This window comes from Xenorhabdus sp. KK7.4 (genome assembly GCF_963876465.1).
Classification (GTDB): domain Bacteria; phylum Pseudomonadota; class Gammaproteobacteria; order Enterobacterales; family Enterobacteriaceae; genus Xenorhabdus; species Xenorhabdus stockiae.
Map to the genome: position 1 here is coordinate 54,794 of NZ_CAWNQF010000067.1, position 57,671 is coordinate 112,464.

Annotated in this window: 51 protein-coding genes (1 of these 51 cut by a window edge); 14 read left to right on the forward strand and 37 right to left on the reverse strand. The window is 42.0% G+C overall.

Features of this window, described 5'->3' with window-relative positions; genetic code table 11:
* The 9 genes from AACS90_RS08260 to fkpA all read right to left on the reverse strand — a co-directional run.
* On the reverse strand, positions 1–210 hold a 210-nt coding region (locus AACS90_RS08260), incomplete at its 3' end, for a GTP-binding protein (protein WP_241538162.1).
* Positions 211–281: 71 nt separating this feature from the next.
* Positions 282–2,390 carry an elongation factor G gene (gene fusA / locus AACS90_RS08265; protein ID WP_099120241.1) on the reverse strand — a complete coding sequence of 703 codons (2,109 nt, stop codon included), beginning with the start codon at positions 2,388–2,390 and terminating at the stop codon, positions 282–284.
* 94 nt (positions 2,391–2,484) lie between these two features.
* Entirely contained in the window at positions 2,485–2,955 is a 471-nt protein-coding gene (rpsG, locus tag AACS90_RS08270; protein ID WP_099109204.1) for a 30S ribosomal protein S7, read from the reverse strand.
* A 99-nt stretch (positions 2,956–3,054) separates the two neighbouring features.
* Positions 3,055–3,429: a 30S ribosomal protein S12 gene (gene rpsL, locus AACS90_RS08275; RefSeq protein ID WP_086954597.1), complete on the reverse strand. Its 375-nt coding sequence runs from the start codon at positions 3,427–3,429 to the stop codon at positions 3,055–3,057.
* A 240-nt stretch (positions 3,430–3,669) separates the two neighbouring features.
* A complete protein-coding gene (gene tusB, locus AACS90_RS08280; protein WP_099120242.1) occupies positions 3,670–3,957 on the reverse strand; it encodes a sulfurtransferase complex subunit TusB in 288 nt (95 codons plus the stop codon).
* A gap of 19 nt (positions 3,958–3,976) precedes the next feature.
* Positions 3,977–4,336, reverse strand: coding sequence for a sulfurtransferase complex subunit TusC (gene tusC / locus AACS90_RS08285; RefSeq protein WP_099120243.1), 360 nt, complete (start codon positions 4,334–4,336; stop codon positions 3,977–3,979).
* A gap of 54 nt (positions 4,337–4,390) precedes the next feature.
* The gene (tusD, locus tag AACS90_RS08290) at positions 4,391–4,786 is read right to left on the reverse strand and encodes a sulfurtransferase complex subunit TusD (RefSeq protein ID WP_099120244.1); all 396 of its coding nucleotides are present in this window, start codon (positions 4,784–4,786) and stop codon (positions 4,391–4,393) included.
* Positions 4,786–5,538 (reverse strand): helix-turn-helix transcriptional regulator, encoded by a 753-nt coding sequence (locus AACS90_RS08295; protein WP_099120245.1) that lies wholly within the window; start codon positions 5,536–5,538, stop codon positions 4,786–4,788. The genes tusD and AACS90_RS08295 overlap by 1 nt, the downstream gene beginning before the upstream one ends.
* Before the next feature lie 368 nt (positions 5,539–5,906).
* Positions 5,907–6,671 (reverse strand): FKBP-type peptidyl-prolyl cis-trans isomerase, encoded by a 765-nt coding sequence (gene fkpA, locus AACS90_RS08300; protein ID WP_099120246.1) that lies wholly within the window; start codon positions 6,669–6,671, stop codon positions 5,907–5,909.
* A gap of 435 nt (positions 6,672–7,106) precedes the next feature.
* Here fkpA and AACS90_RS08305 point away from each other — a divergent pair, with 435 nt between their 5' ends.
* Entirely contained in the window at positions 7,107–7,325 is a 219-nt protein-coding gene (locus tag AACS90_RS08305; protein WP_099109210.1) for a SlyX family protein, read from the forward strand.
* Positions 7,326–7,441: 116 nt separating this feature from the next.
* On the opposite strand, the gene slyD is transcribed toward AACS90_RS08305, so the two are convergent.
* The 4 genes from slyD to kefG all read right to left on the reverse strand — a co-directional run bounded on the left by slyD (position 7,442) and on the right by kefG (position 10,778).
* Positions 7,442–7,978: a peptidylprolyl isomerase gene (gene slyD / locus AACS90_RS08310; RefSeq protein WP_099120248.1), complete on the reverse strand. Its 537-nt coding sequence runs from the start codon at positions 7,976–7,978 to the stop codon at positions 7,442–7,444.
* A gap of 143 nt (positions 7,979–8,121) precedes the next feature.
* Complete coding sequence (locus tag AACS90_RS08315) at positions 8,122–8,325, reverse strand: YheV family putative zinc ribbon protein (RefSeq protein WP_099120249.1); 204 nt, start codon at positions 8,323–8,325, stop codon at positions 8,122–8,124.
* 87 nt (positions 8,326–8,412) lie between these two features.
* A complete protein-coding gene (kefB, locus tag AACS90_RS08320) occupies positions 8,413–10,212 on the reverse strand; it encodes a glutathione-regulated potassium-efflux system protein KefB (protein WP_099120250.1) in 1,800 nt (599 codons plus the stop codon).
* A 2-nt stretch (positions 10,213–10,214) separates the two neighbouring features.
* A complete protein-coding gene (gene kefG, locus AACS90_RS08325) occupies positions 10,215–10,778 on the reverse strand; it encodes a glutathione-regulated potassium-efflux system ancillary protein KefG (RefSeq protein ID WP_099120251.1) in 564 nt (187 codons plus the stop codon).
* A 125-nt stretch (positions 10,779–10,903) separates the two neighbouring features.
* Between kefG and AACS90_RS08330 the strand changes: the two genes are divergently transcribed.
* Positions 10,904–12,853 (forward strand): ABC transporter ATP-binding protein, encoded by a 1,950-nt coding sequence (locus tag AACS90_RS08330; protein ID WP_099120252.1) that lies wholly within the window; start codon positions 10,904–10,906, stop codon positions 12,851–12,853.
* Between the two features lie 286 nt (positions 12,854–13,139).
* Here AACS90_RS08330 and AACS90_RS08335 read toward each other — a convergent pair whose 3' ends face one another.
* From AACS90_RS08335 to AACS90_RS08360, 6 genes are all read right to left on the reverse strand, one after another.
* Positions 13,140–14,030, reverse strand: a complete 891-nt coding sequence (locus AACS90_RS08335; RefSeq protein ID WP_099120253.1) for a LysR family transcriptional regulator — start codon at positions 14,028–14,030, stop codon at positions 13,140–13,142.
* An 884-nt stretch (positions 14,031–14,914) separates the two neighbouring features.
* Positions 14,915–15,835, reverse strand: coding sequence for a hypothetical protein (locus AACS90_RS08340; RefSeq protein ID WP_099120254.1), 921 nt, complete (start codon positions 15,833–15,835; stop codon positions 14,915–14,917).
* Between the two features lie 14 nt (positions 15,836–15,849).
* Complete coding sequence (locus tag AACS90_RS08345) at positions 15,850–17,076, reverse strand: hypothetical protein (protein WP_099120255.1); 1,227 nt, start codon at positions 17,074–17,076, stop codon at positions 15,850–15,852.
* Positions 17,077–17,303: 227 nt separating this feature from the next.
* Positions 17,304–18,908, reverse strand: coding sequence for a hypothetical protein (locus AACS90_RS08350; RefSeq protein ID WP_099120256.1), 1,605 nt, complete (start codon positions 18,906–18,908; stop codon positions 17,304–17,306).
* 714 nt (positions 18,909–19,622) lie between these two features.
* Positions 19,623–23,576, reverse strand: a complete 3,954-nt coding sequence (locus tag AACS90_RS08355; protein ID WP_099120257.1) for an inverse autotransporter beta domain-containing protein — start codon at positions 23,574–23,576, stop codon at positions 19,623–19,625.
* Positions 23,577–23,836: 260 nt separating this feature from the next.
* Complete coding sequence (locus AACS90_RS08360; RefSeq protein ID WP_193757113.1) at positions 23,837–26,263, reverse strand: inverse autotransporter beta domain-containing protein; 2,427 nt, start codon at positions 26,261–26,263, stop codon at positions 23,837–23,839.
* 338 nt (positions 26,264–26,601) lie between these two features.
* Between AACS90_RS08360 and murQ the strand changes: the two genes are divergently transcribed.
* Entirely contained in the window at positions 26,602–27,507 is a 906-nt protein-coding gene (gene murQ, locus AACS90_RS08365; RefSeq protein ID WP_099120259.1) for an N-acetylmuramic acid 6-phosphate etherase, read from the forward strand.
* Between the two features lie 44 nt (positions 27,508–27,551).
* Entirely contained in the window at positions 27,552–29,000 is a 1,449-nt protein-coding gene (gene murP, locus AACS90_RS08370) for a PTS N-acetylmuramic acid transporter subunit IIBC (protein ID WP_099120260.1), read from the forward strand.
* A 1-nt stretch (position 29,001) separates the two neighbouring features.
* Here the strand turns inward: murP and AACS90_RS08375 are convergent, their stop codons facing one another.
* Positions 29,002–29,604 carry a LysE family translocator gene (locus AACS90_RS08375; protein WP_099120261.1) on the reverse strand — a complete coding sequence of 201 codons (603 nt, stop codon included), beginning with the start codon at positions 29,602–29,604 and terminating at the stop codon, positions 29,002–29,004.
* 139 nt (positions 29,605–29,743) lie between these two features.
* On the opposite strand from AACS90_RS08375, the gene AACS90_RS08380 reads away from it, so the two are divergent.
* From AACS90_RS08380 to crp, 3 genes are all read left to right on the forward strand, one after another.
* The gene (locus tag AACS90_RS08380; RefSeq protein ID WP_099120262.1) at positions 29,744–29,962 is read left to right on the forward strand and encodes a YheU family protein; all 219 of its coding nucleotides are present in this window, start codon (positions 29,744–29,746) and stop codon (positions 29,960–29,962) included.
* A 159-nt stretch (positions 29,963–30,121) separates the two neighbouring features.
* Positions 30,122–30,991, forward strand: coding sequence for a phosphoribulokinase (locus AACS90_RS08385; protein ID WP_099120263.1), 870 nt, complete (start codon positions 30,122–30,124; stop codon positions 30,989–30,991).
* A 406-nt stretch (positions 30,992–31,397) separates the two neighbouring features.
* Positions 31,398–32,030, forward strand: coding sequence for a cAMP-activated global transcriptional regulator CRP (gene crp / locus AACS90_RS08390; protein WP_004240730.1), 633 nt, complete (start codon positions 31,398–31,400; stop codon positions 32,028–32,030).
* Between the two features lie 201 nt (positions 32,031–32,231).
* On the opposite strand, the gene AACS90_RS08395 is transcribed toward crp, so the two are convergent.
* The 3 genes from AACS90_RS08395 to AACS90_RS08405 all read right to left on the reverse strand — a co-directional run bounded on the left by AACS90_RS08395 (position 32,232) and on the right by AACS90_RS08405 (position 34,885).
* The gene (locus AACS90_RS08395; RefSeq protein ID WP_099120264.1) at positions 32,232–32,807 is read right to left on the reverse strand and encodes an aminodeoxychorismate synthase component II; all 576 of its coding nucleotides are present in this window, start codon (positions 32,805–32,807) and stop codon (positions 32,232–32,234) included.
* 307 nt (positions 32,808–33,114) lie between these two features.
* Positions 33,115–33,684: a peptidylprolyl isomerase A gene (gene ppiA / locus AACS90_RS08400; protein ID WP_099109229.1), complete on the reverse strand. Its 570-nt coding sequence runs from the start codon at positions 33,682–33,684 to the stop codon at positions 33,115–33,117.
* A 238-nt stretch (positions 33,685–33,922) separates the two neighbouring features.
* Positions 33,923–34,885, reverse strand: coding sequence for an AEC family transporter (locus AACS90_RS08405; protein WP_099120265.1), 963 nt, complete (start codon positions 34,883–34,885; stop codon positions 33,923–33,925).
* 125 nt (positions 34,886–35,010) lie between these two features.
* Here AACS90_RS08405 and AACS90_RS08410 point away from each other — a divergent pair, with 125 nt between their 5' ends.
* Both AACS90_RS08410 and yihA read left to right on the forward strand, forming a co-directional pair.
* On the forward strand, positions 35,011–35,907 hold the full coding sequence (locus AACS90_RS08410) for a LysR family transcriptional regulator (RefSeq protein ID WP_241538163.1): 897 nt from the start codon (positions 35,011–35,013) through the stop codon (positions 35,905–35,907).
* A 110-nt stretch (positions 35,908–36,017) separates the two neighbouring features.
* The gene (gene yihA / locus AACS90_RS08415; RefSeq protein WP_099120266.1) at positions 36,018–36,641 is read left to right on the forward strand and encodes a ribosome biogenesis GTP-binding protein YihA/YsxC; all 624 of its coding nucleotides are present in this window, start codon (positions 36,018–36,020) and stop codon (positions 36,639–36,641) included.
* A 107-nt stretch (positions 36,642–36,748) separates the two neighbouring features.
* On the opposite strand, the gene AACS90_RS23310 is transcribed toward yihA, so the two are convergent.
* The 4 genes from AACS90_RS23310 to AACS90_RS08430 all read right to left on the reverse strand — a co-directional run bounded on the left by AACS90_RS23310 (position 36,749) and on the right by AACS90_RS08430 (position 42,015).
* The gene (locus AACS90_RS23310) at positions 36,749–36,796 is read right to left on the reverse strand and encodes a hypothetical protein (RefSeq protein WP_438361642.1); all 48 of its coding nucleotides are present in this window, start codon (positions 36,794–36,796) and stop codon (positions 36,749–36,751) included.
* Between the two features lie 280 nt (positions 36,797–37,076).
* Positions 37,077–39,914, reverse strand: a complete 2,838-nt coding sequence (polA, locus tag AACS90_RS08420; protein WP_099120267.1) for a DNA polymerase I — start codon at positions 39,912–39,914, stop codon at positions 37,077–37,079.
* A 482-nt stretch (positions 39,915–40,396) separates the two neighbouring features.
* Positions 40,397–41,020, reverse strand: coding sequence for a thiol:disulfide interchange protein DsbA (gene dsbA / locus AACS90_RS08425; protein ID WP_099120268.1), 624 nt, complete (start codon positions 41,018–41,020; stop codon positions 40,397–40,399).
* Positions 41,021–41,037: 17 nt separating this feature from the next.
* Positions 41,038–42,015: a serine/threonine protein kinase gene (locus tag AACS90_RS08430; RefSeq protein ID WP_099120269.1), complete on the reverse strand. Its 978-nt coding sequence runs from the start codon at positions 42,013–42,015 to the stop codon at positions 41,038–41,040.
* A 241-nt stretch (positions 42,016–42,256) separates the two neighbouring features.
* Here AACS90_RS08430 and mobA point away from each other — a divergent pair, with 241 nt between their 5' ends.
* The 3 genes from mobA (at position 42,257) to AACS90_RS08445 (ending at position 44,664) form a co-directional block, all read left to right on the forward strand.
* Positions 42,257–42,859 carry a molybdenum cofactor guanylyltransferase MobA gene (mobA, locus tag AACS90_RS08435; protein ID WP_099120270.1) on the forward strand — a complete coding sequence of 201 codons (603 nt, stop codon included), beginning with the start codon at positions 42,257–42,259 and terminating at the stop codon, positions 42,857–42,859.
* A complete protein-coding gene (gene mobB, locus AACS90_RS08440) occupies positions 42,856–43,416 on the forward strand; it encodes a molybdopterin-guanine dinucleotide biosynthesis protein MobB (protein WP_099120271.1) in 561 nt (186 codons plus the stop codon). Before mobA ends, mobB begins: the two co-directional genes overlap by 4 nt.
* A 498-nt stretch (positions 43,417–43,914) precedes the next feature.
* Positions 43,915–44,664: a hypothetical protein gene (locus AACS90_RS08445; protein WP_099120272.1), complete on the forward strand. Its 750-nt coding sequence runs from the start codon at positions 43,915–43,917 to the stop codon at positions 44,662–44,664.
* A gap of 104 nt (positions 44,665–44,768) precedes the next feature.
* Here AACS90_RS08445 and lsrG read toward each other — a convergent pair whose 3' ends face one another.
* The 6 genes from lsrG to lsrA form a co-directional block, all read right to left on the reverse strand.
* Complete coding sequence (gene lsrG, locus AACS90_RS08450) at positions 44,769–45,068, reverse strand: (4S)-4-hydroxy-5-phosphonooxypentane-2,3-dione isomerase (protein ID WP_099120273.1); 300 nt, start codon at positions 45,066–45,068, stop codon at positions 44,769–44,771.
* Between the two features lies 1 nt (position 45,069).
* Positions 45,070–45,954, reverse strand: coding sequence for a 3-hydroxy-5-phosphonooxypentane-2,4-dione thiolase (gene lsrF, locus AACS90_RS08455; protein WP_099120274.1), 885 nt, complete (start codon positions 45,952–45,954; stop codon positions 45,070–45,072).
* A gap of 56 nt (positions 45,955–46,010) precedes the next feature.
* A complete protein-coding gene (gene lsrB, locus AACS90_RS08460) occupies positions 46,011–47,048 on the reverse strand; it encodes an autoinducer 2 ABC transporter substrate-binding protein LsrB (protein WP_099120456.1) in 1,038 nt (345 codons plus the stop codon).
* 87 nt (positions 47,049–47,135) lie between these two features.
* Positions 47,136–48,134 carry an autoinducer 2 ABC transporter permease LsrD gene (gene lsrD, locus AACS90_RS08465; RefSeq protein WP_305847164.1) on the reverse strand — a complete coding sequence of 333 codons (999 nt, stop codon included), beginning with the start codon at positions 48,132–48,134 and terminating at the stop codon, positions 47,136–47,138.
* The gene (gene lsrC, locus AACS90_RS08470) at positions 48,131–49,159 is read right to left on the reverse strand and encodes an autoinducer 2 ABC transporter permease LsrC (protein WP_371635114.1); all 1,029 of its coding nucleotides are present in this window, start codon (positions 49,157–49,159) and stop codon (positions 48,131–48,133) included. Before lsrC ends, lsrD begins: the two co-directional genes overlap by 4 nt.
* A 5-nt stretch (positions 49,160–49,164) precedes the next feature.
* Positions 49,165–50,664, reverse strand: coding sequence for an autoinducer 2 ABC transporter ATP-binding protein LsrA (gene lsrA, locus AACS90_RS08475; protein ID WP_099120458.1), 1,500 nt, complete (start codon positions 50,662–50,664; stop codon positions 49,165–49,167).
* A gap of 381 nt (positions 50,665–51,045) precedes the next feature.
* On the opposite strand from lsrA, the gene lsrR reads away from it, so the two are divergent.
* Positions 51,046–52,101: a transcriptional regulator LsrR gene (lsrR, locus tag AACS90_RS08480; RefSeq protein ID WP_099120276.1), complete on the forward strand. Its 1,056-nt coding sequence runs from the start codon at positions 51,046–51,048 to the stop codon at positions 52,099–52,101.
* Positions 52,102–52,190: 89 nt separating this feature from the next.
* A complete protein-coding gene (gene lsrK, locus AACS90_RS08485) occupies positions 52,191–53,783 on the forward strand; it encodes an autoinducer-2 kinase (protein ID WP_099120277.1) in 1,593 nt (530 codons plus the stop codon).
* Between the two features lie 55 nt (positions 53,784–53,838).
* On the opposite strand, the gene AACS90_RS08490 is transcribed toward lsrK, so the two are convergent.
* The 4 genes from AACS90_RS08490 to AACS90_RS08505 all read right to left on the reverse strand — a co-directional run.
* Positions 53,839–54,225, reverse strand: a complete 387-nt coding sequence (locus AACS90_RS08490; protein WP_099120278.1) for an acyl-CoA thioesterase — start codon at positions 54,223–54,225, stop codon at positions 53,839–53,841.
* Entirely contained in the window at positions 54,225–54,695 is a 471-nt protein-coding gene (locus tag AACS90_RS08495; protein ID WP_099120279.1) for a hypothetical protein, read from the reverse strand. Before AACS90_RS08495 ends, AACS90_RS08490 begins: the two co-directional genes overlap by 1 nt.
* A complete protein-coding gene (locus AACS90_RS08500; RefSeq protein WP_099120280.1) occupies positions 54,677–55,252 on the reverse strand; it encodes a hypothetical protein in 576 nt (191 codons plus the stop codon). The genes AACS90_RS08495 and AACS90_RS08500 overlap by 19 nt, the downstream gene beginning before the upstream one ends.
* A gap of 784 nt (positions 55,253–56,036) precedes the next feature.
* On the reverse strand, positions 56,037–57,671 hold the 3' portion of the coding sequence (locus AACS90_RS08505) for a UvrD-helicase domain-containing protein (RefSeq protein ID WP_099120281.1). The gene runs 336 nt beyond the window's last position; only the last 1,635 of its 1,971 coding nucleotides appear in the window; its start codon lies off the right edge, out of view; its stop codon occupies positions 56,037–56,039.

Sequence of the window (57,671 nt, forward strand, 5' to 3'; positions counted from 1 at the left end):
GTACTCTACGTGAGAAGTAGAGATGGTGATACCACGTGCTTTTTCTTCTGGTGCGTTATCGATCTGATCGAATGCACGTGCGTTACCGCCGTAGGTTTTTGCCAGAACGGTGGTGATTGCAGCAGTCAGGGTAGTTTTACCGTGGTCAACGTGGCCGATAGTACCAACGTTAACGTGCGGTTTGGAACGTTCAAACTTTTCTTTAGACACGACTCTATTCCTTAATACCGCTCCCCCGTCACAAATGATGAGGGAGCCAAAAAGATAGTAAACTCGAAAACTTATCTAGCTTTACGAGCTTCGATAATAGCCTGAGCGACGTTGCTAGGCGCTTCGTTGTACTTCAAGAACTCCATGGAGTAAGAAGCACGACCTTGGGTCTGAGAACGCAGGTCAGTAGCATAACCAAACATTTCAGATAATGGTACTTGAGCACGAACAATTTTGCCCGTAGCTACATCATCCATACCATCGATCATACCACGGCGACGGTTCAAGTCACCGATGACGTCACCCATGTAGTCTTCTGGTGTTTCCACTTCGACTTTCATGATTGGTTCCAGCAGAACTGGCTTCGCTTTCATGAAGCCTTCTTTAAATGCCATGGATGCGGCAATTTTAAAGGCGATTTCTGAGGAGTCAACGTCATGGTAAGAACCGTCGAACAGAGCAACTTTAACGTCAACGATTGGGTAACCTGCAAGAACACCACTCTTCAGCTGTTCCTGAACACCTTTGTCAACGCCTGGGATGTATTCTTTAGGAACAACACCACCAACGATTTCGTTCACGAATTGGTAACCGTCGCCACCTGCTTCCAGAGGCTCGATACGTAGCCAAACGTGACCGAACTGACCACGACCACCGGATTGTTTAGCGTGTTTACCTTCCTGCTCAACAGAAGCACGGATAGTTTCACGGTAAGCAACCTGAGGTTTACCTACGTTCGCTTCAACGTTGAATTCACGACGCATACGGTCAACCAGTACGTCGAGGTGAAGTTCACCCATACCTGCGATGATAGTCTGACCAGACTCTTCATCACTGCTCACGCGGAATGATGGGTCTTCTTGTGCCAGACGGCCTAAAGCGATACCCATTTTTTCTTGGTCAGCTTTAGTTTTTGGCTCGATAGCAACAGAGATAACTGGCTCTGGGAATTCCATGCGCTCCAGAATGATTGGAGAGGCCATGTCACACAGAGTGTCACCAGTAGTTACATCTTTCAGACCGATAGCAGCAGCGATGTCGCCTGCACGGACTTCTTTGATTTCTTCACGTTTGTTGGCGTGCATCTGAACGATACGGCCAAAACGTTCTTTCTTATCTTTAACCGGGTTCAGTACAGTGTCACCAGAGTTAACAACACCGGAGTAAACACGGAAGAACGTCAGGTTACCCACGAATGGGTCAGTTGCGATTTTGAACGCCAGTGCAGAGAATGGCTCGTCATCGCTTGAATGACGTTCTGCTGGGGTATCTTTGCCATCTGGCAACATACCTTTGATAGACTCAACGTCAGTTGGCGCTGGCAGATATTCGATAACTGCATCCAACATTGCCTGAACACCTTTGTTCTTAAATGCAGAACCACAGGTAACCAGGATGATTTCGTTAGCCAGAACACGCTTACGCAGAGCTGCCTTGACTTCGTCTTCAGTCAGCTCTTCACCGCCCAGATATTTGTCCATCAGTTCGTCTGATGCTTCTGCTGCGGATTCGATCAGGTTCTGATGCCATTCCTGAGCCAGTTCAACCATGTCAGCCGGGATATCTTCATAAGTGAAGGTAGTACCCTGATCAGCTTCGTTCCAGTTGATTGCTTTCATTTTCAGCAAGTCAACAATACCAGTGAAGGTATCTTCTGCACCAATCGCCAGTTGCAGAGGAACTGGGGTAGCTGCCAGACGAGTTTTGATCTGCTCAACAACGCGCAGGAAGTTCGCACCCATACGGTCCATTTTGTTAACGAACGCGATGCGTGGAACATTATATTTGTTAGCCTGACGCCATACGGTTTCAGACTGAGGCTGAACACCACCAACTGCACAGTAAACCATTACTGCACCATCAAGAACACGCATAGAACGTTCTACTTCGATAGTGAAGTCAACGTGGCCTGGGGTGTCGATGATGTTGATACGGTGTGGCTCATACTGTTTAGCCATACCGGACCAGAATGCAGTAGTCGCTGCGGAGGTAATGGTAATACCACGCTCCTGCTCCTGCTCCATCCAGTCCATCGTTGCTGAACCTTCGTGAGTTTCACCGATCTTATGGTTTACGCCTGTGTAAAACAGAATACGTTCAGTTGTTGTGGTTTTACCGGCGTCGATGTGGGCACTGATACCGATATTACGGTAACGTGCTATAGGTGTTTGACGAGCCATTTTTTCCTCTCTCGTGGGCGTTCTTCAATTTGGAGAACGGGCAGCCGCAGCTACCCAGAACATATTCACTGCCGATGGATTCCCAAAAAATGGATTACCAACGGTAGTGTGCGAACGCCTTGTTAGCATCTGCCATACGGTGAACGTCTTCACGTTTCTTAACAGCAGCGCCTTTGTTTTCAGCCGCATCAGATAATTCATTCGCCAGGCGCAGAGCCATAGACTTATCACCGCGTTTACGAGCAGCATCAACGATCCAACGCATTGCCAGAGCATTACGACGAACCGGACGAACTTCAACTGGAACCTGATAGGTAGAACCACCTACACGGCGAGATTTAACTTCCACAGTCGGGCGCACGTTATCCAGTGCCAGCTCGAATGCTTCCAGATGTTCTTTACCGGAACGCTGAGCCAGGGTCTCAAGCGCACCATATACGATTGCTTCTGCGACAGACTTTTTACCGTCTACCATCAGGATATTTACAAATTTGGCCAGCAGTTCTGATCCGAACTTTGGATCTGGCAGAATTTTACGTTGACCAATTACACGACGACGTGGCATGGAAATACTCCGTTTCGAATTTCAGGGTTGTCCAAAACTCTACGAGTTTATTTTGACATTTAAAGTGAACAATGTTTGGCCTTACTTAACGGAGACCCATTAAGCCTTTGGCTTCTTCACACCGTACTTAGAACGAGCTTGTTTACGGTCTTTAACACCGGAACAGTCCAATGCACCGCGAACAGTGTGGTAACGCACACCTGGCAAGTCTTTAACACGACCGCCACGGATCAGGATAACGGAGTGCTCTTGCAGGTTGTGGCCTTCACCACCGATGTAAGAAGTCACTTCGAAACCGTTAGTCAAACGAACACGGCATACTTTACGCAGTGCTGAGTTTGGTTTTTTTGGAGTGGTAGTATATACACGAGTACATACGCCACGTTTTTGCGGGCAAGCTTCCAGAGCAGGAACGTTGCTTTTCACAACTTTCGAGCTACGAGATTTGCGAACCAGCTGGTTAATAGTAGCCATTATTAAAAAAACTCCTGGTTTTTTTGCTTCGTAAACACGGATTTTACCCTCTGTCAGCCATGATGACAAAACGAGAGGACGCGGAATTTTATTGCTGACTTGACGAGGTGTCAAGAAATATACAGTCTTTCTATATGTTGGTATCTGTCAGTATTCTGTCAGCGCACTAAAAAGTTCACAGACCACTGATTTATTAACTGAATGATCACAGGCAATATCTGCGGAAAAAATGCGGAATATTTACCAACTTAAACTTTGCTGATGTTTCACTGTTAAACTGACAAAGCCATTGTAATTGACCATCTTTACATGCTCTGAAACCCGCTCCGTAAGCCCCCGGGCATCCAGATCCTCCTGTAAGGCATAGATACCCGCACCTGTATGAATCAGCTCAGCTAAATAGGGATTGCCATGAACACCCAGTAATACCCCATTTTGCAGCATCAGGACATCATCTGCATCAGTGATCAAGCCCAGTATTGCATTGAAGTCATTCTGATAAGGTGAGCATCTAACAGTATATAACATGTCATCTCTCCAAAGTAGATTAAAATTTCAACACAACATCGTAGCCCGCCAGCATTTGCCGGATTGCCGCAGCCGAGAGAAACTCAGCTTCCAGAATAAAATCATCTTCTGGAGCAAATCCTCTAACCGTCAGATCTTCCAGGCAGATATAACATTTCTCAATGTCATACAGAGGTAAAATCTTAAATGTTGAAATATAGTCACGTGACAGGATTTTATCCGGCTGCTGGTTGGACAGCAGCTGAAGTACTCCATCAGAAATAAAGAATACGCCGACCTGCTCCGTCAGTGCTGATGTTGCAAGCAGTGCATCCAGCCCTTCTCTACCAGCAGAAGAGCCGTGGGGGGCTTCAGTAAAAATGAAGGCGATTTTTTTCATTATAAATGTCTTCCTGTTATGCCCCTAACCCTGTGCCATTAAGTCGTCGTACCCTTAAAATTGTACCACGCGATCACACAGCATCATGGCCTCAGCCAAAGAACCAAGACCACTGAGTTCAAAACCATCGGCGAGATTTGCGGACCTCAAATCCAGTTCACTTGCCTGCTGCTCATCCACGACGCCGCGTCGTAACGCGGCTGCAATACAAATAAACAGCTCAGACTGATGCTGAACAGCCAATGACTGCCACGCCCTGACAAGATCAATCTCATCATTGGCAGGTGCAGTCAGCTGATTACCGTTCTGGACGCCTTCACGATAAAAAAACACGCTATGCAATTTATGACCAGAGGCAATAATTGCCTGAGCAAACTGATAGGCACTACTGGCTTGCTGAGTCCCGTATGTCGGCCCGGTTACCAGTAAGCAGTAAGACAGTGGCAACATTACTTCTCCGGGTGTGCACATTCACCGTTTTTAAACTGGCGAATATAGAGGTATACCGTATGCTTGGAGATATTCAGGCGGTCAGCGACCTGATTAATCGCATCTTTGATATCAAAAATGCCCTTCTCATAAAGGTTCAGAACAACCTGCCTGTTTTTGGCATTATTGGAAACATTGCGATCCGCATTCACTTCTTCGATAGTGAATTCCAGTGTCTGAGCAACAAGATCATCCACGGAAGAAGCAAAATTGACGTTTGAAGAAACCTCGTGAGTTTTTTCAGGGATAAAAGTCTGAATAATTTCAGAAAAAGGCACATCAAGATTCATGTTGATACACAAAAGCCCGATAACCCGACGCTGACGATTGCGAATAGCAATAGTGACCGATTTCATCAATGCGCCACTTTTCGCCCTTGTGAAGTAGGCTCTGGAAACAGAAGAGTCTTCATCAGTAATATCGTGCAGCATCCGTAATGCCAGATCGGTAATAGGAGAACCGATTTGACGACCGGTATGCTCTCCGTTAGCTATTCTGACAGCTGAACATTTAAGGTCTTCCAGTGAATGAAGAACAATTTCACAATGCCCACCAATCAGCATAGCCAGGCCATCAACTGCCGCTTCATAAGACTTTAAGATTTCATGATCCGTTTCACTGAACGGTTGATTTTCCAGTAAATCAATATCGCTGCTATCACCGGATATTTTATCACCAGATATTTTTTCACCAGAAAATAACGGGGTAGACATGTAATACACCATCCTTCAAGCTTAGACTCCGCCTCACCAAAACATCAGGGAGAGATTTATTATAACCGCACTTAGCAGAAAACATTTTTAATACGCTGTATTCTATCCAGAATAATGACGTTAAAACTACATTAAATTATCGTCAAGTTCTCGCTGGGCAGACCATTCGGCCTTATCACAGCCTAGTGTTCGAATACACCTGATATATGAGAAAGTTATTCTATTTAATACCGTAGAAAATAATAAGTGGTCAAACTCATTTTCTATATTTAATCTTTATAACTTATCAAGTCGAAGTAAATATTCTCATAACAAAACAGGGGCATGATAGCCCCTGTTATAAAATCACGTATTAATTACGATGAAAATTATTTTGTTTTCGCGCTAGGTTTAATATCCAGCAATTCAATTTCAAAGACCAGAGTTGAGTTAACCGGAATTCCCTGAACACCATTTTTACCATAAGCTAACTCAGGTGGAATAACCAGCTTCATTTTTCCACCTTTTTTCAGGTGCTGAAGACCTTCTGTCCAGCCAGGAATAACACCATCCAGAGGGATAGACAGAGGTTCTTTCCGGTCATAAGAACTATCAAACACTTTCCCGTCAATCAAAGAACCTTTGTAGTTCACGATGACAGTATCGGTTGATACAGGAGTCTTGCCCGTTCCTTCACGTTCAACTTTGTACAAAAGACCTGATTTAGTTTTGACTACTCCAGCTTCCTTAGCGAACTGTTCCCGGAATTTATTTCCTTTCTCGCTATTTTCGCTCGCTTCTTTTTCCATTTTAACTTGTAAAGAAGCCCTGATTTTTGCATCAAACTCACTGAGGATCTGCTGAATTTCGCTATCATTCAGTTTGCTTTTATTATTTATTGCGTCTCCAAAGCCAGACATAACCTGAGATTTATCGAGGTCGATACCCAGTGCTTTCTGTTCCTCTAAAGATTTTTCCATATAACGACCAATGGAAGCTCCCAACGCATAAGAGTTCTGCTGTTCTGCGGTCTTGAAAGCTTTATTCAATTTCACTTCGTCGCTGGCTTTTGCTTCATTAGCCATTACATAAGGTACACCGAATGTCATTGCCAGTGTAGTTGCTAACAAAGTTGTTTTTAAGAATGATTTCATCATATTCTCCAATAAATTTGACTGAATTTGTCATCAGCAAAAATCATGCAACCACATGTACTATAACTGCCTACTAAAACCAATAACAATATTTGCTATACATTGGCCTGAAAAAGATTAGCACCATATTGATGTAAAAAGCTTTTTACTTATTCTGTTTTTTCTTCACTTTTCTCCGCCCTCACCTTTGCCAAAAGGTTTAGACCCAATGGATTTCGAATTGCATCGCGGCGGCAAGAGAACTCATTCCCGGGAGCATAGCTAACCGTATGTTTATAAAAACTGTGACCGGGGTGAGTGAGCGCAGCCAACAAAGAGGCAACTTGAAAGGCGAAGGGTATAGGCATCAGGCTACCGGTATTATAGTATCAACCCGATTAGAATAATCATTTCACCATGAAATTAAATGAACAAACAAAGATGAGAGGGGAAATAATGGAATTATCCAGCTTTGAACAAAGATTTGAGCAACTGGAAACTAAACTGGCCTATCAGGAAATGACCATTGAAGAATTAAACCAAGAGGTTAGAAAGCAGCAGGTAGAAATAGATAGACTGAAAGAGCAGTTAAAATTAATGGCAGAACGACTGAAAACCCACCAGTCATCAATTATCGCACCAATGTCAGAAGAAACACCCCCTCCGCACTATTAAGAGCCTACTTCGTGGAGACAGCTCCAGCATGACTGATCGGAGTCAATACCTGCCAGCAAAGGCCGGGGCAAACCGTAAAAAAGAGAAGCTCGTCAGCTTCCCTTTTTTCCTGCCAATTAGTGGCAGCTACCGCCGCAGCAGCTGTGCTCTTCGTGATCATGCTGGTGATCGTGATCACCACAACCACCCTGACCATGCACGTGACCGTGAGCCAGTTCTTCTTCTGTTGCTTCACGAACCGCAACAATTTCAACGTTGAATTTCAGATTCTGACCAGCCAGCATGTGGTTGCCATCAACAACAACGTCATCGCCTTCTAAAGCGGTAATTTCAACAGGTACTGGCCCCATATCAGTATCAGCCAGGAAACGCATACCCACTTCTAATTCTTCAACGCCAACAAAAACATCTTTTGGTACGCGCTGAACCAGATTTTCATCATACTGACCATATGCATCGTCAGCTTCAACGCTTACATCAAAGCGCTCACCAGCCTCACGACCTTCCAGTGATTTCTCTAAACCGCTGATCAGGGAACCACGGCCATGCAGATAGTCTAACGGTGCGCTCACCGGGGACTCATCAACTAAAACACCATCTTCTGTTCTTACTTGATAAGCCAAGCTGACCACCAAATCTTTTTCTACTTTCATGACATCTCCTACAATACCCGGGTAAAAACGTGAGGGAAAATTCTTACGTTACGACTAAAAATGCCGCTGATTGTACCGGAATTCTACTTCACTGTATCTGGTAATGAAAAAATTTATCCATTATCTGTTGTAACTTAGTTCAGTTATTTCGGCGTAAAAATACCGATAACCTGCTCCTGATCTCTGACATGAGGTGTTACAGATTCATCGGTTTGCCGCTGAAGATGCCCACAACTGACACATTCCACAACATCCACTTTATTCTCCTGCCACATGGCCAAAGTATCCTGTGACTGACACTTTGGGCAAACGGCTCCTGCAATAAAACGCTTACGACTGACAGACATATTTCCCCCATTACTTCATATACTGTGATGTTATTATTGTCGGTATACACAATGGATTTCGACAAAGTATATAGTTATTTCATATCATCACTCATCCCAGCCTTCCGGCTGACGACGTTCATTAAGCATTTCCCGTTCAAATAACTCTTCCAATTCACGACGGGCTTCTTTTACACGGGATATATGTGCCACATCGCCCTGTAGATGAGGCATAAGCTCACGCAACATGCGCATATCCAGACGCCTAAAATGTTGCTGGGCACGATAAGCACGATGAGGATGAATACCCAGCCCTATCATGGTTTTTCTTCCGACTTCCAGCGCACTTGAAAATGTTTCCCGGCTAAAATCCTGTACACCACTTTGCAACAGCTCATGGGCTTCAAAGCGCCCTCTTGCACGTGCAATGATGTGCAGATGAGAAAAATGTTGCTGGCATAATCGGACAATGGTCATGGTATCTTCCGGTTCATTGCAGGTAATGACAATCGCTTTAGCTTTGTCAGCTCCCGCAGAACGCAGCAGTTCCAGCTCACTTGCATCACCATAATACACCTTATAACCATAACGGCGCAGCGTGCTGATCGCACTGACATCGCGCTCCAGCACAGTGATACGGATTTTATTTGCCATTAAAAGCCGCCCGACAACCTGCCCGAAACGACCAAAACCCACCACAATAACCTGTGGAGCGTTATCTTCCACAAAAGGTGTTTCATTGCTTTCTGGTTGTCTATTGTAACGACCGGTTAATATCCGCTCGACTAATGTCATCACCAGCGGTGTTGTCATCATCGATAATGTCACCACTACCAACAAAAATGACATCTGGTTCTTATCTAACACCTTCTCTCCAAGAGCAGCTGAAAATAAAACAAAGGCGAATTCTCCCCCCTGACTCAACACCCCGGAAAGCTGCATACCCAATGAATTTCCTAATCCAGAAATTCTGCCAATAACATACAATATGGTACTTTTTGTCAGCACCAGAGCCAAAACAGCAAGCAATACATCTGGCAAATGGCTCAACAGCACACCAATATTCAATGACATACCAACAGAAATAAAGAACAGCCCCAGCAACAATCCCTTGAAGGGTTCAATGGAAATTTCCAGCTCATGGCGATACTCACTATCAGCAAGCAACACCCCCGCAATAAACGTCCCCAGAGCCATCGAAAAACCCAGTGTTTCCATAAAAACCGCAGCACCAAGAACAACCAGTAGCGCAGCGGCGGTAAACACTTCTCTGACACCTGATTTCACCACCAAACGAAATAAAGGACGTAATAAATAGCGCCCACCCAACAACATACCGGCAAAGGCAATAATTTTAAGGCCGATACGATACCAGTCACCGGAAGCCGTACCACCCGCCAGTATCGGGATCAAAGCTAAAGCCGGAATTAACGCAATATCCTGAAACAACAAAATAGAAAAACCGAGTTGCCCACCTTCGTTATTTGCCATGCCTTTTTCCCGCATTAATTGCAGCGCCATCGCGGTTGACGACATAGCAAGCCCCACACCACCGATAACAGCAGCCTGCCATGAGAAATTTGTCAGACAAAGAAACGAAGCCAGAACTAGCGCAGTCAGCACAACCTGCACTGTACCGGCACCAAAGATAGAACGCCTGAGTTGCCAGAGTTTTGCCGGATTCAGTTCAAGACCAATGATGAACATCAGAAAAACGACACCAAGCTCAGAGAAATGGAGGATCTCACCAACATCCTTGATAAGTCCGGCTCCCCAAGGGCCAAGTGCGATACCGGCAAGAAGATACCCCAGAACGGCTCCGATTCTGAACTTCTGAGCCAGAGGAACAGCGACAACAGCAGCAAACAGAAATAATATTCCGGCGCTTAACAGCGCTGAAGTCTCCATGATTAAAGCCCTCCCAAAGACAGTGGCGCTTTAAGCCATTCCCAATATGCATTAGCATGACTGACAAGCACCTCAGGTGGCTGACGTCTGGCCCAGTAAAGGATCATCGGGGACAGCCAGTGCATATGGCACATCGAAGCCACCAATTCGAAAGGCCGGAGAATTTCCTCCATCGAATAACGGTTGTGCCCACTGCTGCAAAAAGCACCTTCAGGCTCTCCCGTAGTGATGACAGAGCGCCAGTATTTATTTCTCAGCATCGGCTCGGTGCCGCCAATAAAATCACGGCTTAACACGCGATCCATCCACTCTTTCAATAAAGCAGGGCAGCTATAAGTATAAAGAGGATGCTGAAACACAATGATCTGATGCTCACTTAAGAGCTTCTGCTCTGCCGGAACATCAATAAAAAAATCAGGATAACAGCCATACAGATCGTGAACAGTGACGTTTTCCAGCTCCCGAACCGTCTGGAGCAATACCTTATTGACCACAGAACCCTGCGGTTCCGGATGGATATACAACAGTAATACCCTGGGCGGCAAAACATGAGATGACAATATCATCAATCCCCCCTCAGGACGTGTCAGGTCACCTATTTTCCGCTACCATGCACGCCAGACTATCGAAACAACGAAACGAACAGATACAATGTAATTATTAACTTAACATACTCTATACAGACAATATCATGATTGTTTTTTCTTCTCTGCAAATCCGCCGAGGCGTCCGTGTTCTGCTGGACAATGCCAGCGCAACCATCAATCCCGGCCAGAAAGTTGGGCTGGTGGGTAAAAATGGCTGTGGTAAATCAACCCTGCTTTCATTACTGAAAGGTGAACTTCAGGCTGAAAATGGCTCTGTGACATTTCCCGGTAATTGGGCTTTGGCATGGGTAAATCAGGAAACTCCCGCTCTGGAAATTTCAGCGCTTGAATATGTGATCGACGGTGATCGCGAATTCCGCCAACTGGAGCAAAAGCTGAAAATAGCCAATGAACAGAATGACGGCCACGCTATCGCCCACCTTCACGGCCAACTGGACACTATTCAGGCGTGGACAATCCGCTCTCGCGCTTCCAGCTTGTTGCATGGTTTGGGCTTTTCTCAGGCACAGCTGGAACAACCTGTCCGTTCATTTTCCGGTGGCTGGCGTATGCGCCTCAATCTGGCTCAGGCACTGATTTGCCGCTCTGACCTGCTGCTGCTGGATGAGCCAACTAACCACCTTGATCTGGACGCAGTAATCTGGCTTGAAAAGTGGCTGAAAAGCTACACAGGCACTTTGATTCTGATCTCCCATGACAGGGATTTCCTCGACCCGATCATCGATAAAATCCTGCATATCGAGCAACAAAATTTATTCGAATATACAGGTAATTACTCTTCCTTTGAGCGGCAACGCGTTGCCAAACTTGCCCAACAACAGGCTTTGTACCAAAGCCAGCAAGAAAAAGTGGCGCATTTGCAAAGCTATATTGACCGTTTCCGTGCTCAGGCCACCAAAGCCAAACAGGCACAAAGCCGGATCAAAATGCTGGAACGCATGGAATTGATTGCACCAGCCCATGTTGATAACCCCTTCCGTTTCAGCTTCCGAAAGCCGGACAGTCTGCCAAACCCGCTATTGAACATGGAAAAAATCAGTGCCGGATACGGTGACAAGACTGTGCTGGACTCGATCAAATTAAATCTGGTTCCCGGTTCACGCATTGGTCTGCTAGGCCGTAACGGTGCGGGTAAATCAACCCTTATCAAATTACTGGCAGGTGAGCTTGAACCACAGAAAGGAGAGATCGCTTTAGCCAAAGGTATCAAACTGGGATATTTTGCCCAGCACCAGCTGGAATTCCTGCGTGCGGACGAATCACCTTTACAGCACTTAGCCAGACTCGCACCACAGGAATCAGAACAGCAGCTGAGGGATTACCTTGGCGGTTTTGGTTTCAAAGGAGACCAAGTAACTGACCCGAGCGCCCGTTTTTCCGGCGGGGAAAAGGCTCGTTTGGTACTTGCCTTGATTGTCTGGCAACGCCCGAACCTTCTGCTACTGGATGAACCCACCAACCACCTTGATCTGGACATGAGACAGGCTCTGACTGAAGCTCTGATCGATTTCGACGGCGCTCTTGTCGTGGTATCCCATGATAGACACCTGCTGCGTTCTACCACTGATGAACTTTATTTGGTACATGATGGCAAAGTAGAGTCTTTCAGCGGTGATTTGGAGGACTATCAGCAATGGCTGACAGAATTACAGCGTCAGCAATTGCGAGAGAGTCAGGAAGAAAAAACCGCGGCCGGCACTGATTTATCTACCAATAACGTCCAGAATTACAGTGCGCAGGAGCGTAAAGATCAAAAAAGACGTGAAGCAGAATTCCGCAGTCAAACACAACCATTGCGTAAGCGGCTAACCCTTCTTGAAAAGCAGATGGAAAAATTAAGTACAGAGCTGGAAAATATAGAAGAAAAGCTGTCAGATAACACAATCTATGAAAATGATCGCAAAACGGAATTAACCGAGTGCCTGTATCAACAGAATAACACTAAATCCACACTGGAAGATATTGAAGTGGAGTGGTTAGATATTCAGGAGCAAATTGAAAAAATGACAGAAACGTTTAACTCAAATCAATAAGCTTATTCTGAATCTTTATTCTCGCGCAATCATAATCGGGCATTTTAACCTAATGCCCGGTTATGATATTTCAAGCCTAAAAACATACTATTGTCTAACCTATACAAGAAATTGCCCTACTGATTATAAAAACTTAAAATCATATGATTGAGAAATATCTTTCACACATCGATTAACAGAAATATTTATAGTCATTATCAAAATCTCACGATCTTATTATTTATAATCTGCTTTGAAAAAGCATTAACATTAAAGAAATGATTCACTGACTATTTAGACTGTTATTTTAAAGATTGATCACCCATGCAGAAAAGCTTTCAGCATCACCAATCAGCTCCTCATCTATTGTCTTACTCCATACGACACCTAAGTCTATTTTCTTATCTGTTTCAAAAAGTTCCAGAGAATTCATATAATAATCCGGAATTGCACTTATCATTCTCTTAGGCACACATGTGTAAGTACCATTTTTTGTAATCATCTCCATCATCAACATGATATCATTTGTTTTTAATAACAAATTCATATTATCACTACTATAAATAGGAAAAACATTCAGACAGTCATTCAAATCAGTATTTTCTTTTTTTTCGCTCGCCATCGTCAGAGAATTCTTACTGCCATACTGACTATTTCCTATTCTGAATTTAGATATCAGCGGGCTCTTTTTCTTAAAAATATAAACTAATTTTTCAGTAAATATTTTTTTTACGTCAAACGATTTTGCCGCTGCCAAAGGCATAACGGCCACATGGAGCATACCCGCATTCAATAAATTAACCTGCTGCTCAACTGACAAACCGGTCATCAGAGCCAGTACAATATTACCTTTTTTCTCTGCAAGCTGATTCTCGATTTGAGAATAATTATGGATAGGAAAACACGAGCCGACATATAAGTGCCGGGTCACTTCCTTTTTTGAATCAAACTGCACCTGGCTTTTAAACTGTTCATAATGCGTTAAAAATTTTCTGGCATTTTCCAGCGTTTTCTGACCAAAATCTGTTAATTTTGTTCCATTTGGTCCTCTTCTGAATAATTCAGCCCCCAGAATATCTTCCAGACCGTGTATTTTTTTCGTCAAAGCAGGCTGAGAAAGGTAAAGCCTCTCTGATGCCTTGTGATAATTAAGAGTCTCAGCCAAAACGATGAAAGCTTCAAGATTGCGTATATCCATGTTCTTTCGCCCAATGGTTGTTAATAACTACAAAACATTACAGATTCATGGTGATAGCATTTTAACTTAGCGCTTTGCCAAAGGTCTTATCGGAACTACTGGTAAAAACATTGACTAATGAAATGTTAGTTAATAAGGATACAATTAGCAAAAGATTTACCACGACTTCTTAATCACAGTAATTTATAATAACATTGGTAATATAAATGAAGAATTCAACACTACAAAAAGATAATTTCACCTCCTCAAAATAATTAAATCATTTATACATAAAACCACGTTTTTCACTTCAATCATTACAATTATTGACAATTGCAAAAACAATAACCTTCACATCAAATAACTTAAGAACATCAAACCAAAAATTGATTAAATAAAACATTGCTTTAATAAAATACCATATAATCAAATCACAAGTGAATAGATTAATAACAAAAACACATAAAAGAATATAATCCTGATTTACTCGCATAATGAAAAAATAAATGGGGATTAATTTTTTACTTGCAATGAAATTGCTATAATTTTATCAGTAAGGTATTACAAATAACTTTCAGACGAAAACTAAAGAACATCAAGGAAAGGAGAAGTTAATTTAGAAATATGAAAAGCACATAAATAATCAGAACTTTAACTATAAAAAAGATAAAAACACAGATCTCACCATAGTTTTATTTTATAGTGAAACCTTGCCATTATCACATGATTGCATTCCAGTTTTTCAAATAGGAACCTTCTGTATTTATATATAAAAACAGCATATTAATTTAGCACCAAAATAATTATTAATTAAATTTTTATTTTTTTAACCTCTCAATATTATTAGCACCCATGAAAATGGGTGCTAATTTAAGTCTAGTTCCAAAAATACCACTTTTATTCATTTATTCTGGGCAATTATAACAAGGCTGTACTTTCGTACAACTAGTAAGAGTTTGGATACCCAAACTAGGATCTAACCCACAAGTATGTATTCTACCTTTCCAATAGTCTGATATGTACTTGTCATTTTTATTGACATGATACCAAAAATTAATTGTGCCATATCCATACACATTACCATTAGAATCCTGACAGCCACCTTGATTCTTATATCCCACTACATAATTATGAGGAATGGGAAAAACAATACGGCCAAGGTTAGGGTTATTAGCATCAGGCTCCATTACTTTCGTACCTATAGGAAATGGTCCGTCTCCCATTTGATAACATTCAGATTCTAGAAGAGCACAAAGTGTAACCTTACTACCAATTGGAACTTTTCCTGGAGTATAGTTTGCCCCATCTATTACAACATATAACCCTGCCCAGTCATTATTCTTCTTGTAATTAGAAATAGTATGACAAGTAACAATATTACTATCATTTTCACCACCACATTCAGGAGGGTATGGCTGTACTATATTGTCATCATCATTAATACCAAAACTTGAGTATACAGTACAAGCGCCAAATAGTGGCGGATCTGATTTATCTGTATATGTAACAATTAAATCATTTGAAGGTCTAAAAGCACCATTTCCGGAACTTTTAACAGTGTAAGAAAATCTACATGGAGTATCAGCAGGCAAAAAAATATCAAAAGGTAATTTGTATATACAGGGTGTGCCTAATTCTTCAACTTTATCAAGATTAAAGCAATTATTAGTCGAAATACCATTTACATAAAAACATATCAGATCGCCAGAATGAGCATGTTCATAATATGGAATTTCTACACAAAATTCCGTTTCCCCATGATTATATAATTTATTATTATCATATCCTTCAATTATTGGTGCAGAAAGATAATTACTATCAAGCATAAATCACCTCATTGTCAGTCAAATGTATTAATATGTCCAAACCAAGTTCTTCCATAAGAAACATCAGGATCAATATCTACTCCAATCTGATAGTCAAAATACACCTCACCATATTTACCACTAGGAAACGCAGGATTATTATTTAAAAGCCTAAGTGGTATAGGAAATATTAGCGTTGCAGTATTACCATCATATTCGTCAGGAAGAAATGGCATTATTTTATTACAACTCCATCTAAAATCACCTGAAAGAGAGTTAGTATATAAGTTTAATGTCACCTCAGAGCCAAAGGCAACTTTTGACGTATCTCCTGGGACATTTGTCCCTGTAATTACAACATAAACACCCGCATTATCACTATTGGAATAAGAAATATCTTCTTCACTAATAAAAGTGTATTGTTCTATAATGTTTCCAGATTTAACACCTTTGCTATTATAAACCTTACAAGAATCATATACTCTATTCACATCTGACCAAGGTTTATTGGGTTCTCTCATATAATTTAATTCTAACACTCTGGATTTATACGGGTATATATCTCCACTTCTCCTAATAACAATATAAGAGAACTCTGACAAACTATTACTTTTAAAAATAGAGTAAGGCAAAGTAAAATCACTAGCATATTCAAACGGGATAGATTCTTTAGTATACTCTCCATTAACAAAAAATAGTATAGATTCGGCATCTTCAACATCATCAACATTGCTAATTTGAGCTTCAAACCTACTATGTCCATTTGACTTTATATTTCCACCTGAACAGCCAATTATTTTTGGCTCAAGCAATCTAGAAGGAAGTTCTTGATATGTATGATCTACAATATAGATAATGTAATCTGCAGCAAAGATATTATCATCACCAGGTATTTGTGCATATAACTGCAATGAAACCATTGGTGATATCTTTGGATGTATAAAGAACGAAATCTCACCATGTTCATTTGTTTCAATAAAAAAACCTTCATAACCATTATATAATATAGGCTCTATTCTATCTTCATGATTAGAAGCAAATATTATTACTTCCTTCAATTTACCAAACCCTACTGAATAATCTGTAACAAATATTTTTTTCTTTGGCAAAGGATTTCCATATATACTTCTTACTGTTGTTGTTACTTCAGTAAATACATTACTAGGTGGAGTTTCAGATGAAGACGGAATTGCTAAAAAAGGATTATGAACTTTCATTCTTAATGATTTCGGATTCACATCTCCTGGTAGAGAATCTCTCATTTACTCTCTCCTTAACCAATTAATAAATCACAAATAAAAATAATATAGATATAAGTTTAATATCTCAGAATTCATTCTCCTTCGCCTATGAAGCGAAAATAATAACTGAATGATGCGAAGTAAGTGATGCCATATCTGAATTTCCCTCTGTTGCTGCGGGAATGTTTATTTTTAAATAAATACAGCAATAAACCATTTAAAAATAAAACTAGTTTTCAATAATGATTTTATGATGAAATAGTCCCAATCGTTGATACCCAAACTTTGCCATATAAAAGTGAATTATTATCATTGCTATGATCCTGAATAGAATATTCAATCCTAATGGTTGCTGGTTGACCATTATTTTGATTAGAAATCTCAGCAAGATCTTCATAAGGAATATGAATTACAGCATAAACTTCATCTCCTTGTTTTGTTACTGCTACAGGAGGGTATGATTTAACTCCACTTGTAACTTTACTATCACTACCTGTATTAATATATGTAGTTAATGTCACACTACTTCCTACAGGAACCATATCTTTATTAAGAGTAGGATTTTCAGTTCCCAATATTTTAATATATAAACCAGAGCCGTCACTACCTGAAAACGCTCTTATATCAGCATAGGAAATAGGTGTATATTCCATTATTTCATCATCTTTTCCAACCCCATAACTTGGATAAACTTTACAAGGTTGATATGGCCGTTTAACATCATCTTTAGGCTCATATGGTACCCCACCTGCATAAGTTAATGGGAGATTCATAGAGGTTAATGTATCCCCTGATTTTCTGATAATAACGTAAGAAAAATTTACAAAAATTAAATATGGAAACATTTGATAAGGTAATTCAAACACATATTCTCCGGATTCAGGTTTTTCCGATGAGGAAATAGTACGAATATAACCAGTAAATTGTTTGTGTTTCCCAGCCTCCGCATAAAAAAATAATACAGCATCTCCTTCGCTTGGATGAACATATTGATTTATACTAACTATAAAATTTTCAGAGTTATTACCTTCTGCGTTTAAATATCCTGGGGGATTATATCCGCTAATTACTGGTAATTTTACAGGATTATCAGAAGAACCGGCATAAACAGAATATATAGTCTTAGAAAAACCTTCATACGGACCTGCAATAGAAAGTAAACTAACTCTGGCTGTTACTGCATTTTTTGCATGAACGTAAAAAACAACATCGCCATTATCACTCGAAGATACCATAATGCCAGTCATATTACTAAATGTTACAGGAGGAAGTAGAGCTTGATTATTAGAATCATATATATCAAACTGTTCCAGAGAGTGCGAATCTATTGATGTTATAAACACAGGTGTATTTTTTAAAGCTGTCCCAGACTTTTGGTCCCGTAAATTTGTGTTGACTTTAGTTTGACTATATTGTGTTGGAGTAGGATATGGCGCTTCCAAATATTGATTAACTACGTTAAGGTTTAATGTTCCTGAATTAAGATCTTTGGCTATACAGTTAAATGGTTGTACTTTAAATGTAGAGATATTAGAGCTAACTTCAAATGTAATCGGATCACCATAATTCAATCCTGATTTAACAGACATTAAAATATCCACCTCCCCCGCTTCTTTATTAGATTCATTTTCAATTATAGGAAAGTGATAATAATTATCTGTTGAAGGAGCATGTGAACTTAAAATATTAATATTAACTAAATCTTTCTTAATCCGAATCTCTCCTCCTGGAGGAAATGCCTCATTTCCCGGCATGGTTACTTTAACAGAAAATATAATATTCTGCCCTATTATTAAATCAGAATTAGGTTTTATTGAATACACTCCGTCGATTTCTTTTTTTCCTATAGACATTTTACACCTCAAAATTTAATTTAAAATTCGATTAGTTGTTATAAAAAATATTCTCTACTTATATCTTACGTTAAATATATAACCGATAAAATTAACTTGTAATTAAAGAAATTCATCTATTTAAATAGGAAAATTAAATTACACCCACAACATACTTCATCAAGATCGAATTGTATAATGATAAAAAGTTATCAGCTGATAAGAAGAATATATTTCAAAATTTAATATTACGAAAAATTACAATTTGGGTACATTATTTAAATGACAATATACACAATGAATTTCAAGATGCCTCGCGGCGGTAAGAGTGTCAGCCCTCGGGAGCATGGATAACTATGTAACCCAGGTGAGTGAGTTCAGACAACAAGGAGGTCACTTGAAAGACGGATTGAATAAATTATATTTCCCTACGTGTCGGGCAGAACGGGATTCCACCTTGATTAAAAATCAATCATTAGCCAACTATTGGTAGTTTCGTACATTCAATATGATTTTATTGATAGGTTTTCATATCTTTATCGTATGCTGATTGAACTAAAAAAGTGTCATTTTTGTTCTAAAAAACCATATTGAAAATATGTTATCTCGCCCTGATGTGTCGGGTAGGTTACTGGAATGACAAAGAACTTGTAACACTCTATCAACCTTTGCCAACGAAATATTCTCCAAACAGGCATGCTATACACGATTCTATAAATTGATGACATAATTTTATCAATTTTTACATACAAGGTAACCTCTTGCATGAGGGTCATCATCTATAGGGCTTTCCCCGGAAGCTAGATCATATGCTTTATATATTGTATAGGGCTTTCCAGGTGTATTGCTGGTCACTTTAATTTTAACTCGATTTGTCCCTAACTTCTTCCCATAACCAAATAATCCCCAATTATAAAGATTTACAAATTCATCCCTTACAGGTAATCCTTCCTTTGGCGTTGAGCCAACAAAATCCGTTATATTGTAAGAATGAAAAGTTCCTTCATTAGTAGCAATACTCTCACAGGAAAATTCACTATCAGCAGCATGATCCCCACTAGTAGCGGCGTAGATCAAATATCTTAAGGAATCTATTTTATATTCATACAAATCAATTGTCCCTTTTGTACTTTTTAGTGTCGCCTGTAATGTTACATTATCAGTACCCAAAAAGGTGATAGGTCCTTTATCATTATCACCTAGATTTATCACATAGCTGATTGGATTGGTACTATAAGTAAGCTCTTTTTTATCAAAATCTTGTTCTGGCTTCGAGTATGGTCTTAATTCAGCATGAATAGAACCAAATACATTATATGGCTGCGGTGAATCAAATAATTTACTGGCTAATATTTTATTTCCTGGACCTGGATTATAAACATACATTTTCGCTTGCTGAGAATACGGATTAAAATTAACCAAATATTTTCCATCTGTAGAATTAGTCTCTTTTTCTCCTTTTTGATTAGGAAGCGTCAAAGTCACTTTAATATCCTTATAAACTCCAACCTCGCTTTCTAATGTTGCATATAAATAGCCCTCACCATCCGTTGTAAATTTATCTTTATCCGGTTGAGGCTTGGGTAATTTATCATAATCTATCTGGGTTTGATCTCGTGTCCATTCCACCTTATCAAATGGGTAATTCCTAATTGGTTCTTTCTTAGAATCACCCTTCTTCACAATCAATGCTCTATATTTATATCTGTCTGGATTAGAAACAAATCCCTTGTTACCTATCAGTGGTTTTTTCTGATCAAAATCTTGCTCAGAACCATTTCTTTCAACTTTCCAAACTTCAACACTTGCGATTTCAAAATCTACAGGTGGATATTTGAATTTAATGGGATCAGTACACTGCTGATTGGGTTCAGGTACTCCAACCATGGTTAAACAAACCTTAGCAACCGTACTAGGAGGCGTATCTTTACTACTTATTAACCCTATTTTTAACTCACCACCAGATACCTCGCTGACTTCTTCTGGAGGTTCTAGGGATAAATGATCATTTTGAGGCTCAACACTCCATTTAAATTCGATTTTATCACCTGAATAATCCGTTTTTCCATCAGCCCCTTTCACTTTAGCTGTAATAGAATATGGTTTTTCACCCGGAGCAACAGAGCCATTAGGATTATCTAACGTCACACTCTTAATTATTGGCCACTTAAATTCTACAGGTGGTGCTTCCTCTGTATTTCCCCCCGTTGAGGCTGTAACAATCACATCTGACGCAACAACTTCGCTTGTAAGTTTTATTGTGGCTGTACCATCAGCACCTATTACTGTTTTAACAGATTCAACAGGAGGATTCGGACAGGTCCCATTTTCAGCAGGGTTCAGACAGACTCCGGGGATATTTTTTTTCAACTTCCAAGTTACCGTGCCTTTCTCAGGATCACCATCAGAATTAGTCACTTTTACTGTATATTCACAGGAATCAAACACTAATTCAGATTTATTGCAAACAGATTTAAAACTGATACCTTCCAAGCTGAAAGATACTGCCGGTTTTGCGTATACAGGATCTAGGCCTTCAATAGCCAGTGAAACCATGACGTCATCGGCTTTCACTGTACTGGTTAATTTGGCCTGTAATTTCCCGGTTTCATCTGTTTCTACATCGCCTTTTGGGGCATCCAAAGTCAGTCCTGTTACAGGATTTTTTATGTTCCATTCAACACCAGAGATTGTTGTTTTTTCCTGCAGTGGATTTTTTTCATTATCAACGATTTGTGCCGTATAAGTATAGAATTGCTTACCATCCGCCGTTATGGTTTTAGCGGGTGTGACGGTAATCTCTTTAATATGGTAGGGAAGGGGGGTAGTTTTGGCATCAAAAACCACTTTTCCCATAAATTTCCTAGGCTGACTATCCATCGCTACACAAACAGCAACTGCGCCAACGAATCCCGTGCTCATTAGTGTGACACGATCACGCTCTGCAATATGTCCATCATTCATTATATTTATTTGCTTGAATGAACTGTTGGGCTTGAATTTCAATTTATCTGTAATTTCTTTATTTTTACAGATATTATCGTCCAACGTTAATGATGCTGCTGAGGTCCCTATTGCTACCGCTGACGCTGATGCACCCACTGGTATCGCGAACCATTCAACATTATGGATGATTGCATTCTTAATCACGTTAGGATTGTTAGGGGTATCAGAAGTAATAATAGGATTAAAAGTATATCCTTGATCTCCTGAGGCCAATAGGGGGCCTGGAGGTGTGAAATTAGCGCCCTCTCCTTTTTTAATCTCAAAAGGTCTGACAATAACTTTCATTTGTTTAGGTTTTGTTTTTTGATCATTTTTTAATTCAGCAGATATATTGAGCGCATAACTATTATTTTTATTTTCACCCGATAAGTACTTAGGAAATTTAATATAAATTTCCCCAGAATTTAAATAGATATCCCCTCCATTCTTTATAAATTCCTCTTTTGCATTTCCCTTTTCAATATTAATCTGTTGAATAGCTGTATTTGCAGATAACTCTTTCGTAATGTCATGTATTTCACGGCTATAACCCACAATAATTCCCGGTACAGAAAGCTCAGACTTCGGCACCTCCCGATGTTCAAGCACTATATTATTATTCCTTTCCACCAAATCATAACGGCTGCCTGCCAGTGTTCGCATTGATGCAACGTTATCCGGTGATAACTGCGCACTCAGTGGCACACCAAATCTGAGATTAAAGTTTGTCAGAAATTGGGTTTCACTCTGTCCCCTCTCTCCTTGTTTATAATCCACGCCCATTGTTATCAATGGAATTGGTGTATACGTCACGCCCATTTTTGCCAGACTTGGATTTTTTTGCTTGGTCTTTCGGTTAAATAACGTCACGTTATCACCGAAGTATTGCTCATAAGAAAATTTACCTCCCAGATTAGGGTAGGCAGATAGGAAGAATTCTCCGTTAATATCGTAGCCATTGGCGGGTCGTTCGTGATGCTCCTCGAAATTCCGCGAGATTTGCCAGTCACTTAAGCGGTAATAACCGTTGGTGGAAAATTTAATATAATCTCCCCAAAGCTCTCCTCCTAACCCTACCCGTCTGTTTTTACCCGTAATGTCATAGTCATAAAAAGTATTCAGGCCATACATCCAGTTCTGAGAAAAATAACGCCCTCCCAAACCGAGGTTAACTGTGTTCCGGCTATCTTTGTTACGGTAACCTAATTGGGAAAAAAAGAACCATGCAGCTTGATTATCATAAATAGGCAATAGCAGATCTACTGAGTTATTTTCAAGCCTGCCTTTTCTGTCAAAACCAAAGTTAATTTTTGCTGTACCAGATTGGGAGAGCCATTTTTGAGCTTCGGAAGAGATAGTGCTGTTAACTTTACCCAAAGCATAAGATTTGGCTTGTTCTGCTAATTCTGAAGAGGATGATGACAGAATATTCCCTGCCATCTGAATATTTCGTCCAATAGCATCTGCATGTTCATATTCTGATGTATGACTTGTACTCCCTGTTTCATCTTTTTTATCGGCTTTTGAAGTTAAAAACTTCTTACTTGATTCGGTTACTTGGAGGTCTACATTATCTATCTTAGATGTGCTTGTTTTTTCATTAGTTACATATCCCTCAGCAAACACATTCATAATGGTAGAAGGGATAAGTAACATATAAACGATCGTGAAAAAAACAATAATTTTACCAATATATGATGGCATATATAAGCACCCAAGTAGATGTTATTATTAGTTACCGTTTTTTGATACTAAATTACTAGAGTAAGACAGTTTACCCAATTTATATATTAGGAAATATTTTATACTCCTCCAATAACTTTTGGTTATCGGTTGATAATGAAAATTTATTGTACTAATTTTAGTTTTTATCTGGCTTTTTATGAGCACTCAATCCATCATTAGAAAACAAAAAACACAGGTCTCAAAAGCACCTGTGTTCTTGTTACCAATAAATATATATCTTATAATTTACACAATAACTTACCCGTATGCTCAGGATTAGTATCTATTTTATCTTCTCCATTAATTCTATCTTCTATTCCATACTCATCGATTTTTGGCACAAAATAATATAAAATGAATTTTTGATCTCCATCATTAATTACTTTCATTTTATCATCATGAGGTAAAACTCCGAAACCGGTAAACATATAATATTCATTTTTTAGTGAAAAACTTCCTTTACCGGCAACATCTTCTTTAGTCATTGTTCTTGATTTACGTGATGCTGAATCAAGATTTTCACAAGTATGATTCAACTCCTTATTATATTTATCATCACCCAACTTTACATCACCATTATTCCCAACTTCCGGAACAAAAACATATCGCTGAGGGTTGAACTTATATTCATAAGAATATTTTGCTCCTGTATCGAATTCAGTAACAGTTGCGGTTACAGTTGCTTTTTTAGATGGACTAAATCCTTCAATAGGGAAAGTAATTTCTGGTCCTTGTGTCGTCATAACTATTTTTACAAGATCAGATGGGGATTTATATTCAACATAATCATTGTGTCTAGCAATAGGTTCGGGCATATCTTCTAAGCTAGAGACTTTTTTTGTAAAAATGATTTTTAAGCCTTTATAAACGTTATAAGGCTTATTCGGCCCTTCAACATACGTAAAATGTTGATTATCTGAAGTTAACATCAAGTCTGCAATTTGCGGCACCGCTTTAAAACTCACATCTCTTTGTGCATCAATTTTATGCACTTTTTTGTCATCAGTGGTAAGCGCCAATGAAACTCTGACTTTATCCACTCCGACATCACTTACCAATGAAGTAGTTAAATATCCGTTACTATCTGTCGTAATTTTAGAATCTTTAAGTTTCACATTATTCGGTATTTTTTGGCCTGGATGACTCTCTGTAATACTCCATGTGACATTATCAAAACTGTGGTTACGTAGCGGTTGTCCACTTTTGGAGTCAATAACTAAAATTTTGTAGGTATACGCATCATTACCATTTCCAAAGAGAGTATCTTCTGGTGGAGAGACCTCTAATTGACCTTTGAACGGCTTATCTTCAGGATCAAAAGGTTCAACTTCAATAGTCATTTTTGCGGTTTTAGATAGCTTCCCATTCTTTAATTCCACTGTTGCATAGATAGGGTAACTATTTACACCTTTATCGATATATTTTGGTAACTTAATATTGATCGGATTACCATTGCTCGGCAGCTCTCCCCCATTTTTACTGAAATCCCCTCCTGCACTCCATTTAACTGGTTTAGTTGCACTATTTGAAATTACATCAGCAGTTACTGATATATCACTACCACTTTTTCCATGCTTGATATTCGGTATGCTAATTTCCAGTCTTGGTTTTTCCCTATGATCCAACACAATGTTGTTATTCCTTTCCACCAAATCATAGCGGCTGCCTGCCAGCGTGCGCATTGATGCAACGCTATCCGGTGATAACTGAACACTCAGCGGGACACCAAATCTATAGTTTAAATTGGCCTGAAAGCGGGCATCACTGTGTTTGTTGCTGCCATGTCGGTAATCTATGCCCATCGTTATCAGAGGGATTGGTGTATAAGTTATGCCTACTTTGGCAAAGCCGGGGTTTTTCTGCTTGGTATCACGGTTGAACAGAGTCACGTTATCCCCGAAGTATTTTTCGTAACCCAGTTTACTGCCAATGTGCGGATAAGCAGGCAAGAAGAACTCGCCATTGATATCAAAACCATTGGCAGGACGCTCTTCCCAAAGTTTATCATCCCGTGACTGATGCCACTTGCTCAGACGAATATAGGTATTGGCTGATAATTTAAGGTAATCAGCCCATGCTTCTGCCCCTAATCCCAGCCGGTTATTTTTTCCCGTAATATCCTGATCAAAGAAAGTATTAAAACCATACATCCAGCCCGAAGTGAAATAACGGCTGCCAAAACCGAGGTTAACCGTATTTCGGCTGTCTTTATTGCGATAACCCAACTGAGAAAAAACCAGCCAGTCTATTTTGTTATCATAAAGTGGAAATAACAGATCTAATGAACTGTTATGCAGTTTACCTTTTCTGTCAAGAGATAAATTGACTCTGGCTGTACCAAATTGTGACAACCATTCTTGTACCTCACTATTTATTGCTCCGTTTACTCTTCCTAAAGCGTAGGATTTCGCCTGTTCTGTAAGTTGAGATGACGAGGATGATAATAAACCACCTATCATCTGAATATTTTGTGCAATTACGCCAGCTTTATCTTTTTCTGTTACATCCAAATTATTTTCATCGCTCGCACTCGGAAAAAGTGGTTTTACTGTTAGGTTTTGATGATCTTCACTCACTGAAAATGTATTCATCGAGACAAACGGTAATAAAAAAGAAAAAATTAATATTAAAAATCGCAGGGATTTATTAACAAAAATAAACTTCATAGTTACGTTCCTCAAGAGAATGCAAAATTTCATCTGCACATTCACATTAAATTATCAGTTGAAATAAAAGCTTTTTGCACAATCAACATAAAGTAGGAAACTTTTTTATTATTAAGTAATGAAAGATTTTTATCAGGCAATAACTAAAAGTAATCGCTTTTATTTATCAAAAGGTAATCAATTCTATTTATTTGAAAATATTTTTTTATTACGATTGATCATTCGAGAAAAGAAATAACCCGGAAAGTGAGCGCTATGATTATGAGGGCTATATTGTAGAATCAATGCAATAATCCATAATCGCTCTCACACCGTATAGTAGATAGTTGGAACAAACCATGAAAATCAATCTCAATAATCTGGTAACTGAAAGCCGCAATCCTGCCAGTGCTCATATTGATGAGTTATCGACACTGGATATGCTGCGTGTCATTAACGATGAAGATAAAAAAGTTGCTCTTGCTGTTGAGCAGACGTTACCTCAAATTGCTCTCGTCGTGGATAAAGTGGCAGAGGCTTTCCGTCGTGGCGGGAGATTGGTTTACTGCGGTGCAGGTACGTCGGGGCGATTAGGAATTTTGGATGCCAGTGAATGCCCGCCAACCTATGGCACCAGACCAGAACAGGTTGTCGGTTTAATCGCTGGCGGGCATAAGGCTATTCTGAAAGCGGTAGAAAATGCGGAAGATAACCGGCAACTGGGCATAGATGATCTTAAGGAACTACACTTTAGTGAAAAAGATGTACTGGTCGGAATTGCCGCCAGTGGCCGGACTCCCTATGTGTTAGGTGCGATGGAATATGCGGTATCAATAGGAGCAACTGTCGCCTGTATTAGTTGCAATCCTGACAGCCCGATGACCCGGCTGGCTGGTATCGCAATTACACCGGTTGTCGGGCCGGAAGTTGTCACCGGTTCTTCCCGTATGAAAGCAGGTACAGCGCAAAAGCTGGTACTGAATATGATTACAACTGGTGCCATGATCCGTACCGGCAAGGTATATAGTAATTTGATGGTGGATGTTGAAGCCACTAATGCTAAGTTAATCGAACGACAAAAAAATATTGTGATGGCAGCTACCGAATGTAACAGAGAAGTGGCAGAACAAGCCCTGAGTGCCTGTAACGGCCACTGCAAAACCGCAATTGTGATGATTCTATCGGGGATCAGTGCCGAAGAAGCCCGAATGTTATTAACAAAACATCAGGGGTTCATCCGGCCTGCGATTTCAACAGTCCGATAGTGATTACCTTTTCCCTATATAGGTATAGATGGTAAGGGTGCTAAATGGCTAAAATTAATCCGAATATGTTGCCTGAAATACTCAGCGCCATTGGCGGAGCAAGTAATGTCATACAGTGCGGTAATTGCATGACCCGCCTGAGGTTAACATTACGTGATGATTCAATCGTCGATAAAGCAAAACTAAAACTGATCCCCGGCGTTCTCGGTGTAGTCGAAAGTAATGAGCAGCTTCAGATTGTTCTTGGCCCAGGCAAAGCCCAGACAGCCGCAGAGATGATGAATGAGTTATTAAGTTCTGCCGGGCACCCGGCTCCGGAACACCATTCAGCAGATTTGAAAGATATTGCTTCTTCCAATAAAAAACACCTCAAGGAGAAGCAAACCAGCTCAATCCATAAGTTCCTTGCTAAATTTGCCACTATTTTTACACCACTGATTCCGGGTTTTATTGCTGTCGGGCTGTTACTGGGGATCGCCACTTTACTGGAACAAATTTTTATTCAGGGCGTTGCACAACCTAATGCTGTGCTGGTTGAAATGATCGGCTATATGAAGATTTTCAGTAAAGGGATGTTCACTTTCTTCAGCATTTTGATTGGCTATAATGCGCAGAAGGCATTCGGTGGTTCAGGTATTAATGGTGCGATTATCGCTGCTCTGTTTATCCTGGGTTATAACCCCGATGCCACTAGTGGCTTTTATTCCGGTATCAACAATTTCTTTGGCTTCGCTATCGACCCACGGGGAAATATTTTCGGGGTATTGATTGCCTGTATTCTGGGAGCCTGGGTTGAGAAGCAAATACGCAAAATTATACCGTCTGATCTGGATGTGATCCTGACTTCCGCCATCACGCTACTGATTATGGGTGCAGTGACTTTTATCGTGATTATGCCGATCGGGAGTTACCTGTTTATGGCAATGTCATGGCTTTTCACCAATCTGAATGGTAATCCGTTCGGGACGGCTGTTTTGGCCGGATTATTCCTGATAGCCGTGATGTTTGGTGTGCATCAGGGCTTTATACCGGTTTATTTTGCTCTGGTGGAAACACAGGGCTTTAACTCCTTGTTTCCGGTTCTGGCGATGGCAGGAGCCGGGCAGGTTGGTTCTGCTCTCGCGTTATATGCCAGAGCGAAAAAAGATTCATTGCTGCGTATTCAAATCAAAGGCGCCATTATTCCGGGTTTTCTGGGAATTGGTGAACCTTTAATCTATGGCGTGACTCTGCCCCGCATCAAGCCTTTTGTAACGGCCTGTTTTGGTGGTGCAATCGGCGGCTTCTTTATCGGGCTGATTGCCTGGCTAGGTGTACCTGTCGGCCTGAATACGGTCTTTGGCCCCTCCGGTATAGTCGCGGTGCCTTTGATGACATCCCTGACAGGAATATTCACGGGCATGGCGGTATATGGTGCGGGGCTGATTGTTGCGTATATCAGCGGCTTTGTGCTGACGTTCTTCTTTGGCAGCAAAAATATTGATTTAAGCTGATTCAGTTAATCCAGATCAATGGCACACAGGCTGCTGTCAAAAGCCCCATCACGATATTGAAAGTAAACCATGCTGTACGGCCTTTTAACAGGCGACCAATCATGACACCGAGATTCAGCCATACCAAGCCTGTAGCTATATTACTGAGTATCATCACTACGCTGATGACCCAAATAGAGTGGATATATAAATCTCCGGCTAAGCTGTAACTGCTGACAGATCCTAATCCCATCATCCATGCTTTGGGGTTCAGAAACTGTAATAACCAGCCCTGATAGCCTTTAAGAGGTGTTCCGAGGGATTGTGCATCCAACTGTTTATACTGTGCTGTTACGGTTTTCCAGGCCAGCCAGAGTAAGTACAAACTACCGAGCACTTTCAAACCTGTGTGTACAGCCGGATAGACCAACAATAACGCCGCAACACCAAACGCAGATAATAGCAGGATGGTCTGCATTCCAATTACCATTCCCAGAAAAAGTATTAACGAGCGGCGGAATCCAAAATTGGCACCCGATGTTGTCATTAACATATTATTCGGGCCGGGTGTAATCGCGGAGATAAACATAAATGTACTGAGTGAGAATAGCAGGCTGGCGGTCATGAGTTGCGTTATCCCTTAATGATTGTCATTTTCTTTCAAGGAAAATAGCAGTATGTTATTTAGCGCACAAGGTTAGTTATACCCGTTTTCGAAGTGTGTAATTCAACTTGGAAGATGCAGGGTATATATGGAGAACAAAATGATTATCCCGTGGAAACAAATAGAACCTGATACTTTACGTAACTTAATCGAGAGTTTTGTCTTACGGGAAGGCACTGATTATGGTGAATCGGAAAAAACACTGGAGCAAAAAGTACAGGATGTAAAACGCCAGCTTGAACGGAACGAAGTCATTCTGGTCTGGTCTGAATTGCACGAAACTGTCAATATCATGCCTAAGGAGCAGTTTCGTCCGTAAGCTGATTCTTTTTATACCCTTTTCGGCTCAATAGCATTTCATTCAATTTTTGTATGTTCTATTGGCATTGTTTTATTGGTACTGCTTTATTGGCTCAAAATTGCTGGTTACGAGAAAGATCATCCCAACTGTTTTTTTACTGATAAGGAGTCTGTTCTTATGTCTGCCAAACACCCTGTCATTGCCATAACCGGTTCCAGTGGAGCCGGAACGACAACCACCAGTGTGGCATTCCGCAAGATTTTCCAACAACTGGGTATTACCGCTGCTCTTATCGAAGGGGATAGCTTTCACCGTTATACCCGTCCCGAAATGGACGCAGAAATACGTAAAGCAAAAGAACAAGGGCGGCATATCAGCTATTTCGGCCCAGAAGCGAATGATTTCCAGATGCTGGAAAAAGCATTTTCTGATTATGGCGAAACAGGCGCAGGACGCTGGCGGAAGTACCTACATACGTATGATGAAGCGGTTCCCTACAATCAGGTTCCGGGCACGTTTACCCCGTGGGAGCCACTACCATCAAATACCGATATGCTATTTTATGAAGGTTTACACGGTGGTGTTGTCACTCCACAGCATAATGTCGCCAGCTGCGTGGATCTGCTGATTGGTGTTGTTCCCATCGTTAACCTTGAGTGGATACAGAAGCTCATTCGTGATACCAGCGAACGCGGACATTCAAGGGAAGCTGTGATGGATTCTGTGGTACGTTCAATGGACGATTATATCCGCTATATTACGCCCCAGTTTTCCCGCACTCATATCAATTTCCAGCGTGTTCCTACTGTCGATACCTCCAACCCATTCTCTGCCAAAGCAATTCCCTCCTTAGACGAAAGCTTTATCGTTATTCGTTTCCGCGGTCTGAGCCAAATCGATTTTCCTTATTTACTGGCAATGCTTCAGGGTTCGTTTATTTCCAGTATAAATACTATCGTTGTTCCGGGTGGTAAAATGGGGCTGGCAATGGAGTTAATTATGGCGCCGTTAGTTCAGCAATTACTTGAAGGCAAAAAAATATCCTGAATATTGCCCGCTATTTATTTATCGATAATGCAGGTAACAAAAAATAATGTTACCTGTGATAAAACATCAATTATTCACTCATTTATAAATGAAAATGTAGTAAATCAGGCTTTTCAAATAGAATTCTGGCTATTTGTTAACTGGTTTTATATGCTGAAGCGATACAGGAGGAGACATAATCCTTTTCCTGTGTTACAAACAGTGCTACACGTGAAACGGGCAAGTTTTATGGGCTCGGAGCAATGCATCGACATGCTGCTACCCTGAGATTCCCATATAAAATTCCTGCTTGTCAGTTTTTCAGCAAGTTAATATGTTAATCTATTGACTTTATAAAGCCAGCCTGATGAGAAACGATCCGTTTCTCTGACCATAAAGGCGGAAATAACAACAGAGGATAAAGCGAATGGTTCTCGGCAAGCCACAAACAGACCCTACTCTTGAATGGTTTTTGTCACACTGCCATATTCACAAATATCCATCCAAGAGCACGCTTATTCATCAAGGTGAGAAGGCAGAAACGCTTTACTATATTGTTAAAGGTTCAGTTGCTGTTCTAATAAAAGATGAAGAAGGTAAAGAAATGATCCTCTCTTATTTAAATCAGGGGGATTTTATTGGTGAACTTGGATTGTTTGAAGAAGGGCAAGAGCGTACAGCATGGGTGCGAGCTAAAAGCGCCTGCGAAGTGGCTGAAATTTCCTATAAGAAATTTCGCCAGTTAATTCAGGTTAATCCTGATATTTTAATGCGTTTATCTGCTCAAATGGCAAGCCGCTTACAAACAACGTCAGAAAAAGTAGGAAACCTTGCATTTTTGGATGTTACAGGCCGTATTGCCCAAACATTGCTGAATCTGGCTAAACAGCCTGATGCAATGACTCATCCTGATGGTATGCAAATCAAAATTACACGTCAGGAAATCGGGCAGATTGTCGGTTGCTCCCGTGAAACAGTCGGTCGCATTCTGAAAATGCTGGAAGATCAAAACCTGATCTCTGCGCACGGCAAAACTATTGTCGTTTACGGAACACGTTAGTTCCTGAAATCGCGCTTGAATTAGGCCAGTGCATACCATCGCGCACTGGCTTTTTGTTTTTCATCACTCAGCTCCCTTCATTCCCCTGCTAAGAAATGAAACCCGCAGACGCATAAATGAATTAGGCGCCATAACCTGATTATGGGTATTACACAAAAGCTGATGTGAAAAATAGCCGAAAGAGGAATTAAATAGTTTTCGCTAGTATTTCAGAAAATTATTCAGTAAGTCATGCCCCTGTTCACTCAGAATGCTTTCCGGATGAAACTGCACGCCTTCTAGAGGTAAAGTACGGTGACGTATTCCCATTATTTCATCCACATTACCATCATGCTGGCTCCATGCCGTGACTTCAAAAGAAGCCGGTAATGTTTCTGCCGCAACAACTAAAGAGTGGTAGCGGGTTACTGTCAGCGGTCGGTTCAGTCCTTTGAATACACCCTGCTGATTATGGTGAATTAAGCTGGTTTTACCATGCATCACTTCACGAGCTTTAACAACACTCGCACCAAAGGCTTGTCCAATCGCCTGATGCCCGAGACACACGCCCAGAATCGGCAATTTCCCGGCAAAATGAGAGATAACCTCCAGTGAGATCCCGGCGTCATCCGGCGTACAGGGACCCGGAGAGATCACCAAATGGGTCGGTGCCAGCTCTTCGATATCTTCAAGCTGTAGCTCATCATTACGTTTAACTAAAACACGCGTCCCTAACTCACAAAAGTATTGATATAAATTGAATGTAAAAGAGTCGTAGTTATCTATTATTAATAGCATAGGATCACATCCTACTGATTTTTATAGTTTTATATATTGCTTTGCCCTATTGGACACTGTGCGTTATGTATTACGGTAAAATCAGGTAAATCAACGTCAACGATAGCAGGACACTCATCATACCACATAAGCTACTTTAAAATAGGGTCGGGGACCAGAGGAGTGAACCATGATTGTAGAAGTGATGAAAAAGAATTGAGGGAGAGACGGTATTTTTAAAGGTCTGACACTTCGGAAAAGTGTAATAACAGGCAAATACCGCCGATGTTCTAATTTACAGGTAAAAAACGCTGTTTTCTCATCAGGGTTACTGAGAAACCACCTTAGCAGAGAGGATCATTATTGGTTTAACCGGAACATTCTGATAAGGACCAACATTTTCTGTTTTGACCTGAGAAATCTTGTCAACCACATCCATCCCTTTTACGACTTTACCAAAAACAGCATAACCAAAATCACGCTGACCATGGTCAAGGAAGGCATTATCCGCCACATTGATAAAAAACTGGCTGGTTGCACTATCTTTATCTGCGGTACGTGCCATTGCTATCGTGCCACGCAGGTTACGCAACCCATTATCAGCTTCATTTTTGATAGGGGCTTTGGTTGCTTTCTGCTTCATATCTTTTGTAAAGCCGCCGCCCTGAACCATAAAGCCGGGGATGACACGATGGAAAATAGTGTTGTTATAAAACCCCTCATCCACATACTCAATGAAGTTCTTTGTGGTGATTGGTGCTTTATCGCCATTCAGCTCAAGCTCTATTTCACCCGCTGATGTCACCAGCTTTACATAAGTTTCGGCAGCCAGTGCTGGGGCAGCCATCACGCTAATAGCACATGCCGTTATAAGCGGCACAAAAATACGTTTAAACATTGATGGTTCCTTTATTCTCGAGGTCAATAACAAAACTCATAAAATCAGTAAAACGCATTAAGTGTAATTCCCCACCAAGCAAAGTGGCAAAGATTTACTCATTTTTACGAGTAATAATGCGCTTTACTGAATAATATCATCCAGATAAATATTATCTTCTCATATTTCGGATAGTGTTTATTTTCCGAATAACACCTGCCTTGATATGTATTCATACAAATTAGGCTAAAAAGCGTTGTTAGACCGAAATAAATTGTAATATAAGCGGAATGGTAATCAATGCGACCAGAAGTGAAATGATGATAGAGAGCGACATGACTTCCTGCCTGAAATTATATGCTCTGGCGAAAATATAAACACCGGCGCCGATAGGTTGTGCAGCCATAACAATAGCAACAATAAACCAAATATTATTGAGTTGCTGCATACCAAATAAGTAATAAGCACAAATAAAAGTCACCCACGGTTGTATTCCTAATTTCAGTAATAACATCGGGGCCACCAATTTTAGTGCATCTCTATTAACGTGCTCTTTTAAGTTAAAGCGGGACAACCCTAACCCCAATGCAAATAATGCCGTTGGCCCTGCTGCATTTGCCAGAAAGTGGGTAAATGACTGTAGAAATTCCGGCAGTGGGAGCCTAAACACCACAAAGATTAATCCTGCAATAACTGAAACAGTTAGTGGGTTAGTAAAGGTTGTTTTTAATGCTTTCGCTATACTGTAGAAAAAAGAAATTCTGCCATTAGCGCTGTGCCGCGTGGTAGTCATATCATAGCTAATGATAACCGCTATGATGGCAGGTATATTGTGTAAAATCGTCGCGATTGCCGCCGGAAGGGCTGCGGGTTCCCCATAAATGGAGAGCAATATTGGGATACCCATATATCCCGTTGTGCCATAACAGGCTCCCATACTTAAAATTGAAGACTGAGGAAAACCAACCCCCATAAACTTTGCGATGACAGTTCCCATAGCATAGACAATGCAGATCCCGGCTAAACTGGCTCCGATAAATCCCCACTGTTCTAACTCATTGATATCTGAACGCGCAATAGAAAGAAATAATAAGGCTGGCAGCGCGATGTAGAGAACATAATCATTAATTAATTTATCGGAATTACCGCTATCAGGGCGCAGACGACCAAAACAGTATCCAATCAGTATGATGAGAAATATAGGAATAACGATCATAAACATTGAATCACTCCTATGCAGGTCAAAGTTCTTTTTTGCCAATATTGCGATAACGATTTAATTTTGTTAAATAAATAATTCCTTTCTTATCATTGAATTTATCAATGATGGCAATGCAGAGGTGCCCTATGGAGCAGAATATGCGTGCTGATCGTCTGGATGGCCGACAAGTCACATTTGAACAATTACGAGCATTCGTCTTCGTCGCCAAACACGGCGGATTTACCCGTGCAGGAGAAGAATTAGGAAGAACTCAATCTACACTTAGCCTGAGTATTAAACGACTTGAAGAAGATATTGGCTGCCGTTTAATTAATCGACGACAAGGGCAGATTATTGGTTTAACTAATGAAGGAAAACAACTCTTACCCGTAGCAAAAGATATTTTATTTCGCATGACACAAGCCCTGCACTCAGTAAAGTCATTTCAGCTAAGAGGCAGGATCGCTCTCGGTGTGCCGGATGATTTCAACATAAAAAACCTACACCAGGCTATCTCATGGTGTCTAGAAAAAAATCCGGGGTTAAAGATAGAAATTACGGCAGCGCCCTCTCCGATACTCTCGGCTATGACTGAAAAACAACAATTGGATGTGGTTATTCTTAAAAGTGTGGAAGGAAAACCCGTCAATACTGAGACTGAAACACTTCTTCAAATTGAGCCATTACACTGGGTTGCCTCAAAAGATTTATATTTCAATGAACTACAGGAAATACCATTAGTGACTTTTTCTGAAGGATGCGTCATCAGAGCGTGCGCTATTAAGGCACTGGAAGATATGAATAAGCCTTATTTTTTGGCATATGTCAGTGCCTCATTTAGTAATATCAGCAGTGCAATACAACATGGTTTGGGAATCGGGTTATTACCGGGCAGTGCCATAACTGATGATTTATGCGTTTTATCTTCTAAGCATGCTGTCCCCGGCGTTCCGGCAATTCAGCTCGCTCTTAAAATTGTCACTCACGGTGAACTGTACACACTTTTTGCTGAATATCTGCGCCGTTCACTGGCAGAATCTTGATCTCTGCTTAGCAGCAATAAGGGCAGTAAAAAGTTAACCTGTCCACAAGCCGCTGCTCTCGCTATAATCACCGCGCTGTTTTTCGTGTATTCCGCAGGGAGATAACCATTTTGACCATCAAAAACTATAACTATCACATGACCCACTTTGTCACGAGTGCGCCAGACATCCGCCACCTGCCTCCGGAGACGGGCATTGAAGTCGCGTTTGCTGGTCGGTCAAATGCAGGTAAATCCAGTGCCCTGAATGCACTGACCCGGCAAAAGGGCCTCGCCCGTACCAGTAAAACACCCGGACGTACCCAGCTGATTAACCTGTTTCAGGTAGAAGAAGGCATACGCCTTGTTGACCTGCCGGGTTATGGCTATGCACAGGTGCCAGAGGAGATGAAACTCAAATGGCAGAAAGCACTGGGTGAATATCTTCAGAAACGTGAGTGTCTGCAAGGTCTGGTTGTGTTGATGGATATCCGTCATCCGCTGAAAGATCTGGATATGCAGATGATCGAATGGGCCGTTGTGATGCAGGTTCCTGTCATGGTTCTGCTGACCAAAGCCGATAAACTGGCATCAGGCGCACGTAAAAGTCAGTTGAATAAGGTACGTCAGGAGCTGGCATTTTTGGAAGGTAACATTCAGATTGAGTATTTCTCTGCTCTGAAAAAAATCGGTATCGATAAACTTGAACAAAAACTTGATACTTGGTTCAGCCAGCCTGCTATTGAGGTGGAGTAATTTCCACCTTTTTATCTCCCTGCCTCGGAAAGAACCGTCAATCACGCCCTCTTCCCCGGAAATAAAAAAACGCCCCAGCCAAAAGAGATGGCTGGGGCAGCTAATATTCAGCTAAATCCGATTACGTGAAGTAAAAGGTCTGAAAGATAGAACATCTTACCTCTGTACCCTACGCCGACAACTTTACCTTATTTTTTTTATCAGCAAAAGATTTTTTTGTAATTAATTTTCATAAAATACCTCGATTCAGCCCAAATTATGTGATCAAACACCGAGATTACACCATTTTTTTTGTAGTTTAATTACATATTTGTGAGATCTAGATCTAATCTAAAAATGAACCAAAATTCTTATACCATGCCTCTTCACGGCATAACTGAGAGATTTTTGGCTCATTAAATAGACGTCATTTATATAAAAATTATTCAAGAAAAATCAGTGAGCCTGATCCCAGTTATCCCCCGTTCCTACATCTACTTTCAGAGGGACATCGAGCTGCATGCTTTTCTCCATAAGCTCTCTGATTTTCTGTTCCGCGTCAGCCAGCTCTGACTCATGCACTTCAAACACCAATTCATCGTGAACCTGCATGATCATACGTACTTTTGGCTGTTCACGGACGATCCAGTCATCGACTGCAATCATGGCCAGCTTGATAATATCCGCCGCAGTTCCCTGCATTGGAGCATTGATAGCTTCGCGTTCAGAGGCTTTACGGCGCATGCCATTACGTGATTTGATATCCGGCAGGTACAGGCGACGCCCTTCCAGCGTTTCAACAAACCCATGCTCAGCGGCCTGCTGACGGGTACGTTCCATATATTCCAGAACACCCGGATAACGCTCAAAATAAAGATCCATATAACGCTGGGCTTCTCCACGCGGAATACCCAACTGACGGGACAAACCAAACGCACTCATGCCATAGATCAAGCCAAAGTTAATCGCTTTAGCACTGCGGCGTTGCTCACTCGTCACCTGTTCCAGAGGAAGTCCAAAAACTTCTGCGGCAGTTGCGCGGTGAATGTCTTTACCCTGCGCAAAAGCCTCCAGCAAGCCTTTGTCCTGCGATAAATGCGCCATAATCCGCAACTCAATCTGCGAATAGTCCGCTGCCAGAATGCGATAACCTTCTGGTGCAATAAATGCCTGACGGATACGTCGCCCTTCTTCATTACGGACAGGTATATTTTGCAGGTTAGGATCACGGGAAGAAAGACGCCCGGTCGCAGTTACAGCCTGATGATAAGAAGTGTGAACTCTCTGTGTCACTGGGCTGACCATCTGTGGCAGTTTGTCAGTATAAGTCGATTTCAGTTTTGCCAGACCGCGATGTTCCAGAATAACCCTTGGCAGCTCATGATGTTCTGCCAGCTCTTCCAGCACTTCTTCATTGGTCGATGGCGCACCGTTCGGTGTTTTTTTCACAACAGGCAGGCTCATTTTTTCAAACAGAATAACCTGTAATTGCTTAGGTGAAGCCAGATTAAATTCTTCTCCAGCCAGCTCATAAGCCGATTTTTCCAGTTCGAGTAAACGTGCCGTAATTTCTTTTGAATGCTCTGCCAGCGTGTTGGCATCAATCAGAACACCCGTTCTTTCCATGCGGGAAAGCACCGGAACCAGCGGCATTTCGATATTCTGGAAAACCTTTTTCAGTGTCGGAACAGAATCAACCTGTGGGTACATAGCCTGATGCAGACGTAGGGTAATATCGGCATCTTCCGCAGCATATTTAGCCGCCTCTTCCAGAGCGATCTGGTTGAAAGTAAGCTGTTTTTTACCCTTTCCGGCAATTTCTTCAAAAGTAGTGGTTTTATAGCCTAAATGACGCTCTGCAAGGCTATCCATATCATGCCGCCCTGCAACACTGTTCAGCACATATGATTCCAGCATCGTATCAAAAACAATACCATTCAGCGCCACGCCATAACGTTCGAGTACGCCTCGATCAAATTTCAGGTTCTGACCAATTTTAGGCAGGCTCGCATCTTCCAGCAGCGGTTTCAGTGCTTCAAGCACCTCATTCCGATCCAGCTGTTGTGGGGCATCCAGATAATCATGCCCCAGCGGCAGATATGCAGCCTCAACATCAGGTTCTCCTTCTGCCAGTTTTCCCACATCACCTACCTGACTGACAACGGCAAAAGACATACCCACCAGATTAGCGGTTAACGTATCCAGCCCGTCGGTTTCTGTATCGAAAGAGAATGCCGGAGCCTGTTTCAGTTTTTCAATCCATTCATCAAGGGATTTCCGATCAAGGATAGTCTGGTAGCTTTCCGGAGAAATACTGACAGCAGCGGGTTTTCCGGGCGCTGAAGATGTCGGTGCAGCGCCTGTCGCTGACTTTTGCCCGCCTTTTTCCGCTGAACGACCTTCCAGCCAACCGCCGTCTTGTACATCCTTCAGCCAGCGTTTGAATTCGTAACGGCTGAATTGTGCCAGTAATTCCTCGTTATCAGGGGCAGCAACCGCCAGATCCAGACAATTTTTATCCAGATCAACATCAGTTTTAATGGTTGCCAGCAGGTAAGAGAGATAAGCCACCTCTTTATGCTGCTCCATTTTGCCGCCCAGTGTTTTTGCACCACGGAAGCTAAGTGTTGAAATTTCATCCAGTCTGGCATAGATATCATTCAGCCCGCCAAGCCCCTGTAATAACCCTAGAGCCGTTTTCTCGCCGACACCCGGTACACCCGGAATATTATCGGAAGAGTCTCCCATCAGTGCGAGGAAATCGATAATAAGTTCCGGAGGAATACCATACTTTTCAGTGACCTCTTCCGGCCCTAGAATCGTGTTGGTCATGGTATTTATCAGGGTGATATTCGGCGTAACCAGTTGAGCCATATCTTTATCACCCGTACTGATCAGGACAGAGCGGCCTTCTTTTTCTGCCTGTAGTGCCAGTGTACCAATAACATCATCCGCTTCAACGCCCGGCACAACCAGAACGGGTAAGCCCATCGCCCTGACCATGTTATGCAAAGGCTCAATCTGATCACGCAAATCATCCGGCATCGGCGGGCGATGGGATTTATATTCAGCGAATAATTCATCACGAAATGTTTTGCCTTTGGCATCAAACACAACTGCAACATGGCTGGGCCGATACTGCATGATTAAACTGCGCAGCATATTCAGTACACCATACATGGCGCCTGTCGGTTCGCCCGCACTGTTTGTCAGAGGAGGGAAAGCATGGTATGCGCGATAAAGGTATGAAGAACCATCAACCAAAATCAGGGGATTATCTGCTATCTGTACCATAAAATTGTCTTCGTCGTTCTGGAGTATGAATAAATAATAGGATGCCACACTGTGCTGTCATAGACGAATGTTGCGATCATTTTCTCGTTCTGATACCCGCTCTTTGATAAGTTTTCTGATAAATGAGTTGTGGATAACTTTGTGCACAAAAAATTGGCACATAAAACAGATTTATGTATATCCATATCAAAAACGGATAACTGGAGGTAAAAATCAATGAATTACGTCAAATATTACGAAAATATTGCAATTACTTACAAATCACCGACTTGTGGATATAACCGGAGTTTATGTTATGAAAGGGTAATTTTAGCAAGCATTATGCCAGCCCTGTAATTAGCTGGCACAATGCCTGTATTATTTTTTACTCTTTGTCTTTCAGGTTGGCCGGGAAAATTCGCTCACGACAAATTTGTTATTCCCTGCACTGCGATACGGCCTGAAATTCATTGAGTACATATAAAACTAAAGTTTTTTATTGCTTATTTTTTGGTTACCAGATAATTCACAACATCCGAGAATTTTTTAGCGTAGTCCTGAACCGATTTAGTCTCAATTCCGCCATTATTAATCATGTATTTACCAAGAACAAACGTGGCCGGAACACCCTGCAACTGAAAATCCTGAGCCGCCTGACGTTCTTTAGATGCTACCGATTTCACAATGAAACTATTCAGTGCTGCGTCATAATCTTCACCAGAAATACCGGCTTTAATAAATGCATTACGGATATCAGCTTTAGTATTGATAGTCTGAGTTTTCTGGATGCCATCAAATAATACAGGTAACACTTTATCCTGTGCTTTCAAAACAATAGCAACAGCCCAGGCATCTGTCAGGTCTTTCCCTAAAGGCCCGAGAAAATCAACGTGATAACGTTCATGTGTAACGCCTTCCGGAAGGTTTTTTGCTATCGTGCCGGGAACATGAAAGATATTCTCAAACTGGTAACAGTGCGGGCAATAAAAAGAGAAAAACTCTACAACCTGAGGTTGATCAGCTACCGCTTTTTTAAGTTCAACATACTGCTTGCCTTCAGAAAAATCAGAAGCGCTGGCATTAAATGCCATAAACACTCCCACCAATGCAAACCAAAATTTTTTCATCGTGATCTCCAGAAAAATTAATACATCGGGGTTAGCTGTAAGGGGGGTTCCTGTAACAGCCGGATTTGTTCAGCAAAAAGACTTATCTGCTTATGCCAAAAGTCACTGTCAGCCATCCATGGAAACGCTTTGGGAAAAGCAGGATCCTGCCAGCGACGAGCAACCCATGCCAGATAATAGACCATCCGCATCGCGCGCAAAGGTTCTATCAGAGCCAGTGTTTTCAGATCGAACTCCGCAAACTGGTTATATGATTCAAGCAGAATATCCAGCTGAATCAACTGTTCTTGCCGTGAGCCGTTAAGTAACATCCATAAATCCTGAATCGCCGGACCATTACGGGCATCATCAAGATCAACGAACCATGCCTCGTCGCGCCACAAGATATTACCAGCATGACAGTCACCATGCAGCCGTAATCCCTGCCAGTCAACATTCCACTGTGACTCAACAACTTTATTCAGTTCGTCCAGAGAAGCAAAGAAAGCAGCCTTATGCGCATTAGGTATGAGGTTGCATTCTGTCAAATATTGATAGGGTTGGTACAAATATTCGTTGAGACTGATAGTCGGGCGGGCAGAAAATGTTTTCTGGTAGCCTATCTGATGAATTTTCCCCAGTAACCGCCCAACATCTTCCAGCTGATCAAAATTATCAGACTCATACTGACGGCCACCCACGCTGGGGAAAACGGCAAAGAAAAACCCGTCATGCTCCAGTACTGTTTGCCCATCAAGAACCAGCGGCGCAGCAACCGATAAATCTGCCTGCTGTAACGCCAGCGTAAATTCATGCTCTTCCTGAATTTGCTGCCGGTTCCAGCGCTGAGGACGATAGAATTTCACGACATAACGTTTACGATCTTCATCCATAAACTGATAGACCCGGTTTTCATAGCTATTCAGCTCAGTTAAACCCGAATCAACACGCAGACCAGACTGCGCCAGCGCATCCATTATCAAATCCGGCGTAATATTTTGAAAATTAAAAGCCATAGTTTCTGCCACAACAAAGTTCTCTTTAATCAGTCGTTAATCATACCCTGAAGGTACAGTGAACAGCCCGTAACCATAACCCGTCTTACAACATAGGGACATGATTGGGAGAAAAAATTGGGCTGTCAACGCGCGTAAAGGTTATACTCATTTGTTCATATAAGCACTGTTACATATTGATTCACAAGGGTTACATAACCAAAGATAAAATATATCGGTTAAAAATATCAGGTGATTTAACATGACGTATCCAAAAATCAGTGGTGCCATTCTGGCCGGAGGGCTATCCACCCGCATGGGCGGAAATGATAAGGGATTACTACAATTAGGTGGAGCACCATTATACCAACACATAGCTGCAAAATTGCAGCCACAGGTTCATGAACTGCTGATTAATGCCAACCGCAATCAGGCAGTGTATCAACAAAGTGGTTATCCCATTATTCCTGACATCATTACTGATTTTTCCGGGCCATTGGCCGGAATGCTGGCAGTACTGAAGAAGGCCATTCATGAATGGGTGATATTCGTGCCTTGCGATGTCCCTGATTTCCCTGATGATCTGGTGGAAAAGCTTTGGCGCTATAAACAACATGCGTGGGCGGCTTATGTACACGATTGTGAACGTGCCCATCCGACACTTGCCCTGATGCACCGCAGCCTGATACCCAGACTGGAAAGCTATCTTGCATTAGGTGACAGAAAGCTGATGTTCTTTATGCAAATGATTAAAGCAAAAACCGTCTATATTCCACATCCAGAATCCTTCACCAACCTGAATACACCAGAAGAGTGCCAAAACTGGCAATGCCAGCACTGGGAATGTCTTCGGGAGTCAGCATGAATCAAAGTAATACCCCGATGAATTTGCCATTACTGGGGATCACCGCTTACAGTGGAACCGGTAAAACCACCTTGCTCAAACAGGTTATTCCCCTGTTACGGCAGCAACAAATCCGGGTGGGATTAATTAAACATACTCACCATAATATGGATGTCGATAAGCCGGGCAAAGACAGCTATGAGCTGAGAAAATCGGGAGCGGCGCAAACACTGGTTGCCAGCCAACAACGCTGGGCCTTAATGACAGAAACACCGGAACTCCCCGAACTGGATTTGCATTATCTTGCCAGCCGATTTGATGCGACTTCACTGGATCTGATTCTGGTTGAGGGATTCAAAAATGAAGCTATTGCGAAAATCGCCCTGTACCGGAATGGTTTAAATCACACCTTCGAAGAACTCATTGATCCCTATGTCATCGCTGTCGCCAGCGATATCCCGCTAGATACATCACTACCACAACTCGATATTAACCAACCGGAACAGGTGGCGGAATTTATTGTGAAGTGGCTTTTATTAGCCCCGCCGGCTACTTTCTCGCTGGCTCATTCACAATAAAAGAAAACTGGCACGTTAACTCAATATAGTTTCATAAAATAACTATTTATTCTCTCAACAACCTCTGAGATTTATATCAAAGAGGTTCCCTGTTTTAATTCATATTCATAATTTCTTTTATTAATGTAATTTCAAATTGAAATAATTTTAGCCAATTGTAATACATACCATACAGTGGTGGTCATTTTATTATGGAAAATAAAAACGGCAATATTACCGACCTCAGATTACATCATCGAATAATTCTATTTTTTAAAATAAAAATATCGATAAACAAAAGGAAATAAAAAATAACAAAAGGACAAATAAAACCCAAACAGTATAAAAACAATCAATCGAATTGCTTTTATATTAAATAAAAATCTTAACTTAAATAACACGCAACCTTTCAGTTACGTGAACACTAATTATTTAGGTAGAAATACTTCGAACGATTTAATCAGGTTATTTTTCATTCTTAAAGAATGACCATTTTAATTATATATAGATAAAGGAATAATGATGATCAAGACAGATAAATATCAGCCAGTTGGCGACGCAAGCGTTGGCTACCCACAAATTTGTATTCGAACTAATCGAACCGCTGAACGTACGAATGTAACGCCAATGATAGCCGCAGCTATGTTTATTGCCAAAAACTTCCCTTGGAGTTTGAATGATAATGAGAAAGAAGTTGTCATTAAAGGCGTATTAAAGTTACTGGGAGTTGCCTTTGGTAGTGGCGGTTTTGGCCATGCATGGGTTATTTACTTTAATAGTGAAAAAGAAGGTGATAATACTTCATATGCTTTTCATCCGGGATATGGATTCGTCAAAAATTCAGAACATAGTACGACTGATGATTCAGCCGAGAGAAAATTTCATATTCAGCATTGTGTGAAGATTAATGAAAAATCTATCACCCCTGAATTTATAGAACAGCATTTTATTCCTGAATTAGTCGATGAAAGTAATCAGTTGTCAAAACTGATGAAACTGACCTCTGAAGATATGAAGAATGGTGCGTATACGCCTGTAACAAACTGCTCATGGTTTGCAGGAAAATTATGGAACCAGATCATGCAACTGGAATTCGAACAATCTGGTGAAAGCGGTATCAATCAGCTGGAATTCGAACAAACTATTGGCAATGATATCAATCTGGAAGAATTGGCAGAACAACTGGGCCTGCCATTTATCAAGGAAATTAACGGTATCGGTGATCCTGGAATGCTCGCAGAAAGCATTAAAAATGTCCTGAGTATTTAACGCAGAATTTTTGCTGAATGTAATTACAAACAACTGGCTTAATTAAACCAGTGAAAAATAAACGCCTTGATGTTATCACCAAGGCGTTATTCCCAATTCAGGGTTTATTTGCCTTCCGGCATCAACCCAATAAACGAGGTCTTTTTCCGTGGTTCACTCATCAGAGCTTCCAGTTTCTCAACACAGCGCAGATAATGTGGTGTTGTTTTATGAGCTGCAACGGCTGCCTCATCAATATAGGCTTCATAGATATAAAAACGGGTCGGGATATTCTCATCCTGCAATACGTCAAACCGTAAATTGCCCGGTTCTCTCACAGAACCAAGGTGATTATCCCGGAATACCTCGATAAATTCGGCGATTTTGTCGGCTTTGACATTAATCTCAACTAAAGTAACGTGCATATTATTCTCCCTTTGCTTTCTCACTCAGGAACAACTCATAAGCCTGAGCAGGCTTTTCATTGTGATGCACTACCGCCTGAACAGCTTTAAGCATGGCTATCGGTGCTTCTGACTGGAAAATGTTGCGCCCCATATCGACACCGGATGCACCCTGATCAATGGCCTGATAGCACATGGTTAATGCTTCCAGCTCTGGCAACTTCTTACCTCCGGCAATCACAATCGGCACCGGGCAACCAGCCGCAATCCGTTCAAAACCGGTATCAACATAATAAGTTTTGATGATATTCGCGCCCATTTCCGCAGCAATGCGGGTTGCCAGTGAGAAGTAGCGCTGATCACGCGCCATATCCTTACCAACACCTGTTACTGCCATCGTCGGCATACCATAACGTGTGCCCTGATCCACCAGCTTGATAATGTTTTTGATAGACTGATGTTCATACTCTGAACCAATATAAACCTGTGCCGCCACAGCACAGACATTCAGCCGGAGCGCATCTTCCATAGCAACAGCAACCGCCTCATTAGAAAGCTCGGTCAGCATGGAGTTTGCACCGGATGCGCGCAACACCACCGGTTTATTGGTTGCCGGCGGAACCTGACTGCGCAGAATACCGCGCGTACACATCAGCACATCGGTATGTTCAAACAGCGGAGCAATATTGATGTCGATACGCTCCAGTCCGGTTGTCGGCCCCTGAAAATAACCGTGATCAAACGCCAGCATCACCGTTTTATTGGTTGCCGGATTGAAAATTCGCGCTAAACGCGACTGCATTCCCCAATCCAGCGCGCCACAACCTTTCAGTTCAAACAGCGTATTCTTTTGCGGTGTATCAATGCCAAAATCTTTACCGTCTTTGATATCATCTAAATCTGCCATTTTTCTCTCCAGAAAATAGCAGAGTCAGGCTGTGTGCCGACTCTGCGAAACATGAATCAGAAATCGTATTGGTTGATGTTTTCTTTGGTAAAAATCACGCGCTCCGGCATCACAACAATGCCATTGCCCTTCGCTTCAAAGCTATATCCCTGAACGCTATTCGGTGAAACCTCAAGTGTACCGATGTCAGGAATAGTTAATTTATCGCCCACATTCAGGTCGCCCTTTTTCAGCATTTCACTGGCAACATGAATCGCTATCTTGCCCTGTTTAACAACATCCCACAGGGCAAACTGTTTGACTGTGCCGTTTTCGACATAAGGACGCATGACATTCGGTGTGCTGAATCCGACAATCGACACATCCTTACGTTTCAGGTTTTCTGCGGCCTGTGCCGCCGCTGGCAACGCATTAGCATCAGGGGCAATAATCACATCCAAATCACCCCATGCTTTCAAAATGCCTTCCGCAGTCTGCAAAGACTTGGTCGCATCGTTATAACCAAACTGCGTGGTCACAACTTCCCAGTCAGGATGTTCTGCGGTAATTTTGTCCTTGGCTTCTTTTACCCACTGGTTTTGATCTGTCACTGTGGGGCTGGAGTAAAAAAACGCCACTTTCGTTTTTCCCTGTTTCTCCGCTTTTTCTTTTTTCACCTGACTGGCGGCCATTTCCACTAATAACCCACCCAACTGTTTTGGTGTTCCCTGATCGATATAGATGGAACGGCATTCTGGTGCAGTGTCTGAATCCCACGTCAGTACTTTTACACCACGCTGCATAGCTCGTTTCAATGCCGGACACAGACCATCCGGTGATACTGCCGACACGACAATGGCGTTATATCCCTGATTGACAAAATTATTGATAAGCTGTACCTGCCCCGCCACACTTGGCTCAGTCGGGCCATCATAAGTGACATCAATCCCCAGCGCCTTACCCACTGCCACTGCTCCCTGCCCACCGCTGGTAAAGAACCCGACACCGACCAGCTTCGGAATAAACGCAATCCTGTCAGCAGCCTGTGCCCAGGAAGCACATGCCAGACTCAATACACCTGCTAAAACCAGTTTTTTCATTGCCGATTTTTTCATTATCAGTGCTTTCATGCCTGTCTCCGCTCTTTTCTCTTTCAGTTCAGGAACCGTTTTCTATTTAAGAAATCATTCAGGAGTAGCTCATTAAAAAGCCGATGACCGCCAACGCTGCCACCAGCCCCGGATTTGATGGCGATGCAGAGAAACAGAACGCCCGACCACCACCACGATGAGCAAAGCGCCGGATAAGGCGCTGGATATCTGACTCGGGATCCCCATCATCTGCAATCCCTGCTGCAAATATCCCACCAGCAGAACAGCCAGTGCTGTGCCGATAACAGAACCGGAGCCACCATAGATATTAGCTCCACCTAAAACTGCCGCAGTAATGGCTGGCATCAGGAACGAACTACCCAGATCTGAGCGGGCTGAGCCAAAATAGGACACCAGAATGATCGCAGCCAGAGCCGAAGACAAACCCAACAGGACATACAGCAGACACAGTGTTTTATTGACAGGAACCGCCGCATAACGGGCGACACGGTGATTCATCCCAATCAGAAAAACGTTACGTCCCCGATGAGTGCGATGCATAAACAGCCAGAACCCGATGACGCAAAAAATAAAAACAACTAACGGGATGGGCAGTTTCAGTAATGTCAGATTAGCAAAATCAGTAAATGCAGCCGGAAAACCTCCAATGCCCTCATAACCTGTCGCACCGGATAACCCCGACAGTAATAACGCGCTCCCGCCAAACAGGTACATGGTTCCGAGGGTAATAACCAGCGGATTCACACCGGTATAGAAAATCAGCCCGTAGTTAATCAGGCCACATATCATTCCCACAATCAGGGTCAAAGGAAGAGCCGCTATCATCGGCATTCCGGACTGATTCATTATCCCCAGTGCAATAGCACATAAGCCGATAACAGCGCCAAACGAAATATCAATTCCGCCACTGACAATTACCATCGTCAGCGGCAGAGCAACAATACCAATACAGATAAAATCACTGGTACTGAACAACAACACATTGATATCCAGCATACGTGGATTGGCTATGCCAAATAACAGAATCTCCAGTACCAGCAAAATAGCGAGGGCGGTTTCCCATCCATGACGTTTAATCGCACTTATCATGATGTTCTCCTGCCTGCTTCCGATGAATGGGCTACGGGTTCATCGGCGGGTTTAAGAAAGCTGGCATAACGTTGCTGACGTAAGTTCTTTTCAACGGCGCTGCGCAACCGGCCATCAAGCACCAACACCAGCAGTAAAACCAGACCGGCAATAAAATCGTTCCACCATGCCGGCAACCGGAGTAATACCAACACACTGTCGATTTGTGTCAGGAAGTAAGCACCGAAAATCGCCCCTATCACGGTTCCCACGCCGCCCAGCAAACTAATACCACCCAACACACAGGCAGCAATCGCTTTCATTTCCAGCCCGCTTCCCGTCTGATTCGGAATAAATCCAATCTGAGCCACAAATACAATGCCAGCCAGTGCTGCCATCACACCATTTGCGGCAAACGCAACAATACGAATGCGATTCACCGGCACACCAATCTGTCGCGCCCCTTGCAGATTGTCACCAGTAGCATAAAATCCGCGGCCAAAATTCGTGACTTTCAGCATCCACGTCATTGCCAAAACCAGTAAGATCAACAACCAGCCGATGAACGAGATGCCCAATAAAACAGGTCTGGCGAGTTCTTTCACATCAGCAGGCAGGCCCTCGATCCATTTCCCGCCCGTCAGCAGTAGCATCAGACCCCGATATAACCCCAGCGTACCTAACGTAGCAACAATGGCCGGAATTTTCAGCCAGACCACCAGCACACCATTTACCAGCCCCGCGGCCATACCCGCCAAGAGTGTTATAAGGCAGGCTATCGGCAGGGGAAAACCGGCATTGAGTGACATACCCAGCACCACAGCACATAAACCGGTGGTCGAACCGACAGAGACATCAATATTACGCGTGAGCATCACCAGCGCAGCGCCCATTGCCAGCAGCATCAGGATTTGCGCATTCGCAAAAATCATGGTGACAGTCTGGAAACTAAAAACATCGTGTTCCAGACTTCTTAACAGGGCAAACAAACCTAAAATAGCGATCAATGCCGTGGCTTCACGATTGTTCTGAATAAAGGTCTGAATGAATTTCAACATAGCGCCCTCTCACCAAACGAAAGATGCATAATGGCATCCACACTCATATTGGATTTATCAAGGTGGCCACAGATTTCTCCGTGATGCATCACCAGCGCCCTGTCAGCGAGCTGCACAATTTCATCAAGATCAGAGGAGATAAGCAGAACCGCCACTTGCTGGCTGGCAATACTGCGGATCAACTGATAAATATCAGTACGCGCACCAACATCAACACCCCGTGTCGGTTCATCAATAATCAAAACAGCGGGTTTCGCCTCCAGACATTTCGCAATCAAAATCTTCTGCTGATTCCCGCCAGACAAAGTACGTACCGGCTGACTGGCATGGCTGTAACGAATATTGAGTGCCCGGCGATAACGCTCAAGCACAGCGGCATCATAGGCAGGGCGAGCCCAGAAAGCGTTCTGGTTGTGAGTCAGTGAGCACACATTCCAGCTCAGGGAAGCATCAAGGAATAATCCCGATGCCTGCCGATCTTCCGGCAGATAAACCAGACCACGCCGTAACCGGGCTGCGGTATTCAACGAATTAAGTACCTGCTGACGTAAACGGATTTCGCCACTTACCACAGGCCGCAATCCATATAACGTTTCCGCCAGCTCCGTACGCCCTGCCCCTACAACACCCGCCAGACCGACAATCTCTCCGGCTTTCAGTGTCAGGGAAATATCCCGGAAACCTTCACCACACAAAGCAGTCACTTCAAGCATCGGGTCAGCGTGATCACCTACGGGCTGACGATTTCCGGCATCCAGCCATAACTTCTGTGTTTCTGTTAATACAGAATCTTTTACCGTGGGCGTAATTGCCTGAATGATGGTTTCTGTTGAAAAACCTGCCATTGCCCCGCTGAGAGCAATCATGCCATCCCGCATCACACTGACATAATCAGCAATCTGACGAATTTCAGGGATCTTATGGGAAATAAAAATGATCCCAACTTGTTGCTGCTGTAACTCCCGTATCCGCTCAAACAACCGTTCTGTTTCGGCGGGTGTCAGGGAGGCTGTCGGTTCATCAAGGATAAGAATGCGGGAATTACGCATCAGGCCACGCATGATTTCCACCATCTGCTGATCCGCCACATCCAGACTTCCTGCTGGCGCACTCAGGTTTAACCGGCAGTTCAGCTGTGTCAGCAGTTGCTGCATCCGGCTTTTACTAGCTAGGTGCTTAGGCAGGCGAAACAGAATATTTTCCTGAACAGAAAGACTGGGGAATAACAAAGGTTCCTGCGGTACCAGATAAATGCCCAATTGGTGTGCTTTAGCCGGAGTCAGCTGACTAATGGTATTTCCTTCCATCATCAGCGTTCCTGCATCCGGCTGCTCAAGGCCCGCAATGATCTTCATCAGTGTTGACTTACCGGCGCCATTTCCTCCCAGTAAGGCATGAACCTGCCCTGCCATCAGAGTGAAATCAATCTGCTTCAACACGACTAAACCGGCAAACTGTTTAACGATCCCCCGAACAGACAATAGCGGTAACATAGGTAATGTATTAGTGGCTTGTTTTTGTAACGAATGTTTTTGTGACGAATGCTGTTGTGATGGATGCCTTTGCAATAAATGAGTTTGCAATGAATCATTGGCGGAATTGCTTTGTGACATCATGCTACCTCAGGGTGTTTATGATTTTGCTGCTTTCCGTCCCAATTCTGACACTGACTCCGATACTCAATATGAACATTTATAAGATTAAAAATCTTTTGTTCATGACTTTAATTCATATTATGAAATATTTGCAAAATTTTGATCACATTTTATGAAAAAATTAGATCTTCATTAAGATATGTTCAATTTTTGTGGAATACCTCTGGCACGACAGAGGCTTTCATGCTTAATTCTTTTTCAGGGAATAAATAAGTTGTTATGACAATCAAACCAAACAAGAAAAAATCAGCATCAGAAAAAAACGTGTCATCCGAGGATCTTCATCATTCGGGTAATGGCTATAGCAGCCATAGCTATTCAGAAAATAGTTATCCAGAAAACAGCGATTCAGGAAACAACATGAGTGAAGAAGAACTACTGGCCCGGGTTGCCTGGTTTTACTATCACGATGGCCTGACACAAGGAGACATCGGTGAACTTCTTGGCCTGAGCCGGCTTAAAGTCTCCCGTTTGCTGGAAAAAGGGCGGCGCTCCGGTGTGATCCACGTTCAGATAAACTCGCGCTATGAGGGTTGTCTGGAGCTGGAAGATGCTCTGAAAAAACGTTTTAACCTGAATAAAGTACGTGTCCTTCCCGCCCTTGAAGGCATTAACCTGAATACCCGGTTAGGTACCGGAGCTGCCCATCTACTGATGTCACTGATTGAACCCCGCCAGCTTCTGGCGATCGGTTTTGGTGAAGCTCCCATGTGCACTTTACAGCATCTGAGCGGTTTTATTTCCTCCCAACAGGTGCGTCTGGTGACACTGTCCGGTGGTGTTGGCCCTTATATGACCGGTATCGGCCAACTTGATGCAGACTGCCCTGTCAGCATCATCCCTGCACCACTTCGGGCATCAACCCGGCAGGTTGCCACAACATTCCGTGAAGAACGCAGTGTGCAGGATGTCATACTGACTGCCTGTGCTGCTGATATCGCCGTTGTCGGCATTGGTGCCATCAACCAGAGGCAACAGGCGACTATCATGCGTTCCGGCTATATCAGCGATGGTGAACAACTGATGTTCGGGCGCAAAGGTGCTGTCGGGGATATTCTCGGTTACTTTTTCAATGCTGAAGGTGAATTGGTCAGTAATATCGATATTCATCAGGAACTGATCGGCCTCTCACTACCAGAGCTGAAAACGATACCGAACGTGATTGGTGTCGCTGGTGGAATTGAAAAAGCCGATGCCATCGTTGCGGCGCTAAAAGGCGGCTATATTAATTCACTGGTCACGGAAGAAAAAACCGCAAGGGCGATGCTGATGTGATTGTCTAATAACTGATTCTCCTGTGCCATATCGTAGTCATCATCAACAACCGGCAGGCTAATAAGATAACGACAAACGAGGATAGCATTATGAACCAACGCACTCATGCCCACTCATCAGGGAATTATCTGATGGCGCTTGATGCAGGAACAGGCAGTATACGTGCAGTCATATTTGATCTGGAAGGTAATCAAATCTCTGTTGGGCAGTCAGAATGGGTGCACCAGCCTGTACCGAATGTCGCAGGCTCAATGGAATTTGATCTGCAAACCAACTGGCAACTTACCTGCCAATGTATCCGTCAGGCCTTGCAAAAGGCTGAACTACCAGCCAGTGCAATTCAGGGAGTTGCTGCCTGCTCAATGCGGGAAGGGATCGTCCTGTACAATCGGAACGGCGATCCCATATGGGCATGTGCCAACGTTGATGCCCGTTCCAGCCATGAAGTCAGTGAACTGAAAGAGCTGTACAATAATACGTTTGAATATGATGTTTATCGCTATTCGGGCCAGACATTAGCGCTGGGAGCAATGCCCCGCTTATTGTGGCTTGCCCACCACCGTGCTGACATTTATCGGCAAGCCAGTACGTTAACAATGATTAGTGACTGGCTGGCCTATATGCTGAGTGGTGAACTGGCCGTTGATCCATCTAACGCAGGCACCACCGGCATGTTGGATTTAGTGAGCCGCGACTGGCGCCCCAGCCTGCTGGAAATGGCCGGATTGCGTTCTGATATTCTCTCTCCGGTTAAAGAAACAGGCACATTACTCGGATACGTAACAAACAAAGCGTCAGCAGAGTGTGGTCTCGACAGCGGAACACCGGTCATTATGGGGGGTGGAGATGTTCAGCTCGGTTGCCTCGGTATTGGTGTTGTCAGGCCCGCTCAAACCGCAGTGCTTGGCGGCACATTCTGGCAGCAGGTCGTTAATCTGCCGGAACCGATGACCGACCCCAATATGAACATCCGCATTAATCCTCACGTAATCCCTGGCATGGCACAGGCAGAATCTATCAGCTTCTTCACCGGCCTTACCATGCGCTGGTTCCGCGATGCTTTCTGTGCCGAAGAAAAACTGATGGCAGATCGGCTGGGTATTGATGCTTACGCTCTGCTGGAAGAGATGGCGGCACGGGTTCCCGCCGGATCATATGGTGTGATGCCAATTTTCTCCGATGTCATGCGCTTTAAATCTTGGTATCACGCTGCGCCTTCCTTCCTCAACCTGTCGATTGATCCGGAAAAATGCAACAAAGCCACTCTGTTCAGGGCATTGGAAGAAAACGCGGCTATCGTCTCAGCCTGCAATCTGGATATCGTTGCAACATTCTCCGGTGTTCAGCCTGATTCTCTGGTTTTTGCTGGCGGTGGCTCAAAAGGCAAACTCTGGAGCCAGATCCTCTCCGATGTCACCGGATTGCCGGTAAAAGTTCCCGTCGTTAAAGAAGCTACGGCTCTGGGATGTGCTATCGCCGCTGGTGTTGGGGTATCACTGTATGACTCCATGCCGGAAACGGGGGAAAGATTAGTGCGTTGGGAGCGGGAATATCTGCCGAACTCAGACCACTGGGATGTTTATCAAAAAGCAAAAAAAGATTGGCAGGCAGTGTATGCTGATCAACTTCATCTCGTCGATGATGGCCTGACAACTTCGTTGTGGAAAGCGCCGGGTTTGTGATTTTTTTGTTGAGTGGCCTCTTATTAATCAGAGGCCAGAATAGACACGATTATCTTTAGTCTTCAACCGCATTCATCACAATTTCAGGTACAGTCGGGCGCCCATTTACTAAACAGGTAGCGACAAACGTCGCATCAGCATACACAACGCCATCAACCAAAATTTGCTGCTCAAAATTAATCCGGTTACGCTTTTCATTTCTGGCAACTTTGCAGGTCACCTCCATCTTATGCCCTTTCTGGAGGCTTTTTCTAAAGCGCAGGCTATATTCAATAATGACGTGCATGCGCCCAGCTTTGAATTCTTCTTCTAAATCCAGACCTAACGCTTCTTTCATAAACGCATGCCGGGTCCATTCCAGATAGAACGGATAATAAAGCCCATCAACAACACCTTGAAAATCAACGTGCTGTTCGTCCACCAAATACTCTTTAGAAAACATCACAGATCCTTAAAATAATTTAACAGAGCAAATCTCATCGGAAAGAGTAAACCTTCAAAATCCTTTTTAGAAGTATCTTCTCCCGTACATACATTTATTGCCATACTCGTATTATCAGTCAGACCGTAAATGAAACTGATACCATGAAATATATTGTGCTTTCTTCTTTCTTCATCTATGACATTATTTACATCATTCTTTAAAACATCATCCCATATCACTGTGCTTACATCACCACCCTTTATTTTTGTCAGTTCTAAGCCAATTTTTATTAGTAGGCTGTCTTTATGTATACCATCGTAATAAAACTTCTGATCCCAACCCGCATATCCGTTACTCTGATGAGCTGATACATTATTATTCTCGACTAGCAGAGTTGATACATATGTGACACGTTCAAAATTATTAAGAAACTTAATCACCTCATTACTATGGCGATGAAAGTCTATTTTTATTTTTTTTGAATCCATTTGACCCTCCTACATTCGGTTATATTAGATTTATTCAATGTCATATCAAACTTACCCGATATAATAATCTGTTTTTCATCCATGATGGTCACTACACCAATTCTGACTCCCTCATCATATCTTACATAGCACAACTTATTATTATTTGATTCAATGCTATTATCATCAGAAATAATACAGAACTCTCCAAAATTGATATATGGCTCTCCATATTGGCCTCCAACCTGAACTAATTCAACATCAGGTAATGTACGACTCGCCATAATAAATAAAGTATCCTCATCCAACTTAGTATATTCTGCGAATTGTGGAGGAAAACCTTCGCCCGTCAAAATCCATTGCGGCTCTACCTGAAGACCATTTTCTTTGAAGAAATCTGAGACATGGCTTATTACATGATTTTTTCTTACCGGAAAAGAACTTCCCGATTCCCAACGCGTATACGTGGTATATGAGATGTCTTCTCCTTTAGCATGTATATAATCAACCACATCATGTGTCGTCTTTCCAGTCGCGGCTCTACAGCATTTCAAACGCTTACCAATAGTATCCAGCATTCTTTTCGCCTGTTACGTGTTTTACTATATACACTTCGTCTTTCAAATTGCCTCTTTGTTGGCTGCGTTCGCTCACCCCAGTCACATAGTTATCTATGCTCCAGAGGATTCTCTCCCTTGCCGCCGTGACGCATCTTGAAATCCATTGCGTATAGTCTGATTTTAAAAGAATAAACACCAAATTCAGGCGTTATTACATTACAATTAATGCGATTTTATTGCATTAATTATTTGTCATATGCTAGTCTCTAACGCACTAAGGCTTTTTAGTGTTAGAGACTAACATAGTTATCTCACTTAATGCTATTAGAGCAACACAACCCATTTTATTCTCACTTTTGTTTCCATAGGAAAAAATAACGAATGAGACTTTTAAAGGAAGTGTTAGCCATGAAATTTTGGTATCTACATTACTATCTAGTATAATTATTTCATTAATAAATTATCACTATTAAATAGATTTACTTTTAAATAAAAATATTAAATAAGATGAACCCAAATAAAAACAAGAAAGCATAGAATAGATATAGTTATAAAAACAACACTAATAAAAAAACACCCAACACCAGGGAAACACATTATCTCACTTTCAATAAAAAGAGTTATTTTTAATTTATTACAATCGATATTTACAGAATAATATACTAGATAAACTTCAAGTTGCAACGAGTAATATGAGACGAGTCCTTATATCTCCCCACATCTTGAAGTTGAATTGGTATATATAAAATATATCTCAATGGTCGACTAAAAAGTCTCAAACATCATTTTTATGAGTCACAACCTAATCGAGTGAAATACCCGAAAAATTCACGTAATTTTTCACGCTGTCTGGCAATTTTTCCGTACTGAACACAACAAGTTTTTGCCCTGCCCGCGTCATTGATACATATAGCTTACGGAGTGATTCTTGCTTTACTACATCTTTTTCTGACTCTGTCAGATTCAAATTCTTAGGTTTGTTTATCAAACCACCTACCCCAAGCACAAAAGTCACACCTGATTCCATTCCAGTACAACTATTGATACTCATTACACGAATTTTATCGCCTAACCCCGTTGCTAACTCATTACGATTATTGTAATTGACCACTGTACCATGACCCAATTTCTCCTCAATATCACGCTTTATATCCTGAGTTTTATACAGATCACTGCAAAGCACCATAATTTGATGGAAAGGGATCTTCTGTAATTTAACGAAGCTCACTAACTCACTTAAAAAACGACGTTGTTCATCCTGATGTGTATGGCTATAAATTACATATGGCTTACATCCTCGTTCCATTTTTTCCAGATCCGGCTTAACGAAATCTTCTGGACTATCATCTAAGCCTTCCAACAACGCATTTGCCGCGATCATGATTTCGTAAGTTGTCCGATAAGAATAACTAAGCCTTTTTGTCCTGCCTCGAATGTTAAATCCAACACTTTTCCAACTTAATCGGCTTTTTAAAAACCCTTGGTTTGGATCTGCACATAGAAAAATACTTCCGTTTGGAGAAAGTGAATTTTTAACCACTTGCAACCAAGAGGGAGCAAAAAACTGTGCTTCATCAACCATAATATGATCATATTTTATCAACTGACAGGCCTCATTCGAGTCTCTAAGTAAAGCAATTTCTCTGATGTACAGACTTGGTAAATATCCTTTAACATCCGATAGATTCTTCACTACCTGCTGATATAACTGCCATATACGTTCTCGCTGGCTTTTTTGTAATGCAAACCCTCTTCCCTGTCGATCAAACTCTAGGTATTCAGAACCATTTTTGATCAAATAATCATTGATATACTCTAACTCAGACCAAATTTGCTCATCTGTTAAAGATAACTCTGCATAGTTCTTATTATCTGTATTCAGTATTGCCTTCTTTTTACTCTCAAATTCCCTACCACTAAAAAGGGGCTTGACTCTGCCGGACAAACAGCTTTTCTGACTTAAAGCAAATGCATGAAAAGTCGATATTTTTAGATTTTTTGGTATACCACCTAACCATGTTTCAAAACGATGCCTTATATCCGCTGTTACAGGTAGATTATGAATAACTAATAACACTTGCTTATGAGGATACTTCTTACAAAAAATGATGGCTCGGTTGATAAGTATCAGTGTCTTACCACTTCCTGCAACCCCATTGATAAGGCGAACAGAGAAATCTTCCTGCTGTTCTTCAGCTATATCCACCGATTCAACCATATCAAATCGCGTAGCTAATTCTTGATCATAATCAAGGAAAAATGGCTGAAGAATAGCTGAATTATCAATAAGTTCATTTTTTCTACGTGTGGTACATTGAGCAGGTATCACTGATTCTGGAAATAGTTCCGTTTTGATCTTGGCGTGATTATCAACGGTAAACTCCGTAAGATATTTTACGATCAAATTTTCTCCAAATTCATAGAACTCTTTTTGAGT

Excerpts from the sequence above, each read along its gene's own strand:
- AACS90_RS08395 (WP_099120264.1), bottom strand. The coding sequence starts at position 32,807 with ATGCTATTAATAATAGATAACTACGACTCTTTTACATTCAATTTATAT.
- tusC (WP_099120243.1), bottom strand. The coding sequence starts at position 4,336 with ATGAAAAAAATCGCCTTCATTTTTACTGAAGCCCCCCACGGCTCTTCT.
- tusB (WP_099120242.1), bottom strand. The coding sequence starts at position 3,957 with ATGTTATATACTGTTAGATGCTCACCTTATCAGAATGACTTCAATGCA.
- mobB (WP_099120271.1), top strand. The coding sequence starts at position 42,856 with ATGAATCAAAGTAATACCCCGATGAATTTGCCATTACTGGGGATCACC.
- lsrR (WP_099120276.1), top strand. The coding sequence starts at position 51,046 with ATGACAATCAAACCAAACAAGAAAAAATCAGCATCAGAAAAAAACGTG.
- AACS90_RS08345 (WP_099120255.1), bottom strand. The coding sequence starts at position 17,076 with ATGAGAGATTCTCTACCAGGAGATGTGAATCCGAAATCATTAAGAATG.
- AACS90_RS08350 (WP_099120256.1), bottom strand. The coding sequence starts at position 18,908 with ATGTCTATAGGAAAAAAAGAAATCGACGGAGTGTATTCAATAAAACCT.
- murP (WP_099120260.1), top strand. The coding sequence starts at position 27,552 with ATGGCTAAAATTAATCCGAATATGTTGCCTGAAATACTCAGCGCCATT.
- rpsL (WP_086954597.1), bottom strand. The coding sequence starts at position 3,429 with ATGGCTACTATTAACCAGCTGGTTCGCAAATCTCGTAGCTCGAAAGTT.
- ppiA (WP_099109229.1), bottom strand. The coding sequence starts at position 33,684 with ATGTTTAAACGTATTTTTGTGCCGCTTATAACGGCATGTGCTATTAGC.
- lsrF (WP_099120274.1), bottom strand. The coding sequence starts at position 45,954 with ATGGCAGATTTAGATGATATCAAAGACGGTAAAGATTTTGGCATTGAT.
- AACS90_RS08405 (WP_099120265.1), bottom strand. The coding sequence starts at position 34,885 with ATGTTTATGATCGTTATTCCTATATTTCTCATCATACTGATTGGATAC.
- AACS90_RS08335 (WP_099120253.1), bottom strand. The coding sequence starts at position 14,030 with ATGGATATACGCAATCTTGAAGCTTTCATCGTTTTGGCTGAGACTCTT.
- kefG (WP_099120251.1), bottom strand. The coding sequence starts at position 10,778 with ATGATATTGTCATCTCATGTTTTGCCGCCCAGGGTATTACTGTTGTAT.
- crp (WP_004240730.1), top strand. The coding sequence starts at position 31,398 with ATGGTTCTCGGCAAGCCACAAACAGACCCTACTCTTGAATGGTTTTTG.
- murQ (WP_099120259.1), top strand. The coding sequence starts at position 26,602 with ATGAAAATCAATCTCAATAATCTGGTAACTGAAAGCCGCAATCCTGCC.
- kefB (WP_099120250.1), bottom strand. The coding sequence starts at position 10,212 with ATGGAGACTTCAGCGCTGTTAAGCGCCGGAATATTATTTCTGTTTGCT.
- rpsG (WP_099109204.1), bottom strand. The coding sequence starts at position 2,955 with ATGCCACGTCGTCGTGTAATTGGTCAACGTAAAATTCTGCCAGATCCA.
- AACS90_RS08500 (WP_099120280.1), bottom strand. The coding sequence starts at position 55,252 with ATGCTGGATACTATTGGTAAGCGTTTGAAATGCTGTAGAGCCGCGACT.
- lsrB (WP_099120456.1), bottom strand. The coding sequence starts at position 47,048 with ATGAAAAAATCGGCAATGAAAAAACTGGTTTTAGCAGGTGTATTGAGT.
- AACS90_RS08430 (WP_099120269.1), bottom strand. The coding sequence starts at position 42,015 with ATGGCTTTTAATTTTCAAAATATTACGCCGGATTTGATAATGGATGCG.
- slyD (WP_099120248.1), bottom strand. The coding sequence starts at position 7,978 with ATGAAAGTAGAAAAAGATTTGGTGGTCAGCTTGGCTTATCAAGTAAGA.
- AACS90_RS08355 (WP_099120257.1), bottom strand. The coding sequence starts at position 23,576 with ATGCCATCATATATTGGTAAAATTATTGTTTTTTTCACGATCGTTTAT.
- AACS90_RS08315 (WP_099120249.1), bottom strand. The coding sequence starts at position 8,325 with ATGTCTGTCAGTCGTAAGCGTTTTATTGCAGGAGCCGTTTGCCCAAAG.
- fusA (WP_099120241.1), bottom strand. The coding sequence starts at position 2,390 with ATGGCTCGTCAAACACCTATAGCACGTTACCGTAATATCGGTATCAGT.
- dsbA (WP_099120268.1), bottom strand. The coding sequence starts at position 41,020 with ATGAAAAAATTTTGGTTTGCATTGGTGGGAGTGTTTATGGCATTTAAT.
- tusD (WP_099120244.1), bottom strand. The coding sequence starts at position 4,786 with ATGTTGCCACTGTCTTACTGCTTACTGGTAACCGGGCCGACATACGGG.
- AACS90_RS08380 (WP_099120262.1), top strand. The coding sequence starts at position 29,744 with ATGATTATCCCGTGGAAACAAATAGAACCTGATACTTTACGTAACTTA.
- fkpA (WP_099120246.1), bottom strand. The coding sequence starts at position 6,671 with ATGAAATCATTCTTAAAAACAACTTTGTTAGCAACTACACTGGCAATG.
- lsrG (WP_099120273.1), bottom strand. The coding sequence starts at position 45,068 with ATGCACGTTACTTTAGTTGAGATTAATGTCAAAGCCGACAAAATCGCC.
- AACS90_RS08495 (WP_099120279.1), bottom strand. The coding sequence starts at position 54,695 with ATGGATTCAAAAAAAATAAAAATAGACTTTCATCGCCATAGTAATGAG.
- AACS90_RS08445 (WP_099120272.1), top strand. The coding sequence starts at position 43,915 with ATGATGATCAAGACAGATAAATATCAGCCAGTTGGCGACGCAAGCGTT.
- AACS90_RS08360 (WP_193757113.1), bottom strand. The coding sequence starts at position 26,263 with ATGAAGTTTATTTTTGTTAATAAATCCCTGCGATTTTTAATATTAATT.
- AACS90_RS08340 (WP_099120254.1), bottom strand. The coding sequence starts at position 15,835 with ATGCTTGATAGTAATTATCTTTCTGCACCAATAATTGAAGGATATGAT.
- AACS90_RS08330 (WP_099120252.1), top strand. The coding sequence starts at position 10,904 with ATGATTGTTTTTTCTTCTCTGCAAATCCGCCGAGGCGTCCGTGTTCTG.
- AACS90_RS08375 (WP_099120261.1), bottom strand. The coding sequence starts at position 29,604 with ATGACCGCCAGCCTGCTATTCTCACTCAGTACATTTATGTTTATCTCC.
- mobA (WP_099120270.1), top strand. The coding sequence starts at position 42,257 with ATGACGTATCCAAAAATCAGTGGTGCCATTCTGGCCGGAGGGCTATCC.
- AACS90_RS08305 (WP_099109210.1), top strand. The coding sequence starts at position 7,107 with ATGGAATTATCCAGCTTTGAACAAAGATTTGAGCAACTGGAAACTAAA.
- AACS90_RS08295 (WP_099120245.1), bottom strand. The coding sequence starts at position 5,538 with ATGTCTACCCCGTTATTTTCTGGTGAAAAAATATCTGGTGATAAAATA.
- AACS90_RS08410 (WP_241538163.1), top strand. The coding sequence starts at position 35,011 with ATGGAGCAGAATATGCGTGCTGATCGTCTGGATGGCCGACAAGTCACA.
- lsrA (WP_099120458.1), bottom strand. The coding sequence starts at position 50,664 with ATGTTACCGCTATTGTCTGTTCGGGGGATCGTTAAACAGTTTGCCGGT.
- AACS90_RS08385 (WP_099120263.1), top strand. The coding sequence starts at position 30,122 with ATGTCTGCCAAACACCCTGTCATTGCCATAACCGGTTCCAGTGGAGCC.
- lsrD (WP_305847164.1), bottom strand. The coding sequence starts at position 48,134 with ATGATAAGTGCGATTAAACGTCATGGATGGGAAACCGCCCTCGCTATT.
- polA (WP_099120267.1), bottom strand. The coding sequence starts at position 39,914 with ATGGTACAGATAGCAGATAATCCCCTGATTTTGGTTGATGGTTCTTCA.
- lsrK (WP_099120277.1), top strand. The coding sequence starts at position 52,191 with ATGAACCAACGCACTCATGCCCACTCATCAGGGAATTATCTGATGGCG.
- AACS90_RS08490 (WP_099120278.1), bottom strand. The coding sequence starts at position 54,225 with ATGTTTTCTAAAGAGTATTTGGTGGACGAACAGCACGTTGATTTTCAA.